Below are 56,140 nucleotides of genomic sequence, written 5' to 3' on the forward strand. Positions count from 1 at the left end.
GCCAATGAGCCGTTGATTCGCAATCAACTGGTGGCGTTGTTCACCCAGCAGACCACCGAGGCGATGAACAGCATCGAAGGAAAGGAAAAGCTGCGTCAGGAAGCGCTGAAGCAGACTCAGCAAGTGATGAGTGATGAAACCGGCAAGCCAGTGGTTGAGGATCTGTTGTTCAACAACCTGATCATTCAATAAGACTTCCTGCGGGCTTTTGTGGCGAGGGGGCTTGCCCCCGTCGGACTGCGCAGCAGTCCCCTGCTTCTTTGGGATGGGGCCGCTTCGCAGCCCAACGGGGGCAAGCCCCCTCGCCACAAAGCCCCTCATTCCAAAGGTCAGGACGCCAGACTCCTGCGAAACCGCATCAGCGCTATCGCAAAGAACACCAGCCCGATGGCGGTCAGCGCCAGCAAGTCCGGCCAGACCACGCTCAGCCCGGCGTCGCGAAACAGAATCGCGGCGCTCAAGCTGACAAAGTGCGTCGATGGCGAACCCTGCATCACCCATTGCAGCCATTGCGGCATGCTGTCGAGCGGCGTGCTGCCGCCGGACAGCAGCAACATCGGGATGATCACCGGAATCGCCAGCAGTCCGAATTGCGGCGTCGAGCGGGCCAGGGTCGCCAGAAATATCCCCAATGCCGTACTGGCGAATAGATAAACCGCGGTCACCAGCAAAAACAGGGTCATCGATCCGGCCAGCGGCACGCCCAGCGCACCTTTGACGATCACTTCCAGTGATATCCAGGTACACAGCACCACCACCAGCATGTTGCTCCAGATTTTCGCCAGCATGATCTCCAGCGCCGTCAGCGGCAGCACCAGCAAATGGTCGAGGGTGCCGTGTTCGCGCTCGCGCAGCAGCGCCGTGCCGGTCAGGATGATCGCGAGGATGGTGATGTTATTGACGATCTGAATCACCGCCAGGAACCAGCCGCCCTCCAGATTGGTATTGAACAGCGAGCGAGTGGTCAGCAGCGCCGACGCCTTGCTGGCGGGATCCGTCTGGCCGCTGTAGGTCAGCAGTTCGCGCTGGAAAATCCGCCCGATGTAACCCGCGCCCATGAACGCCTGGCTCATCGCTGTGGCATCGACGTTGACCTGCACCGTCGGTTGGCGACCGGCCAACAGATCCGTCTGGAAATTGGCCGGCACGTTGATCACGAACGTGTACTGGCCGTTGTCCATGACCTGATCGAGTTGCCCGTAAGGCAGCAACGCCGGGCGCTGGAACTCCGGCGGTTGCAGGGCCTGGGCCAGTTGCCGCGAGAGGTGGCTGTGATCTTCGTCGACAATGGCCACGCTGGCGTTGTGCACGCCGATCACCGAGCCGGCGGCCGGCATGTAGATCGCCACGGTGAAGGCGTAGAACAGAAATAGCAGCAACACGCTGTCGTGGCGCAGGCTGGTCAGTTCCTTGAGGCCAAGTCGCAAGATATGCGCAAGCTTGTGCATCAGGCCTCCTGCTTTTTCAGCATGACCAGGCTGAGCCCGGTGAACCCGAGAAAGAACCCGAACAGCGCCAGGCATTGCGGCCATAACTGTCGCAAGTCCAGCGCTTTGGTGAAGGTGCCGACGGCAATGTCGAGGAAGTACCCGGCCGGAAACAGCATGCCCATCACCGAGGCGGCGCCTTCGAGGGAGGAGCGCGGCACGATCAGCCCGGAGAACTGGATGGTCGGCAGGCTGGTGATGATCATGGTGCCGAGGATCGCGGCGATCTGTGTCCGGGTGAATGCTGAAATCAGCAGGCCCATGCTGGTAGTGGCCAGCACATAGAGCAAGCCGCCGAAGGCCAGGGTCAGGCCGCTGCCCTTGAACGGCACGCCGAACAGCCAGCGGTTCATGGCCACCAGCACCGCCAGGTTGATCAGGCTGACAGCCAGATACGGCGCCTGTTTACCCAACAGGAATTCCAGTCGGGTCAGCGGCGTGGCGTAGAAGTTGGTGATCGATCCCAGCTCCTTCTCACGCACGATTCCCAGCGCGGTGAGCATGGCCGGGATGAACGCGAGGATCAGCGCCATCACCCCGGGGCCGATGGCGTTAACGCTGACCACGTCCTGGTTGTAGCGGAATCGGGTTTCCAGTTTTGCTGCCGGCTGATGGTTCGGCGCGGGGCTGCTCTGTTCAGCCAATTGCTCAATATTCGCCTGGTGCACCGCCTCGACGTAGTTGCGACTGGTCTCAGCACGAAACGGCATCCCACCATCCAGCCACGCCGCCACGGTAGGCTGGCGCCCGGCGTACAGGTCGCGGCCAAAGCCCGGCGGGATCTCCAGCGCCAGTTTGATTTCCGAGCGTTGAAGGCGTCGGTGCAATTCTTTGCTGTCGCGGATCGGTGCTTGTTCGGCAAAGTAGCGAGAACTGCGGAACGCTTCCAGATACGTACGGCTTTGCGGCGTCTGGTCTTGGTCGAATACGGCGAAGGCGAGTTTTTCCACGTCCAGGGAAATGCCGTAGCCGAAGATCACCATCATGAAAATCGCCCCGAGCAGGGCGAACGCCATCCGCACTTTATCGCGCAGCAACTCCTTGCCTTCACGACTGGCCACGGCCACCAGGCGGCCGACGCTGAAACCACGTTCTTTCATTGGCGTTGTTGGTGCGACGGGCGTGTCGGCGGGCGCTGGCGGCGTCGGCGTTTCGCCAGCGCCTTGGGCCTGTTCCAGGCAGGTGACAAACGCCGCTTCCAGCGTCTCGCCCTTGAACTGTTGTTGCAGCGCTGACGGGGTGTCACAGGCCAGTACCTTACCGGCGTGCATCAGCGAGATGCGGTCGCAGCGCTGGGCTTCGTTCATGAAGTGGGTGGAGAGGAAGATCGTCACGCCTTGCTCGCGGGACAACTCGATCAGCAGCCGCCAGAAGTCATCCCGCGCCGCCGGGTCGACGCCGGAGGTCGGTTCGTCGAGGATCAGCACTTCCGGGCGATGCAGCACCGCCACAGCCAGGGACAGTCGTTGGCGTAAACCCAAAGGCAAGGCGCCAGACTGTTGATCGGCGACGTTGACCAGATTGAAACGCTGGATCAGTTCGTCGATACGCAGGGCGCTGTCGGCCTTGGGCAAATCGAACAGGCGCGCATGCAAGTCCAGGTTCTGCCGCACGCTCAACTCGCCATACAGCGAGAAACTCTGGGACATGAAGCCGACCCGTTTGCGGGTGGCCAGGTCCTTGGCGTTCACGGGATTGCCCAGCAGTGTGGCGCTGCCCTCGCTGGCCGGCATCAGGCCGGTCAGGACTTTCATCGTGGTGGTTTTGCCGCAGCCGTTGGAGCCGAGAAAGCCGAAGATCTCCCCGCGACCGATGGCGAAGCTGACCTTGTCGACAGCGGTGAAATCGCCGAAGCGCAAGGTCAGGTCGTGGGCTTCGATGGCGATGTCGGTGTTGGCGCCGGTGCGGGGTGGAATCACCAGCGGTTGATTGTCGTGGCCACTGTCACCCTGAAAGTGGGTGAAGGCTTCATCGAGTTTGCCGCTGGCAGTCGCGGCGGCCAATTCGCTGCTCAGGCCGGTGGCGATCAGCTTGCCGCCGTCGAGCATCAGGCAATGTTCGAATTGCTCGGCCTCTTCCATGTACGCGGTGGCGACCAGCAGCGTCAGTTGCGGGCGCTGGTTTCTGACATCGTCCACCAGTTCCCAGAAACGCCGACGGGACAAGGGATCGACGCCGGTGGTTGGCTCATCGAGGATCAGCAGGTCCGGTTCATGAATCAGCGCGCAACAGAGTCCGAGTTTCTGTTTCATCCCCCCCGAGAGCTTACCGGCCGGTCGATCGGCGAAACGCAGCAAATCGGTGGCCAGCAACAGGCTGTGCATGCGCTGGTCGCATTCGGCTTTCGACAGGCCGAACAGGGTGGCGAAAAAATGAATGTTCTCGCTGATCGACAATTCGGGATAAAGGTTGCCGCCCAGGCCCTGGGGCATGAAGGCGATGCGCGGGTAGAGGCTGTTGCGATGGCGGCGATCCTGGATCGAGCCGCCCAACACGTCCAGCTGACCTTGTTGCAGGGTTTTCACCCCGGCGATCAGGCCCAGCAAACTCGACTTGCCGGCGCCGTCCGGGCCGATCAACCCGCAACGCGTACCGGCGGGCAGGCTGAACGTGATATCGCCCAGCGCCTGCTGTTTGCCGTAACGGTGGTTGATGCCGGTCGCTTGCAGCGCCAGGCCGGTCATTGCAGGTTGGCCGGCCAGCTAATAGGGGCGGTGCGCACATAACCGGCGCCGGGCATGCCCGGTTTGGCCTGGGGCAGGGCGCTTGGGTCGTTCAGGCGCAGTTTGACGCGGAACACCAGTTTCTGCCGTTCGTCGCGGGTCTCGACTTCTTTGGGGGTGAACTGTGATTTACCGGCGACGAAAGTGATTTTTGCCGGCAGCGAGTGATCGGGCAGGGCGTCGAGCAGGATGCGCGCTTCATCGCCAACCGCCACGCGGCCGGTCACCGAGGCCGGGAGGTAGAGGTTCATGTATTGGTCGTTAGGATCAATCAGCAGCAAGACCCGCCCGCCCGCACCGAGCACTTCGCCGGGTTCGGCCATGCGCAACTGGATCACCCCGTCGATGGGAGCCCGTAGGCTGCTGTCGTCGATTTCGCTGGTCAGCATCGCGACTTGGGCCTGCGCCGCACCAATCGCCGCGCCGACCGCCGAGACCTGAGCTCGGGACGCCGCAACCGCTGCGCTGCCGGTGTCCAGGCGTGCTTGCTGTTGATCGATGATCTGGCCGCTGACGAAACCGTGCTTGAACAGTTCCTGAGAACGCTTGAGTTCCTGTTGAGCGAGCCGTTGTTCGCTCTGGCGCAATTGCACGTTGGCCTGGGCGGCTGAAAGGTTTTCCCGGGCGCGCAGCACCTCGGCTTCAGCCTGGTTGCGCTGGGCTTCCAGGGTGCGGGTGTCCATGCGGGCCAGCAGTTGGCCCTTGCTGACCTTGTCCCCTTCATCGACCAGCACCTCGGCCAGCCGCCCCGGTGTTTTGCTGGCGATCTGCACTTCGGTGGCTTCCAGGCGACCGTTGCCGACATACAGCCCTTCGGGCAGACGGTCATGCATTGATTTCCAGTAACCGAAACCACCGGCGCCCAGCAGTAGAACCATCAAAGAACTGGCGAACAAAATCGAAGAGCGACTGTGCGTAGACATGCGGGCATCCTGCGGCTGTTGCGTCCTAGTCTGGCTGATCGAGCGCCGGGGCGGCTTGATGCCAGTCAATCGAGACGCAGCCTAACCCGATTAGGTCGGCAAAAGAGGATGACCGGGCGGTTCTGCTTTATTTAGCGCAATTGGAGCACTGCAGCCCACTGCTCGGCGGTCACCGGCATCACCGACAGGCGCGTACCTTTCTGTACCAGCGGCATTTCGGCCAGTGCGGTTTGCTGTTTCAGGTAATCGAGTTTCAGGACTTTAGGGAAGGTTTCAACGTGCGCCACATCGATGGCGCTCCAGGCATTTTTCTCTGCCGTGGCCTTCGGATCGAAGTAATGGCTCTCAGGCTCCAGCGCCGTCGGGTCCGGATACGCGGCTTCGACAATCTTGCCGATCCCGGCAATCCCGGGCTCCGGGCAGCTGGAGTGATAGAAGAAAAACTCATCGCCGACGGCCATCGCCCGTAGGAAATTACGCGCCTGATAGTTGCGAACCCCATCCCAGCGCGCTTTGCCAAGCTTCTCCAGATCTTTGATCGAGAGCTCGTCGGGCTCGGATTTCATCAGCCAATAGGCCATGGTTTTTGCTCCTTGCGAGGTGAGTGGGCAAGTTGTCGGGCAATTTTATGACAAACCGACAGTCGGTTGACGCCAGTGTTTGCGTGTCGGTTCACGTTGTCGCAAAATGCCGGCCTTCTAAGCTTGACGCTGCTGCACGGCCTACAACGGAAACCGCTGCTGTCATCGTGTTGATGTGCCTTTGGGGGGCAATCGATGAAACGCAAACCGGATTTACTATGGATTTTGGTTATTTTGTTCGGCCTCGGCGTCGTGACCACTGGCTATGCCCAAAGCCTGTGGAACAACAAGACCGACGCACCGATCGAAATCGCGCAGCAACAACAGCCGTCGGCCTTCAAGCGCTGATTCTGTCTTCCTGACGCCGCATAGTGGGAGCAAAGCTTGCTCGCGATGACGGCGTCGCATTGAATATCTATCTGCCTGAAAGACCGCTATCGCGAGCAAGCTTTGCTCCTACAGTGCAGAACCTGCGAAATACCACGCCTTGTCAGTCACCGTTCCTTGCAACGGCACATCCCAGCTCGCTTGAGCCAATCGTTCGACCTTCTGACATTCATGGGCCAGCCCCAACAGCGTCGGCTTGCGCCACGTTTTGCGACGCGCCAGATAAGCCAGGCTGCGATCATAGAAGCCGCCGCCCATTCCCAAGCGCCCACCGACATCGTCGAACCCGACCAATGGCAACAACACCAGGTCCAGCGCCCAGACCTTGCGTTGCCGGCCGAGGTTGGCCCGGGGTTCAAGAATGCGGAAACGGTTGGGCTTGAGCTTTTCGCCGGGGCGAATGCGCTGGAACACCATTTTGGTTCGCGGCCAGGCGCTGAGCACCGGCAGATAAGTCGCTTTGCCCCGACGTTGCGCGGCACGCAGCAGCAGGCGCGGATCGATTTCACCGTCGGTGGGCAGATAAAGGGAGATGTGTCTTGCGCGGCGAAACAGCGGGTGCTGGGCCAACTGCTTATATAGCCCGCGAGCGGCCTGGCGCTGCTGACTGGGCGTCAGTGCGCGGCGGGCCTTGCGCAGCATGCGTCGAAGTTGCGGGCGGGGAAGCAGCGCAGGTTCGTTCATGAAGTAGGCTTCGGCAGGACGGGTACACAAAGCGTACCCGTAAAAAAGCCGATGCCGGTATTTAAACCGGCATCGGACTGGAATCAGGCTCCCCGGATGAACCGCTGCTGACTTAGCCCTTGAACCCGAAAGTTCAAGGTGGAAGAAGCAGTAGGCTTTAAGGCTTTCCGTCTAGCGGACATGCACACCAGCCCAACGTGCAACTTCCAGGGTAGTGCGAATCGGCTCAGGGACATCGTCAACTGGCAAGCACCCCAGGGAGTGACGCGAGTATACCCCAAGCGGTTTCGCGTTTCAGCCCTTGGTGACGTCCGGATCAGTTGCGAGCACCAGATCGACGCGATCGAGCAGGTCGCGAACCTGCTCACGGGTCGAACCGCTGGCCTGTACGTCCGGGCGTTCTTCCTTGTGCAGCAGGTCGTGGGTGATGTTCAGCGCGGCCATCACGGCGATGCGGTCGGCGCCGATGACTTTGCCGCTGCTGCGGATTTCGCGCATCTTGCCGTCCAGGTAGCGGGCGGCACTCACCAGGTTGCTGCGCTCTTCCTGGGGGCAGATGATCGAATATTCTTTGTCGAGGATCTGCACGGTAACGCTATTGCTTGAACTCATGAGTCTTGCTCCAGGGCCTTGAGGCGCGAAATCATCGATTCGACCTTACGCCGGGCGATTTCGTTTTTTTCAATGAGGTGAGCGCGTTCCTCGCGCCAGGTCTTTTCCTGAGCTAATAGGAGTCCATTTTGGCTCTTTAGTTGCTCGACTCGGCTAATTAGCAGCTCGAGTCTTGCCATCAGCGCTTGCAGATCGGTGTCTTCCATTGTGTCCACTGAGATTGTCTGATGGGGTAATAGCTGGCGGACAGCCTTTAATAGTCTTGGCGGGTCTGTCGATGTAGGATACAAGGCCTTCATTCTAGACATAGCGCCGTCTGGCGCCTAGCTGCCCATGCCCATTCAGAATTCCCCGTACCAAGCCTTCGCCACGCTGCTGACTTCCAGCGGTTATAACGTCTCGCCCGCCGAACTGCACGGGCTGTTGCTCGGCCGCAGTTGCGCCGGTGCCGGCTTCGTTGCCGACAGCTGGCTGGCAGACGCCAAAGAGCTGCTCGAAGGCGAGGAGCTGCAAGACAGCGTCCGCAACGCCCTGATCGGCCTGCAAGAGATGGTCAAGGGTGAGCTGACCGGCGACGACATGACCGTCGTTCTGCTGCTGCCCACCGACGACGCCCCGCTGGCTGACCGCGCCGCTGCGCTGGGCCAATGGTGCCAGGGCTTCCTCGCCGGTTTCGGCCTGACGTACCGCGACAATGCCCTGAGCACGGAAGCGACCGAGGTGCTGCAAGACCTCGCCGCCATCGCCCAGGTGCAAGACGCGCTGGAAGAGTCTGACGACGGCGAAAGCGACTATATGGAAGTCATGGAGTACCTGCGCGTCGCGCCGCTGCTGCTGTTCACCGAAACCAAGAAGCCTGCCGAGCCGGCCGCTGCCAAACCGTCGTTGCATTAATCGCCTGCCAGGGAAAGCCATCTGCCCATGATTCATATCCCGAAATCGGAATACAGCCGTCGCCGCAAGGCCCTGATGGCGCAGATGGAACCCAACAGCATCGCGATCCTGCCCGCCGCCGCGGTGGCCATTCGCAACCGCGACGTCGAGCATGTCTATCGCCAGGACAGTGACTTCCAGTACCTCAGCGGTTTCCCCGAGCCCCAAGCCGTCATCGTCTTGATGCCCGGCCGCGAGCATGGCGAATACCTGCTGTTTTGCCGCGAGCGCAACGCCGAGCGAGAACTGTGGGATGGCCTGCGCGCTGGCCAGGAAGGCGCGATCCGCGACTTCGGTGCCGACGACGCGTTCCCCATCACCGACATCGACGACATCCTGCCGGGCCTGATCGAAGGGCGCGACCGGGTGTATTCGGCCATGGGCAGCAACCCGGAATTCGACCGGCACCTGATGGACTGGATCAACGTGATCCGCTCTAAAGCGCACCTCGGCGCCCAGCCGCCGAACGAATTCGTTGCCCTGGATCATCTGCTGCACGACATGCGCCTGTATAAATCGGCGGCAGAAGTGAAGGTGATGCGCGAAGCCGCCCGGATTTCCGCCCAGGCGCATATCCGTGCGATGCAGGCCAGCCGCGCCGGTTTGCATGAGTTCAGCCTCGAAGCCGAACTCGATTACGAATTCCGCAAGGGCGGGGCGAAGATGCCGGCCTATGGCTCGATCGTCGCGGCGGGGCGCAACAGTTGCATCCTGCATTACCAGCAGAACGACGCCGTGCTCAAGGACGGCGACCTGGTGCTGATCGACGCCGGTTGTGAGATCGACTGCTACGCCAGCGACATCACCCGCACCTGGCCGGTCAACGGCAAGTATTCCGCCGAGCAGAAGGCGATCTATGAGTTGGTGTTGGCTTCGCAAGAAGCGGCGTTTGCCGAAATCGCGCCGAACAAGCATTGGAATCAGGCCCACGAAGCCACGGTCCAGGTGATTACCGCCGGGTTGGTGAAGTTGGGCCTGTTGCAGGGCGACGTCGACGAGTTGATCGCCAGCGAAGCCTATAAAGCTTTTTATATGCACCGCGCCGGCCACTGGCTGGGCATGGATGTGCATGACGTCGGCGAGTACAAGGTCGGCGGCGAATGGCGCGTGCTGGAGGTCGGCATGGCGCTGACCGTGGAACCGGGGATCTACATCGCCCCGGACAACCAGAACGTGGCGAAGAAATGGCGCGGCATTGGCGTGCGCATCGAGGACGACGTGGTAGTGACCAAGACCGGTTGTGAAATCCTGACCAAAGGCGTGCCGAAAACGGTCGCGGAAATCGAGGCCCTGATGGCGCAAGCACGGGCACACGCGGCATGAGTCGAGTCAATCTGGCAATCATCGGTGGCGGCCTGGTCGGCGCCAGTCTGGCGTTGGCCTTGCAGGCCGGGGCCAAGGCCCGGGGCTGGAAGATCGTGCTCATCGAACCGTTCGCCCCCGGTGACACCTATCAACCGAGCTACGACGCCCGTTCTTCGGCGCTGTCCTACGGCGCTCGGCAGATTTATCAACGGCTGGGCGTGTGGCAGGAAATCTCCCGCCGCGCCGAGCCGATCAAGCAGATTCACGTGTCCGACCGTGGGCGTTTCTCCACGGCGCGACTGTCGGCGATGGAAGAAGGTGTTCCGGCCCTCGGTTACGTGGTGGAAAACGCCTGGCTCGGCCAATGCCTCTGGCAAGGCCTGGACAAGGAAGTGATCAGTTGGCGCTGCCCGGCGGAGGTCATCCGCATGGAACCGCTGACCGACGGCTATCGCCTGACCCTCAACGACGAAACCACTGTGGAATGCGACCTCGCGGTGCTGGCCGATGGCGGCCGTTCCGGTTTGCGTGAGCAACTGGGGATCGGCATCAAGAAGCGCCCGTACAACCAGAGCGCGCTGATCGCCAACATCACCCCGGGCGAAGCCCATAACGGCATGGCGTTCGAGCGTTTCACCGATGAAGGCCCGATGGCGCTGTTGCCGTTGCCGGACAACCGCTGCGCTTTGGTCTGGACCCGTTTGGGCATGGACGCGCAGCGGCTGGCGGCCCTCGATGAAAAGAGCTTCCTCAGCGAATTGCAGGGCGTGTTCGGTTATCGCCTCGGCACCTTGAAACAGGTCGGCGCGCGGCATTTGTACCCGCTGACCCTGATCGAGGCCGAAGAGCAGGTGCGTCCGCATCTGGCGATTCTCGGCAACGCCGCCCACAGCCTGCACCCGATTGCCGGCCAGGGTTTCAACCTGTCCTTGCGTGATGCCCAGGCCCTGGCCGAAGCATTGCTGGCCAGCGAAACCGCCCCCGGCGATTTCGCCACCTTGCAGGCCTATCGCGAACGCCAGCGCATGGACCAGAACCTGACCGTGGGCTTCTCGGATCAGGTCACCCGTTTGTTCGGCAGCACTCAGCCGCTGGTGTCCCTGGGCCGCAATATCGGCCTGCTGGGGCTGGACCTGATGCCGCCGGCCAAACGCTGGTTCGCCCGGCAGGCCATGGGTTTGGGTACTCGCCCGGATGTTTAACTGGTTGAGCGCAAGATTCGGCAAGGCGCGGTTGATGCGTTGGTTCATGACCTTCTACCCGCCGTACCTCGGTGCCGGGGTGCGGGTGCGGCACATCAGCGATGACTTCCGGGACATCAAGGTGTCCATGGGGCTGGGCTGGTACAACCGCAACTACGTCGGCACCCAGTTCGGCGGCAGCCTGTATTCGATGGTCGATCCGTTCTACATGCTGATGCTGATGGAGAACCTCGGGCGCCAATACATCGTCTGGGACAAGGCGGCCGACATCGATTTCATCGCGCCGGGCAAAGGCCCGGTGTTCGCCCGATTCAACATCGACCAGACCTTGCTCGACGAGATCCGCCAGCAAACGGCGAGCGGCGAAAAATACCTGCCAAAGTTGCAGGTCGATATCCACGACGGCGCCGGCAACTTGGTGGCGCGGGTCGAAAAAACCCTTTACGTGCGGCTCAAGCCGCAAGCGAGACAGGCTTAAAGCATGGAAATGCGCGCAGATCTGCTGATTGTCGGGGCCGGAATGGTCGGCAGCGCCCTGGCGCTGGCGTTACAGGACAGCGGGCTGGAAGTTCTGCTGCTGGACGGCAGCCCGATGAGCGTCAAACCTTTCGACGGTGCCGCGCCTTTCGAGCCGCGAGTGAGCGCCTTGTCGGCCGCCAGCCAGCGAATTCTTGAACGCCTCGGCGTCTGGGACGGCATCGCCAATCGGCGCAGCAGCCCCTACACCGACATGCACGTCTGGGACGGCAGCGGCACCGGGCAAATCCACTTTTCGGCGGCCAGTGTGCACGCTGACGTGCTGGGGCATATCGTTGAGAACCGCGTGGTTCAGGATGCTTTGCTCGACCGCCTGCACGACTGCGACCTCGGGATGTTGGCGAATGCGCGCCTGGAGCAGATGCGCCGCTCCGGCGATGACTGGCTGCTGACCCTGGCCGATGGCCGCACCTTGCGTGCGCCGTTGGTGATCGCGGCGGACGGCGCCAACTCGGCGGTGCGCCGCTTGACCGGTATCGCAACCCGCGAGTGGGACTATATGCACCACGCGATCGTCACCAGCGTGCGCAGCTCCAAACCACATCAAATGACCGCTTGGCAGCGTTTCACCGACAACGGTCCGCTGGCCTTTCTGCCGCTGGAGCGGGATGGTCAGCAGGATTGGTGTTCGATCGTCTGGTCGACTACGCCGAGCGAAGCCGAACGCCTGATGGCGCTGGATGACGAAGCGTTCTGCCGCGAACTGGAACGGGCCTTCGAAGGGCGTTTGGGCACGGTGCTCAGCGCCGATCCGCGTCTGTGCGTGCCGCTGCGTCAGCGCCATGCCAAGCGTTATGTGGCGGAAGGCCTGGCGTTGATCGGCGATGCGGCGCACACCATTCACCCGCTGGCCGGGCAGGGCGTCAATCTGGGCTTCCTCGATGCGGCGGTGCTGGCTGAAGTGCTGTTGCAAGCGGCGGAACGCGGCGAGCGCCTGGCGGATGTGAAAGTCCTCAGCCGCTACGAGCGCCGGCGCATGCCGCACAACCTGGCGTTGATGGCGGCGATGGAAGGCTTTGAACGGTTGTTCCAGGCCGATCCGCTGCCGGTGCGCTGGTTGCGTAATGCCGGGTTGAAGCTCGTCGAGAAGATGCCCGAGGCCAAAGCGTTGTTTGTGCGCGAGGCGCTGGGGTTGACCGGGGATTTGCCGGCGCTGGCCAAGGCCTGACATCTTCGTTGAGGCTGATGGCCTCTTCGCGGGCAAGCCTCGCTCCTACAAGGGCAACGCATTCCCCTGTAGGAGCGAGGCTTGCCCGCGAAGGCGTCGGCACATCCACCGCCCATTTCAAACCATGCAACATCTGGTAACTCCTCCGCGAACTGTTCGATTGAGAAGGCAAATGTGAGTCCTTATCATTTGGCCTCATTTTCCAATCGAGAGACCACTCCCATGTTGGCATCCAAGCGTCTACTGACCGCGCTGGCCCTGACCCTGATCGGCAGCACCGCCGCCCAGGCCGCCGACGAGGTGGTGGTCTACTCCTCGCGTATCGACGAACTGATCAAACCCGTCTTCGATGCCTACACCGCGAAAACCGGTGTGCAGGTGAAGTTCATCACCGACAAGGAAGCGCCGCTGATGCAGCGCATCAAGGCCGAGGGCGAAAACGCCACCGCCGACCTGCTGCTGACCGTCGATGCCGGCAACCTCTGGCAGGCCGAGCAGATGGGCATCCTCCAGCCGTTCACCTCGAAGACCATCGACGCCAACATCCCGCTGCAATATCGCTCCTCGGCCCACGCCTGGACCGGCCTGAGTCTGCGGGCGCGGACCATCGCTTACTCCACCGACCGAGTTAAGCCGGGTGAACTGACCACGTACGAAGGCCTGGCGGACAAGAACTGGGAAGGTCGCCTGTGCCTGCGCACGGCGAAGAAGGTCTACAACCAGTCGCTGACCGCCACCATGATCGAAGTCCACGGCGCCGATAAAACCGAGCAGATCCTCAAGGGCTGGGTGAGCAACCTGTCCACCGACGTGTTCTCCGACGACATCGCAGTGCTGGAAGCGATCAATGCAGGCCAGTGCGACGTCGGCATCGTCAACACCTACTACTACGGTCGCCTGCACAAGCAGAAGCCGGACCTGGCGGTGAAGCTGTTCTGGCCGAACCAGGGTGACCGTGGCGTGCACGTCAACCTGTCGGGCATCGGCCTGACCAAGCATGCGCCGCACCCGGAAGCGGCCAAGGCCCTGGTGGAGTGGATGACCACGCCGGAAGCACAGAAGATCTTCGCCGACGTGAACCAGGAGTTTCCGGCCAACCCGGCGGTGGCACCTTCTGCGGAAGTGGCGAGTTGGGGCAAGTTTGTGGCTGATACCTTGCCGGTGGAAATCGCCGGCAAACGCCAAGCGGAAGCGATTCGCATGATGGATCGGGCGGGTTGGAACTGAGTCACGGCTGTTGTGGCGAGGGAGCTTGCTCCCGCCGGGCTGCGAAGCGGCCCCAAAGCCACGCGGCGCGGTGCATCAGATAAATCGCATCCACTGCTTTACGACTGCTGCGCAGTCGAAGCGGGAGCAAGCTCCCTCGCCACAGGCAAGCCCCCTCGCCACAGAGAGACCGGCGTTAAGCTAGCGTCGCTCAACACCTTCTAGAGAACGCCCTTGGCCCACCCCGCCCAACGCCGCTGGTATCCCCTGGTCTTCGCCATCGCCGCGCTGGTCCTGCTGCCCCTGAGCGTGTTGTTTTTCTCCTGGCAAACCATCGATCAGCAAATCTGGTCCCACCTCTGGGACACCCAGATGCCCCGCCTGCTGGGCAACACCCTGACCCTGGTCGTCGGTGTCGGCATTGGCGTCACGCTGCTGGGCGTCAGCCTGGCCTGGCTCACCAGCCTCTGCGAATTCCCCGGTCGACGTTGGCTGGACTGGGCGCTGATGCTGCCCTTCGCGATTCCTGCCTATGTGCTGGCGTTCGTCTTCGTCGGCCTGCTGGACTTCGCCGGCCCCGTACAAACCCTTATGCGCGAATGGTTCGGCAGCGGGCTGCGATTGCCGAGGGTGCGCTCCACCGGCGGGGTGATCCTGGTGCTGGTGCTGGTGTTCTATCCCTACGTTTACCTGTTGGCGCGCACGGCGTTCCTGGCCCAGGGCAAAGGCCTGATGGAAGCTGCTCGAGTCCTCGGACAATCCCCGTGGCAAGCGTTCTGGCGCGTGGCGCTGCCCATGGCGCGCCCGGCCATTGGTGCCGGTGTGGCCTTGGCATTAATGGAAACCCTGGCGGATTTCGGTGCGGTGTCGGTGTTCAACTTCGACACCTTCACCACCGCCATCTACAAGACCTGGTACGGCTTTTTCAGTCTCTCAACCGCCGCGCAACTGGCCAGTCTGTTGCTGCTGGTGGTGATGGTCGTGCTGTACGGCGAGCGCCGTGCCCGGGGCGCGAATCGGGCGAGCAACGAGCGGCCACGGGTCAAGGCGCTGTATCACCTGCACGGTTTCAAAGCGTTGGCGGCGACGGGGTGGTGTGGATTGGTGTTCGCCTGCGCATTCGTCATTCCGATGCTGCAACTGGTGGTGTGGTTCTGGCAGCGCGGGCGCTTCGATCTGGATGAGCGTTACGCCGGGCTGATCATCCACACCCTTTACCTGGGCGGCATGGCGGCGTTGATCACGGTCAGCGTGGCGTTGCTGCTGGCGTTTGCCCGACGCCTGGCGCCGACTCGGGTGATCCGCTCCGGCGTCAGTCTGGCCAACCTCGGCTACGCCTTGCCCGGTTCGGTGCTGGCGGTGTCGATCATGCTGGCGTTCAGTTACCTGGATCGCGAACTGGTCGTACCGCTGTGGGGCAAACCGTTACTGCTGGGCAGCCTGTCGGCGTTGATCGTGGCCTATCTGGTGCGTTTTATCGCGGTGGCTTACGGTCCGCTGGAAAGCAGCCTGGCGCGAATACGGCCTTCTTTGCCCGAAGCGGCACGTAGCCTTGGCGTCAGTGGGCCACGACTGTTTTTCAAAGTGTATCTGCCGCTTTTGCTGCCGGGCACCCTGAGCGCGGCGTTGCTGGTGTTCGTCGATGTGCTCAAGGAAATGCCCGCAACCCTGCTGATGCGCCCGTTTGGCTGGGACACGCTGGCAGTGCGCATCTTCGAAATGACCAGCGAAGGCGAGTGGGCGAGGGCCTCGTTGCCGGCGCTGACTCTGGTTTTGGTCGGGCTGTTACCGGTCATCGGATTGATTCGACGCTCGGCGCATCGAAACGCCTAGGTGCCAGTCCTACACCATGCGGCTACAATGCGCGGCATTCGGTGCGGTCCGTCTGTCAGACCAGGTAGCTGAGATAGGCTGTAGGCCTTCTATTTCAAGGCTTTCAGCTCTCTGAACCTGTCCGCACCTTCGCCACGCCCGGAAGGAGAAACCCATGGGACAGCGTACGCCTCTGTATGACCTTCATCTCGCCCTCGGCGCGAAGATGGTCGATTTTGGCGGTTGGGATATGCCACTGCATTACGGCTCGCAAGTCGAGGAACACCATCAGGTGCGCCGCGATTGCGGGGTTTTCGATGTGTCCCATATGACCGTGATCGATGTCGACGGACCCCAGGCCAAAGCCTGGCTCCAGCACTTGCTGGCCAATGACGTCGAACGCCTGCACAGCTCCGGCCGTGCGCTCTACAGCACCATGCTCAACGAGCACGGCGGCATCGTCGACGACATGCTCGTCTACCGTCTCGAGGACGGCTATCGGCTGGTGGTCAACGCCTCCACCCGGGATCAGGACCTGGCCTGGATGCAGGCGCACCTCGGCGACTTCAATGTTCGGCTCCACGAACGTTCCGAATTGGCGATGCTGGCCATTCAAGGCCCTCAGGCCCGGCACAAGATCGCTGAGCTGGTCACCCAGTCCCGCGGCAATCTCATTCAAATGCTCAAACCTTTCGAAGGCCAGTTCGACGGCGACTGGTTTATCGCCCGCACCGGCTACACCGGCGAAGACGGGTTGGAAATCGTGCTGCCGGCCAGTCAGGCTCCCGGTTTCTTCAACGATTTGGTGGGCGCGGGCATCTCGCCCATCGGCCTTGGCGCCCGGGACACCTTGCGGGTCGAGGCCGGAATGAACCTTTACGGCCAGGACATTCATCAAGATGTCTCACCGCTGGCCTCCAATATGGCCTGGAGCATTGCCTGGGAACCGGCCACTCGCCAGTTCATCGGTCGCACTGCCCTGGAAGCCGAGCGGGCCGGCGGCATACAGCACAAACTGGTCGGTCTGGTCCTTGAAGAGCGCGGGGTTTTGCGTGCTCATCAAGTGGTCCGTATCGCCAATGTTGGCGAAGGGGAGATCACCAGTGGTAGTTTCTCTCCTACGCTTAGCAAGTCGATTGCACTGGCGCGCGTGCCGATGGCGACAGCCGACCGCGCAGAAGTGGAAATCCGTGGCAAGTGGTATCCGGTCCGAGTGGTCAAACCGACCTTCGTACGCCATGGCAAAACCTTGATCTAACCCTTTTCTGGCGGGCAACGACCGCTGACATTTTTCTTGAGGACACAGAACATGAGCGATATCCCTGCCGACCTGCGTTTTGCCGAAAGTCACGAATGGGCGCGTCTGGAAGCCGATGGCACCGTCACCGTGGGCATCAGCGATCACGCTCAGGAAGCCTTGGGCGACGTGGTGTTTGTTGAGCTGACCGAAGTCGGCAAAGTGTTTGCTGCCGGCGATCAATCCGGCGTGGTCGAGTCGGTAAAAGCCGCCTCCGACATCTACTCCCCGATTTCCGGTGAAGTGATCGCGATCAACGAAGACCTGAGCGGTTCGCCTGAAGCGCTTAACACTGACCCGTACGGTGCGTGGATCTTCAAACTCAAGCCAAGCAACAAGGCTGAGCTGGACAAGCTGCTCGACGCGGCCGGCTACAAAGCCGTAATCGGCGAATAACCCAAGCCTTGCGAAACCCATGTGGGAGCGGGCTTGCTCGCGAAAGCAGTGTGTCAGTCAACGTTCATATCGACTGATACTCCCTCTTCGCGAGCAAGCCCGCTCCCACAGGTTTTTATGGCTTTAGAACCGACTTGACCGCCGCCACCGACCGCTCCACATCCGCCTTGGTCATAGTGGTAAACATCGGCAACGAAACAATCAATCGACCCACCCGTTCCGCCACCGGGAACATCCCGTCCTTGAAACCGCGCTCGCGGTAAAGACTCAGCAGATGGATCGGCGGGTAGTGATAGCCGATGCCGACGCCCAGTGCCTGCATCTGCTCCATAAACGCGGCCCGTGGCTTGCGCTCCGGTAACACCAGTTGGAACAAGTGCCAGTTGCTGTTCTCGAAATCTGCCGGCGGCAGTTGCGCCCCGTAATGCGCTTGGAAATCCTCACCAAAACATGCGAAATAATGCCGCGCCAGTTCACGACGATGCGCCGTGATCGCCTCGATATGGGCAAATTGCCCCAAGCCAATGGCCGCCGCGACATCGGTCATGTTGAACTTGCCGCCCAGCACATCCACATCCAGGCCATCGAAGCCAGTACGGGTGACGCCCTGTAAACGGTACTTTTCCGCCAGTCGCACCTCTTCAGGTGTGTTCAGCACCAGGCAACCGCCCTCCGAGCAAGTGACGTTCTTGTTCGCCTGGAAACTGAACGACACGAAATCCCCGGTAGCGCCGATGCGTTGGCCGTTCCAGCTCGAACCCAAGGCTTGGGCGGCGTCTTCAACAATGCGCAAGCCGTGTTTCCTGGCGATCGCATAAAGCCGCGTCATGTCCACCGGTAACCCGGCGAGGTACACCGGTATGATTGCCTTGGTGCGCGGGGTGATGGCTGCTTCCAGTTGATCGAGGTCGATGTTGCGGGTGACCGGGTCGATGTCGGCAAATACCGGGGTGGCGCCAACTTCCAGAATCACGTTGGCGGTGGCGACCCAGGAAATCGGCGTGGTGATCACTTCATCCCCCGGCCCGACGCCGGCAATGCGCAGCGCAATCTCCATCGTGCAGGTGCCGGAGTTGAAGGTGCGCACCGGGCGACCAGCAAAAAATTCCGACAGTTGCGCTTCAAAGGCCTGGACCTTGGGGCCGCTGGTGATCCAGCCCGAGCGCAGCACATCGCCGACCGCGGCAATGGTGGCTTCATCAATGACGGGTTTGGAAAACGGTAGAAAGGGCAGTTGGCTCATAAGCGATAGACACCCGATAGCGGACGTTAAGTAGGCGCCGGACATGATGATCGGGATTGGCCGAAGGCGCCACGCCATCCGCTCGGGTATCGACTGCTATGCTGGTTTGACCGTGTTGCACCGACGCCGAGCGCCAGTCAAGAGAGAGCCCGTCATGTCCCAGTTGCCGTCCTTGAGCCAGTTACGCGACCCCAATGCCTTCCTGCGCCGCCACTTGGGGCCAGACGCTGCCGAGCAGCAGGCGATGCTCGATAGCCTAGGTGTTGGCAGCCGGGTCGAGCTGATCGAGCAGACCGTGCCGCCGGGCATTCGCCTCAACCGTGAACTGGACTTGCCGCCGGCCCTCGACGAAGAGGCCGCGCTGGCCAAACTGCGCGGCTATGCCGAACAGAACCAGGTCTGGACCAGCCTGATCGGCATGGGCTACCACGGCACCCTCACGCCGACCGTCATCCTGCGCAACGTGCTGGAAAATCCCGGCTGGTACACCGCCTACACGCCGTATCAACCGGAGATTGCCCAGGGCCGGCTCGAAGCGCTGCTCAATTTCCAGCAACTGACCATCGACCTCACGGGTCTGGAACTGGCCAACGCTTCGCTGCTGGATGAGGCTACGGCTGCGGCGGAAGCCATGGCGCTGGCCAAGCGCGTCGCCAAATCCAAGAGCAATCTGTTTTTCGTCGACGAGAACTGCCACCCGCAGACCATTTCCGTGGTCCAGACCCGGGCCGAGGGTTTCGGTTTCGAGTTGATCATCGACACTGTGGATAACTTGAAGCAGCACCAGGTGTTCGGCGCATTGCTGCAGTACCCCGACACCCACGGTGAGATTCGCGATCTGCGGCCATTGATCGATCATTTGCATGCCCAGCAGGCGCTGGCCTGTGTCGCGACCGATCTGCTGAGCCTGCTGTTGCTGACGCCGCCGGGGGAGTTGGGCGCCGATGTGGTATTCGGTTCATCCCAACGTTTCGGCGTACCGATGGGCTACGGCGGACCCCACGCAGCATTTTTCGCCAGTCGCGATGAGTACAAACGGGCGATTCCCGGACGGATCATCGGCGTGTCGAAAGATGCCCGTGGCAACGTCGCCCTGCGCATGGCCCTGCAAACCCGCGAGCAACATATCCGCCGGGAGAAGGCCAACTCGAACATCTGCACCGCCCAGGTGCTGCTGGCGAATATCGCCAGTTTCTACGCGGTTTATCACGGCCCGGAAGGGTTGAAACGGATTGCCCAGCGCGTGCATCGGCTGACCTGCATCCTGGCTACCGGCCTGGAACGCCACGGCATTACCCGGCTCAACAAGCAGTTCTTCGACACCCTGACCCTGGAAGTCGGCGGCGCGCAAACGGCGATCATCGAAAGCGCCCACGCCGCGCAGATCAATTTGCGCATTCTCGGGCGCGGGCACTTGGCCTTGAGCCTGGATGAAACCTGCGATGAAAGCACTGTGGCGAAACTGTTTGATGTGTTCCTCGGTGCCGATCATGGGCTCAACGTCGAGGAACTGGACGCTGAAACCCTGGTTTCCGGCATTCCTGACGGGTTACTGCGCAGCACACCTTATCTGCGTCACCCGGTGTTCAGCGCCCATCACAGCGAAACCGAAATGCTGCGCTACCTCAAGCAACTGGAGAACAAAGACCTGGCGCTGAACCAGTCGATGATCCCGCTGGGCTCCTGCACCATGAAACTCAACGCCACCAGCGAGATGATCCCGATCACCTGGCCGCAATTTGCCAACCTGCATCCGTTCGTACCTAAGGAACAAGCCGTTGGTTATGGGCTGATGATCGAGGAACTGGAGCGTTGGCTCTGCGCGATCACTGGTTTCGATGCGATCTGCATGCAGCCCAACTCCGGCGCCCAGGGTGAGTACGCCGGGTTGCTGGCGATTCGCAAATACCACGAGAGTCGCCACGAAGGTGCGCGGGATATCTGTCTGATTCCGTCCTCGGCCCACGGCACCAACCCGGCCTCGGCGCAAATGGCCGGGATGCGCGTGGTGATCGTCGAGTGTGACGAGGCGGGTAACGTCGATCTGGACGACCTGAAAGACAAGGCCTCGGCGGCGGGGGATAAACTCGCCGCCCTGATGGCGACGTATCCTTCAACCCACGGCGTGTATGAGGAAGGCATCAGCGAAATCTGCGAAGTTATCCACAGTCACGGCGGACAGGTTTACATGGATGGCGCCAACCTTAACGCCCAGGTGGGTCTGGCGCGGCCGGCGGACATTGGCGCCGACGTTTCCCACATGAACCTGCACAAAACTTTCTGCATTCCCCACGGTGGCGGCGGTCCGGGCATGGGGCCGATTGGCGTGCGGGCGCATCTGGCGCCATTCGTGGCCAATCATCCGGTGGTGCCGATCGACGGCCCGCAGCCGCAGAACGGTGCCGTCAGCGCTGCGCCTTGGGGCAGTGCGAGCATTTTGCCGATCAGTTGGATGTACATCGCCATGATGGGGCCGCAACTGGCGGATGCCAGTGAAGTGGCGATCCTCGCGGCGAATTACCTGGCGCAGCATTTGTCCGGCGCCTTCCCGGTGCTCTACACCGGGCGTAACGAGCGGGTGGCCCACGAATGCATCCTCGACCTGCGGCCGCTCAAGGCGCTGACCGGTATCAGCGAAGAGGACGTGGCCAAGCGCCTGATGGATTACGGCTTCCATGCGCCAACCATGTCCTTTCCAGTGCCGGGGACGCTGATGGTCGAGCCGACCGAGAGCGAATCCAAGGCTGAGCTAGACCGTTTTATCGGCGCGATGCTGAGTATTCGTGCGGAAATCACCGAAGTGCAAAACGGTAACTGGGACCCGGAAGACAATCCGCTGAAACGCTCGCCGCACACACTGGCCGACATCACCGGTGTTTGGGATCGGCCCTACAGCATCGAGCAAGCCGTGACGCCGGATGCGCACACCAAGGCCCACAAGTACTGGCCGGCGGTGAACCGGGTGGATAACGTTTACGGCGACCGCAACCTGTTTTGCGCGTGTGTGCCGGTAGACGATTACCGCTGATATACCGATTTACACCTATCCAATGTGGGAGCGGGCTTGCTCGCGAAGGCGGCGTGCCAGTCAACATCTATCCCGACTGACACACCGCCTTCGCGAGCAAGCCCGCTCCCACAGGGGATGGCGTCGCGGCTAAACGTTAGAACGCCATCCGCGCCTCAACGTACAGATTCTGTTCGCGCAACTTGCCCTTGAGCTGTTCATCCCGGGCATTGATGCGGTTGGCGAAGGTGTTGTAGCCAGTTTCAATATCGCCCATGTCCACATAGCGATAACCGGTGCCAACAGTGATTTGCTGGTTGAGCTTGAGGTCGGCCCCGACGCCCAGGGCGTAGGCGAAGTTGTTCTGGCCGTTGTTGGCGAAGCGGCGCGAAGGGTTGGTTTGATAGCCTTCGGAATTGACGTGCGCCACCCCCACGCCGGCCATCGCATACAGCGACAGGTAGTCGTTCAGCGGGAAGTCCTTGTAGCCGTTGAGCATCAGGCGCTTGGACGAGACTTGCATGTTGTTGACGTTGGCGTTGAACGGCGCCCAGCGGCTCTTGAATTCCGAATCCTGTTTGATGCTGTATTCCGCTTCCAGGCGCCAATCGCCCTTGAATCCGTAGCCCAGTGCCACGGAGCCGCCAACATCTTTATGGGTGCCCGGGCTGGCCACACGATTGTTGACCCTGGGGCTGGTCAGCAGCGCGCTTCCCAGGTCTTGCTGGACGCTCTGGATTTTGACCGAGCCGTACAGGCCCTCGGCATGGGATACGTTGCTGAACGCTGCGGCGAGCAACAATAAAGGCAGACCTGATTTTTTCATGGGTATCGATTCGCTTGTGAAGGGTGTTCGAATCGACAAAGTTTGCGGGCCCGCAGCGGCCGCAAAAATCAGAGCATTCCTCAGTCATGCGCTGAATTCTCGTCAGGGGAGCGGGGATTTGGCACTCGCTGCTGTAGGAAAATGGCCCATAAAAAATGCCGCTCATATGAGCGGCATTTCTGCATCTGCGAAAGCTTAGTCCGAAGCGACGGCGTTCTTCGCCAGGATCGCATTCGCCAGTTCCATGTCCGTGGCTTGCAGGCCCGGGTTGTCAGCGCGGACTTTCTGCATGGCAGCTTCCAGGTAAGGGCCGCGGATGCCGCCATCACTGGCGACGAAACTGCCGGCATCATCCTGTGCCGCGACGATCAGTTTGTGATCCTTGAAGGTCAGGTAAGTCGAGCCGGTGGTGGCGCCGGACGAAATGACGTTACGCCAAAAGCTGTCAGCCATTGCTGAACCAACGGGAAGAGACAGCAAGGCAAGGGTAGCGACAGCAAGTTTGAGACGCATGACGGGAGACTCCACTGGGGGTTAACTACGGGGTTTGATCGTCATTTACCCAATCGAGTTCCATGAGCGCTCAGTCAGTCGGTTCCACCAGCAGAATCGCCCCTTGCTGGCTGACTACCCGCACGCGGCTACCCAGCGCGGCGTCTGGCCCGCGAGCCATCCACACGCCATCGGCCACTTTGATCTTGCCGCGACCATCGACAATCGCCTCATGGACCACAAAGGTTTTGCCGATCAGTTCCTGGCCGCGCAGGTTGAGGTTGGGTTGATCACTCTCCCGCACGGCACTGCGCTGGCGCCGCCACCAGTACAGCGCGGTGGCGATCGAGAGCAGGCCGAATAGCAAAAACTGCATCTCCCAGGACAGGCCCGGCAGGACAAAGGTCAGCACGCCCACCGCTGCCGCCGCCATGCCGATCCACAGCAAATAACCGCCGGCACCGAACACTTCCAGAATCAGCAGCACCGTGCCGAAGGCCAACCAGTCCCAGAACGACAAATGTTGCAGGAATGCCCACATGGCGCGGCCTCAGGCTTTCTTGTTGTCGAACGTGGCCTTGACGATTTCGCCGATGCCGCCCACCGCGCCGATCATCGAACTGGCCTCCAGCGGCATCAGGATCACTTTGCTGTTGTTGGCCGAAGCCAGTTTGCCCAGGGCATCGATGTACTTCTGCGCGACGAAGTAGTTCACCGCCTGCACGTTGCCGCCGGCAATGGCTTCGGACACCACCTGGGTCGCCTTGGCTTCGGCTTCGGCCTGACGTTCCCGGGCTTCGGACTCAAGGAAAGCGGCCTGACGACCACCTTCGGCCTCGAGGATCTGTGCCTGCTTTTTGCCTTCGGCGGTGAGGATGGCAGCGGCGCGCAGGCCTTCGGCTTCGAGAATCTGTGCGCGCTTGATCCGCTCGGCTTTCATCTGCCCGGACATGGCGGCCATCAGGTCCGCTGGCGGGCTGATGTCCTTGATCTCGATCCGGGTAATCTTGATGCCCCACGGCGCCGTCGCTTCATCGACCGTGCGCAGCAGTTTTTCGTTGATGTTGTCGCGCTGGCTGAGCATCGCGTCCAGCTCCATGGAGCCGAGCACCGTACGGATATTGGTTTGCAGCAGGTTGCGCACGGCGTGTTCGAGGTTGTTCACTTCGTAGGCAGCTTGCGCGGTATTGACTACCTGGAAGAAACACACCGCATCGATCTGCACCGTGGCGTTATCGGCGGTGATGACTTCCTGGGGCGGAATATCCAGCACGCTTTCCATCACGTTGATCTTGCGACCAATGCGGTCCATCACTGGAATGATGATGTTCAGGCCCGGCTTGAGGGTGTTGGTATAACGCCCGAAACGCTCGACCGTCCACTGGTAGCCTTGGGGCACAACCTTGAAACCCATGAACAGAATGGCGACGACCAGGCCGACGAAGAGTAAAAGCACACTACCGATCTGCATAACGATTCCCTGTTGATGTGTGGATCAATGAGTTGGCGATGGTCCGAAGTGTAAGGCAAAAGACTTGTAGGATTGTGTTTGGTTAAATTCAACTACCGCAAAATGTAACGATGTCTGGCGAACCGTTGAGCGTATCGGCTATTTTGAATGCCTGATTGAGGAAGCATGATCATGCAAGAGAAAACGCTGAGCTATCTGGAGTCGCATATACCTGAAATGGCGGCATCTGCCGTTACCCAGGCATATTGGCAAGCACTGGCTTCTGGCAATACGGTGCTGGAAAGTCAAAATGGTGCGCTTTATGAGATTTCTCCAGACGGCACACGGAAAAAACTGAAGAACATTGCGGCTCCAACCACGGTCGTGCGTGGCGAAAAGCGACGTCTGAAATGACAGCTGTACCCAGGATGCGCATGTTCGCCGGTCCAAATGGTTCTGGTAAAGCACAATCAAGTCGGTTATCGGTCCAGAACTTTTGGGTATCTATATCAATCCGGATGAGGTTGAGAAAGACATTCGGGATACCGGTTTTCTTGATCTAAAGAATATGGTGTAAACGGGACTGGCCAAGCGCTGCTGGAATTTTTCGGGCGATCGACATTGCTGAAGAAGGCAGACTTGGTGACGGAATCTCAACAGGTTCGGCTCAATGACGATGTCTTGGACTTTTCCGGGATTTTGGTCAACTCCTACTATGCCTCGGTGATATCGGACTTTTTACGCCACAAGCTTTTGGACATTGGGGTGTCGTTTACTTTCGAAACTGTCATGTCGTCCCCCGATAAAGTGGCGCTGTTGCGTACAGCTCAAGAAAAGGGGTTCCGAACCTATCTCTATTTTGTGGCAACAGATGACCCCCTCATCAATATTTCTCGAGTGCAGAACAGGGTTCGTCTTGGTGGTCATCCAGTGCCAGAAGATAAGATTGTGAGCCGTTACGCCCGCTCTCTCGATCTTCTTCTTGATGCCATTCGCTACAGCGATCGCGCCTACATCTTCGATAACTCCAGCCACGAAAGTATCTGGTTGGCGGAAGTCACAAATGGCGAGGATCTGGAGCTGAGAACGGAGCAGATCCCAGCCTGGTTCAAGTCAGCAATCTGGGACAAGCTCTGAGTCAACCCGACTACTTCTGCTCACTCTGCGGCGTCACCCGCAACACCTCCTCAATTGTCGTCAGCCCCGCCGCGACCTTCTGCGCCCCTGACAGTCGCAAGCTGCGCATGCCTTCCTTGAACGCCTGGCGTCGAATCGCCAGCAAATCGGTATCGGGGGTGATCAGTGCCTTGACGCTATCGGTCAGTTGCATGATTTCGTAGACCCCGGCGCGGCCGCGGTAGCCGGTGTCGCGGCATTCCAGGCAGCCGATGGCGCGGTGGGCATTGTTCGGTAGCGGTGCTTGCCAGGGCCGGGTCAGGGTTTGCCAGTCTTCTTCGTCGAGGGTCAGCGGCGCCTTGCAGTGTGGGCACAGGGTGCGGACCAGGCGCTGGGCCATGACCCCGAGCACCGTGGCTTTGATCAGGTAATGCGGCACGCCGAGTTCCAGCAGGCGGCTGATGGCGCTCGGTGCGTCGTTGGTGTGCAGGGTCGAAAGTACCAAGTGACCGGTGAGCGCGGCCTGGATCGCCATTTCGGCGGTTTCGAGGTCGCGGATCTCGCCGATCATGATGATGTCCGGGTCTTGCCGCATCAGTGCGCGCACGCCGGCGGCGAAGGTCAGGTCGATGTTGTGCTGGACCTGCATCTGGTTGAAGGCCGGCTCGACCATTTCGATCGGATCCTCGATGGTGCAGAGGTTGACCTCCGGCGTCGCCAGTTTCTTCAATGTTGTATAGAGCGTAGTGGTCTTGCCCGAACCGGTCGGTCCGGTCACGAGGATGATGCCGTTGGGCTGGCGGGTCATGTCTTGCCAGCGGCGCAGGTCATCGGTGGAGAAACCCAACTGATCGAAGTCCTTGAGCAGCACTTCCGGGTCGAAGATCCGCATGACCATTTTTTCGCCGAATGCCGTGGGCAGGGTCGAGAGCCGCAGTTCCACTTCGCCGCCGTCCGGGGTCTTGGTCTTGACCCGGCCGTCCTGGGGTTTGCGCTTCTCGGCGACGTTCATTCGGCCCAGGCTTTTCAGACGACTGACGATGGCCATGGTCACCTGGGGCGGGAATTGATAAACGTTGTGCAGCACGCCGTCGATGCGAAACCGCACCGTGCCTTGCTCGCGCCGGGGTTCGATGTGGATATCACTGGCCCGCTGTTGGAACGCGTACTGGAACAGCCAGTCGACGATATTAACGATGTGCGCGTCGTTGGCGTCCGGCTCCTGATCGCTGGCGCCGAGGTTGAGCAGTTGTTCGAAATTACCGAGAGTGCTGGTCTGCTGATCGGCATTGGTGGCGCCGGTGACCGATTTGGCCAGGCGAAAAAACTCCACGCTGAAGCGCTGGATATCCGCCGGGTTGGCCACCACGCGTTTGATCGGCAGCTTCAAGACGTGGGTCAGATCGGCTTCCCAGCCCGTGACGTAGGGCTGGGCGCTGGCCACGGTCACGGCGTCGCGGTCGATGGAAACGGCGAGGATCTTGTGACGCTGGGCAAAGGCGTAGGACATCAGCGGCGTGATGGCCGCGACGTTGATTTTCAACGGGTCGATGCGCAGATAAGGCTGGCCGGCTTGTTGCGACAACCACAGGGTCAGGCTTTCCAGGTCCAGGTGTTTGCCGGGACGGCTGAGGTCGTCCAGGTGTTGGCTGGCAATAAACTCCAACGGGTGCAACTGGCCATTGGCGGCATGCCGGCGGCGGGCATTGAGCGCGAGTTCGGCCGAATCCTGGGTGATAAAGCCCTGGGCGACCAGCTCTCGCAGCAAATCATTGAGATCCAGCCAGCGGTCCTGCGTGGCAAGTTGAACGGACATGCGGGTTCCTTTTGAACAATCCTGCAAACAGCGATCTAGACCGCAGTGTGCAAAGGATAGTCGCGGACCCGCTAACCGTTGGGCCACTACCCGACGAAGCCGTTTCCAGTTCTTTCAGCCGGCCGCTTGGGCCTGCTCATCCCACGCCGCATCGGCACTCTGCAGGTTCACCGAGCAGACGCTGATCAGGTTACGAAGTTTTTCCGCGATCACTTCGGCGCGGTGCCAACTCAGCCCGTCGATCACGATGTCGATCGACAGCAAATCGTCCATGCGCTGCACGTTGACCTGCTCCGGCGTCAGAAACTGTAAGGCGAACAGGTTGAGTGCGCGGCACAGCAGGTCCGGTTCGGCCTCGGCCAGCAGTTGGTACTGCACGCGGCAATGGGCATTGCTGACATTCCACACGTCGGCGCGGGTCGGTGGGGTGTTCACGGCTTCTAGATGCGGCATGGGTCGGGCTCCAAAATCACTGGAGGAATTTTTACATTCGGTGCCGGGCATTTCTTGGCTATGATCGGGCGTATTGCCGGTTTATCGAATCGTTTGATTCAACAAGTGATCACTAGAAGGTTTTTTTATGCACGCCGAGCTGGATGGCTACGACCGCAAGATTCTCGCGTTGCTGCAAGAGGACGCTTCGCTGTCCAGTGCGCAGATTGCCGAACAGGTGGGGCTGTCGCAGTCGCCGTGCTGGCGGCGGATTCAGCGGATGAAGGAGGAGGGGATCATTCGCGGACAGGTGACGTTGCTGGATCGCAAGAAAATCGGCCTGAACACGCAGATCTTCGCCGAAATCAAACTCAACGCCCACGGTCGTTCCAACTTCACGGAATTCACCGAGGCGATTCGCGGTTTTCCCGAAGTGCTGGAGTGTTATGTGCTGATGGGGTCGGTGGATTTTTTGCTGCGGATTGTCACGGCGGATATCGAGGCGTATGAGCGCTTCTTTTTTGAGAAGCTGTCGATGGTGCCGGGGATTCAGGAAGTGAACTCGATAGTGGCGTTGTCGGAGATCAAGTCGACGACGAGTTTGCCGGTGTTGCGCTGATCATTGTGACAGAGGGCTTTTGTGGCGAGGGGGCTTGCCCCCGTTGGAGTCCGAAGGACTCCCAAAACCAGCCAACGCGTTGAGTCAGATAAAACGCGTTGGCTGATTACGACTGCTTCGCAGCCGAACGGGGGCAAGCCCCCTCGCCACAGGGCATCACATACGCAGCAACATTTTCCAGGCACGGTTCTGATACACGGCAATCGCCTGTTGCTTACGCGCATCCAGGCTTTCGTCGGTGATCGGCTCGTTGGCCAGTTGCGCCAGTTTGTTCAGCTCGCCGTACAGGCGATCCATTTCCGGGATGTCCAGCACGCCACGGGCATGGTGCATCCAGGCCTGGATGCGTTCGATGCGCGGCAGTTGCTCGGCCAGGTCTTCCGGCTGTTGCTGGTAGCGTTGCAATTGCAGCGACGTGGCTTCTTCACCCAGCAGGCGCGGCAGCCAGTTGGCCAGTTGCGCAGCGCCTTGGCGATTGCCGCGCACGTTGCGGTTGGCGGTCCAGGTGCGAGCCAGCAACCAGCGCGACGTGTTCAGCGAGAACAGGCCCCAGCGCGGGTCTTGGAGTTCTTCGAGGAATTGCTCCGGCGCCGCTTTGCGCACGTCTTCGTCGTCCAGGCCAGCCTGAACCAGCGGACGCCAGTCTTCCAGCAAGGCGTCCAGTGCAAGGCGCAGGTCGTGAGTCGACTGACGCGGTGCGGCTTGACCAAGGCTGCTCAGCAGCGCACGCAATTCACCGAGGTTTTCGACCCAGTCCTGCAACAAGCGCCAGTGGCCATTGAAGCGATATTGCTCGGCCAGACGCTGGCTGCTGCCCAGCAGGTGCCAGCTCAGCGCGGCGAACGCGTCGTCCAGCGGCATTTCGGCAGTGATCTGCGGCGCCGGCAGGCTCAGGGAGTAGCTGTTGGCGTCGTACAAACGATAGCCGCGCTCGGCCTTGCTGATGTCACACGGCATCAGGGCCAGGGTCGCGGCCAGTTCGGCGGCCAGTTCCAGCAGCGCGGCAGGTTCGCCTTCGCGCAGTTCCAGTTCCAGTTCGCAGATTTCTTCTTTCTGCTTGCCGACCACGACGTGGCCGAAGTCCAGCGCCGCTTCGATGACCACTTTGGTCTTGCCACGGCCCCAGGCAATTTCTGCGCGTTCGCGCACGAAATCGGTGGTGAAGATGGCTTTCAGGGTTTTCTTGTCCAACTCGGCCAGTTCTTCAGGCCAGCATTCGCCGTCGAGTTTCTTCACGTCGAGCTTGGCTTTGGGCAGGTTCCAGTCGTATTCGTTACGCTCGGACAGACCGGCGACGCTCTGGCCACGGGTCTTGAGGGTCTGGATCACTTCTTCGCCATCGCGGCGCAGGCGCAGGGCAACCTTGGCGCGGGCCAGGTCGCGCTCAGGCGTGTCGAAGTACTGGTTCATCAACTCACGGCGTTCCCAGCCACTTTTGTTGCGTTTTTTCAGGAGCGGGTGCTCGCGCAGGGCAGCGAGGGTTTCGCGGCTGACGCGGAGTTTGATTTCGGTTTCTTTCTGCATGGCCGGAAAATCCAGGATCGGGAGCGCAGCCGGGGGAATGTGTGGCTGCCAAGGTCGTGCAGTGTACAGGAGTGAACGTTCCTACGTGCCGCGGCGGTTTATTCCTGTCGCCGGATGGTTCTATGATGGACTTCAATTCGGGAGTTGGAGTCAGCGATGCCTTTGCCGTCCATGAAAGATCAGTTCGCTGCGCTGATCGCCGCGCCGTCCGTCAGTTGTACCCAGCCGAGCCTGGATCAAACCAATCGGCCGGTGATCGATTTGCTAGCGAGCTGGCTCGGCGATCTGGGTTTTGCCTGCGATATCCAGCAGGTCAGCCCCGGCAAATTCAACCTGCTCGCCAGTTTCGGCTCCGGCCCCGGCGGCCTGGTGCTGGCCGGACACAGCGACACCGTGCCGTTCGATGGCGCGTTGTGGCAGACCGATCCGTTGAAACTGACCGAAGTGGACGGTCGCTGGGTCGGCCTGGGCAGTTGCGACATGAAGGGCTTTTTCGCCCTGGCCATCGAAGCGGTGATCCCGCTGCTCGACCAACCGTTCAAACAGCCGTTGCTGATCCTCGCCACCTGCGATGAAGAAAGCTCGATGTCCGGCGCGCGTGCCCTGGCCAAAGCCGGGCGTCCGCTGGGCCGGGCGGCGGTGATCGGTGAGCCGACCGGGCTCAAGCCGATCCGCATGCACAAAGGCATCATGATGGAGCGCATCGACATCCTCGGTCAGAGCGGCCATTCCTCCGACCCGCGCCTGGGCCACAGCGCCCTCGAAGCCATGCACGACGCCATCGGCGAACTGCGCGGCTTGCGCCTGTTGTGGCAGCGCGAATTCCGCAATCCACAGTTTGGCGTGCCGACCCCGACGATGAATTTCGGCTGCATTCATGGTGGCGACAACCCCAACCGCATCTGCGGCCAGTGTTCGCTGGAATTCGATCTGCGACCGTTGCCGGGCATGGACCCCAAAGCCCTGCGTGCGGAAATTCTGGCGCGGCTCAAACCGGTTGCCGAACGCCATCAAGTGAAGATCGATTACGCGCCGCTGTTCCCTGAAGTGCCCCCGTTCGAGCAGGCCGAGGACGCGGAATTGGTCCGGGTCGCGGAAAAGCTCACCGGCCATCGCGCCGAAGCAGTAGCGTTCGGCACCGAAGCGCCTTATCTTCAGCGCCTTGGCTGCGAAACACTGGTGCTCGGCCCGGGTGATATCGCCTGCGCTCACCAACCGGGGGAATACCTCGAAATGTCACGTTTGCAGCCTACCGTGCATCTATTACGTCAATTGATTGAACATTACTGCCTGACGCCGGCCCAAACCCCGATGCCCGTCGGTTGAACGCGAGCCCTTGTAGGAGCTGCCGAAGGCTGCGATCTTTTGATCTTGATTCTAAAAAGCAAAATCAAAAGATCGCAGCCTTCGGCAGCTCCTACGGGGCGCGGTTAAATTGTTGATGTCCCAACCCGTATTCATGAGGAGAGCTCGCGTGTCGCCAAGCCTGTTCCGACGATAACCACCAGCCCGTTGTGCGTTTTTTGCTTCGCCCATTTTTTGGCTGCTATTTATTACAGGCCCAGGTTCATGCCCGAATACGTTAATTGGCTTCGTCACGCGTCTCCTTACATCAATGCCCACCGCGATTGCACGTTCGTCGTCATGCTGCCCGGCGACGGGGTGGAGCATCCGAACTTCGGCAATATCGTCCACGACCTGGTGCTGTTGCACAGCCTCGGGGTGCGACTGGTGCTGGTCCACGGTTCCCGTCCGCAAATTGAAACCCGCCTCGCCGCACGCGGCCTGATCCCGCATTACCACCACGGCATGCGCATCACCGATGCCGCGACCCTGGAGTGCGTGATCGATGCCGTTGGCCAATTGCGTATCGCCATTGAGGCGCGGCTGTCCATGGACATGGCGTCGTCGCCAATGCAGGGCTCGCGCCTGCGGGTGGCCAGCGGCAACCTGGTGACGGCGCGGCCGATCGGTGTGCTCGAAGGCGTCGATTATCACCACACCGGTGAAGTGCGTCGGGTCGATCGCAAGGGCATCAATCGCTTGCTGGACGAGCGCTCCATCGTGTTGCTGTCGCCGCTGGGCTACTCGCCGACCGGTGAAATCTTCAACCTCGCTTGCGAAGACGTCGCTACCCGTGCGGCCATCGACCTCGGTGCGGATAAATTGCTGTTGTTCGGCGCCGACCTGGGCCTGATCGACGAAAACGGTCGTCTGGTTCGCGAATTGCGTCCGCAGCAGGTGCCGGCGCATCTGCAACGCCTGGGCAACAACTATCAGGGTGAGTTGCTGGATGCGGCGGCTGAAGCCTGTCGCGGCGGCGTGGCGCGCAGCCATATCGTCAGCTACGCCGAAGACGGCGCGCTGCTGACCGAACTGTTCACCCGTGACGGTGGCGGTACGCTGGTGGCCCAGGAGCAATTCGAACTGGTGCGCGAAGCGGCGATTGAAGACGTCGGCGGTTTGTTGGATTTGATCAGCCCGCTGGAAGAGCAGGGGATTCTGGTGCGTCGTTCCCGGGAAGTGCTGGAGCGCGAAATCGAGCAATTCAGCGTGGTCGAGCGCGAAGGCATGATCATCGCCTGCGCGGCGCTGTATCAGATCGCCGATTCGGACGCCGGGGAGCTGGCCTGCCTGGCGGTGAACCCGGAATATCGCCATGGCGGTCGCGGCGATGAATTGCTGGAAAGGATCGAAACCCGTGCCCGGGCCCAGGGGCTGAAAACGTTGTTCGTGCTCACCACCCGCACCGCGCACTGGTTCCGCGAACGTGGTTTCGAGCCAAGCAGCGTCGAGCGCCTGCCGTCGGCGCGGGCCTCGCTGTACAACTATCAGCGTAATTCGAAGATCTTCGAAAAAACCCTGTAACCGCATCGCCACCCTCCTGTAGGAGCGAGGCTTGCCCGCGAAGGTGTCGTCACAGCCACTATTGATTTTGGACGTGATGGCCTCTTCGCGGTCAAGCCTCGCTCCTTCGGTAATTGGTGTTATTCGGTGACGAACTTCGCGTTCATATACGGCGAATAATCCGGCAGCACCGCCTCCAACCTTCCTTGTTCCTTTTGGCCAACCTGCACCGCGACGGTGAGGGGCCTGTCAGTACTGCGAATTACCCCCACAGCGCTGGCGACCAGCCATATGCACCATCAATGTCACCGGACGCGAATGGCGGTGACCACTTGCGGACCGCTTTTAAAACGGCGTCAGTCGATTTTATGACCTATGGTCTTCTCACAAATACCGTCGGCCTAGCCACTTTGCTCGGTTCCATAGCGGTTTATAGCCAAGAGTAAGGTTGGCCGCCTGAGCCTCCAAAATCTTAATATCGATACACAAACTGTAACAATTGAGCCGGATAGTTCGCGTTTGGTCGTCATGGCGTGGCTATTGATGAGATGGATTGTGAGCGCCTTAAAAGCCAATCGATCTTAAAAAATACGAATAAATACCTTTTAGGAATTGGCTCGCAAGCCGGCATTTCAGCGCCAGCCGTGCAATTAAATTCCTAAAGGGTATGAGAAAGGATCTGCTGATTCTTTTTAGGCTTATGAAAATTCATGACCTTGCAGGGACCAAATCATGGGGGGATTAGACCATGGTCGTAGACACATAAAGTTACGATTGACTTGTGGGTCACGGTCTGGCGCTAATCGCCAATCCTAGAAACCCCGGGCTACTGACTCAGGGCCAGGAACACAAAAATTAGAAACGAGAGGAGCTTAACAATGAACAAGTCCACCTTGGCCTTGGCCGTGGCGGTAGGGGTTTTGGCGCAGCAGGCAGGCGCCGCGGGTTTCCTGGAAGACAGCAAGGCTTCCGTCAGTTCCCGCACCATGTATTACAACAACGATTTCCGCGAAGGCGCTAATACTCCTGCCAACAGTCAGCGAGAAACCGCGGAAGGTCTGAAGTTCGATTACCTGTCCGGTTTCACCCAAGGTGTTGTCGGCTTCGGTATTGATGCCCAGGCGCTTGTCGGTATCCATCTGGACGGTGGCAAGGGCCATCACCCGGACAGCAACTCGTTCTTCCCAAGCGATAGTGACGGTTCGGCCGTGGACGAGTGGAGCCGAGCATCGGCTAACGTCAAGGCACGCTTCTCGAAGACCGAGGCCCACGTAGGTGGCGCTCTGGCACCTCAGTTGCCGATCCTGCTGTCGAACGACAGCCGTCTGCTGCCGCAGACCTTTGACGGTGGCACCATCACCTCGAAAGAAATCGACAACGTGACCTTCAACGCAGGTCAGCTGGAACACTCGGCCGGTCGTGCATCGTCCAACTCCACCGGCCTGGCAGTGGCGGGCGGTACTCAGGACAGCAACCAGTTCCGTTACGCCGGTGCTGACTGGAAGGTCACCAAAGACCTGATGCTGCAGTACTACTACGCAAACCTGGAAGACTACTACAAGCAGAGCTTCCTCGGCCTGGTGCACCTGTACCAGATCGCCCCGAACCAGTCGTTCAAAACCGACATCCGTTATTTCGACAGCAGCTCCGACGGCAAGAACGGCGACGTAGGCTACCGCTTCAACAACAACAACGGTTACGCCAAGAACCCGGGCGAGGTCGATAACAAGACCTGGAGCGCCATGTTCACCTACACCCTGGGTGGCAACGCCTTCCTGGTCGGGCACCAGCGCGTCAGCGATGACGGCGGCTTCGTCATGCTGAACCAGGGCAACGTGGTTGATGGCAATAACCGTCCTGAAGGCAACGGGGGCACCAGCTTCTATCTGTTCACTGACTCCATGGTTAACAGCTTTATCCGTGCCGGTGAAAACACCACCTTCGGTCAGTACAGCTACGACTTCGCCAGCCTGGGTGTACCTGGTCTGAGAGCGTCGATCGCTTACCTGCATGGCGACGATATCAAGGCCACGACCGGCAATGGCCCTGATGCGTCCGAGTGGGAACGCGACATGCGGGTCGACTACACCATCCAGCAGGGCGCCCTTAAAGGTTTCGGCGTGACCGTGCGTAATGGTGTCTACCGTGGCAGCGAAGTTTCTAACAACCCCGATGTTGACCAGACCCGTCTGATCTTCAACTACACCTACAGCTTCTTGTAATAGCCTCGGGAAAAGGCCTCGCTGGCTGGCGAGGCTTTTTTTCGGGGTTTTTTTGATATTCCAAATTTAGCTTTTGTGTGAATTTTTTATTCTTTTTAGCTTTTAATCGAATCGCCTAAAGTGCATGCCGTATGGGCCGATACCTTATGTCCGACGTTAAGAAGTAGTGCCCATTGATATTCCAGATCGGCATGAAAAATAATGAAATAATTTTTTTTATGTTTAACATGCGTGCCCCATCTGCATCGGTTGACTGGCAAGTCACGGTTTGGTTGCGAGCGCATATTTCAGGATCCAGGGCATTCGACCCAGGGCCGGAACACAAGAATTAGAAACGAGAGGAGCGAAACATGAATAAGTCCACCTTGGCCCTGGCTGTGGCCGTAGGGGTTTTGGCGCAGCAGGCAGGCGCCGCCGGTTTCATCGAAGACAGCAAGGCTACCTTGGGTCTGCGTAACTACTACATCAATACCGATAACCGCGACGGCGCCGGCGCGAACAAGAACGAAGAATGGGGCCAAGGCTTCGATCTGCGTTTCATCTCCGGTTATACCCAAGGCACCGTCGGCTTCGGTATCGATGCCATCGGCCTGTTGGGCGTCAAGCTGGATTCGGGCGGCGGCACTAACGGCGCTACCGCTACTTCCTACGGCGGCACCGTGTTCCCAAGCAAGTCCAACGGCGAAGCGGTTGATGACTTCTCCAGCCTGGGCCTGACTGCCAAAGCCAAGATCTCCCAGACCGAACTGAAACTGGGTACTTTGCAGCCTAAAAACCCGGTTATCGTGACCAACGACGGTCGTCTGTTGCCACAAACCTGGCAGGGCGGCCAGATCACTTCCGGCGACATCAAGGACCTGACCCTCGTCGGCGGCCAGATCGAAGCTGTGAAAGGTCGTAACTCCAGCAACAATGAACAGCTGAGCATCGGCGGCGCCAACACCCGTGGCGCTGGTTTCCGCGACAGCAACAAGTTCATCTACGCCGGTGGTGACTACAAAATCACCAAAGACCTGACTGCCCAGTACTACTACGGCAACCTGGAAGATTTCTACAAGCAACACTTCCTGGGCCTTGTTCACAACTGGTCCATCGGTCCGGGCGTGCTGAAGTCCGATCTGCGTTACTTCAACAGCTCCGATGATGGCAAGAACGGTACTGATCCGGCTTATTTCAGCACGGGTAACTACACCGGCGTGCGTAACGGCCGTGGTGAAGTCGACAACAACCTGTACAGCGGCCTGTTCCTGTACTCCGTTGCCGGTCACACCTTCGGTGGCGGTTACCAGGTCAGCAACGGCAGCAGCGACTTCCCTTGGTTGAACCAGGGCGACGGTTCGTCGAACTACACCATCACCGACATGCAAATCCAGAAGTTCGGTCGTGCCGGCGAGAAAACCTGGCAAGCACGCTACTCGTATGACTTCGCTAAAGTCGGTCTGCCAGGCCTGACCGCCGGCCTGGTCTACCTCAAGGGTGACTCGATCGATACCGTTGGCACCAACGGCCGCGAGGCCGCTTCGGATCGTTCCGAGTGGGAACGCGACCTGACCATCGGTTACGTTGTACCGGAAGGCCCACTGAAAAACGTTGGCTTCATGTGGAAAAATGCTATGTGGCGCACCGACCTGCCGAACACCCGTTCGCAGGACGAAAACCGCCTGATCCTCAGCTACTCGATCCCGCTGCTGTAATAGCGCGCTCAAGTACACCTGAGTAAAAAAAGCCCCGCCCGGCACCTCGCCGGGCGGGGCTTTTGCATTTTCAGAGCGGAGTCACCCCCGTAATCCCGCCCTGAAAATTCCCTCTTTGCAGCTACTCAAGGCCTTCTCGAACCTTGTGGGCGATGTTGGTCGCGATGGCCGCGCAGGTCCAGTGAACAGATGTTTAATATTCACTTATGATCTAAATAAATCGATATTTATTCTTTTTAATTCAATCGGAATGCAGGCACAGTTGAGCTCAACAAGCACTCACCAGGAGCAGCACCATGAGCCTCAGACTTGGCGATATCGCCCCCGATTTCGAACAGGATTCCAGCGCCGGCACTATCCGTTTTCACGAATGGCTGGGCGATAGCTGGGGCGTGCTGTTTTCCCATCCGGCGGACTTCACCCCGGTGTGCACCACTGAACTGGGCTTCACCGCCAAGCTCAAGGATGAATTTGCCCAGCGCGGCGTCAAGGCCATTGCCCTGTCGGTTGACCCGGTGGACTCGCACCACAAATGGATCGAGGACATCAACGAAACCCAGAGCACGATCGTCAACTTCCCGATCCTGGCCGACGCCGATCGCAAGGTCTCGGACCTGTACGACCTGATTCACCCAAATGCCAACGACACCCTGACCGTGCGCTCGCTGTTCGTGATCGACCCGAACAAAAAGGTTCGGCTGACCATCACCTACCCGGCGAGCACCGGTCGCAACTTCCATGAAATCCTGCGGGTGATCGACTCCCTGCAACTCACCGACAACTACAAAGTGGCCACCCCGGCCAACTGGCAGGACGGTGATGAAGTGGTGATCGTGCCGTCGCTCAAGGACGAAGACGAAATCAAGAAACGCTTTCCCAAGGGTTATCGCGCAGTGAAGCCGTACCTGCGCCTGACGCCACAACCGAACCGGTAAACCGATGATCGTTCCCACGCTCTGCGTGGGAACGCCGCCCGTGACGCTCCGCGTCACATTGGACGCGGAGCGTCCATGGATGCATTCCCACGCGGAGCGTGGGAACGATCAACAACCCCTGTAGGAGCGAGGCTTGCCCGCGAAGGCGTCGTCGAGGCAACCATTGATGCAAGCCGTGATGGCCTCTTCGCGGGCAAGCCTCGCTCCTACAGGGGGTATGTGTATTCACAAAGCAGGGGATTTTTCAGGCCGTTTTTACGGCCTGTTTTTTTGTCTGGAGAAAGGTGTATCGCATAGTTCTTTAAAGAATAACCAAATGAATAAATATGATTTATGGATATATAAATCACCTGTTAAGGTCACCTCATCGACGCGAGATCGCGCACTGCGAATCGCCAACAACGCTCAAGGAATCACCTGAATGCTGGTCGTCTCACTCGGTGGCAGCCCCAGCCAACGCTCTCGTTCCGGGGTGCTGCTGGAGCGTTCGCAACGCTGGTTGCAGGAACAAGGGGTGGAAGTGGTGAGTTATCAGGTACGGGACTTCCCGGCCGAAGACTTGCTGCACGCACGGTTCGACAGCCCGAAGGTGATCGACCTGTTGCAACAGATTGAAAACGCCGATGGCCTGCTGATCGCCACGCCGGTCTACAAGGCGTCGTTCTCCGGCGCACTGAAAACCGTGCTGGACCTGCTGCCCGAGCGCGCCCTGGCGCACAAGGTTGTGTTGCCAATGGCTACCGGCGGCAGCATCGCCCACATGCTGGCGGTGGACTACGCGCTGAAACCGGTGCTGTCGGCGTTAAAAGCCCAGGAAATGCTCCACGGGATTTTCGCCGTGGACAGCCAGATCGCCTACGGCGAAGGCAGCGCCCAGGCGCAATTGGCGCCGGAGCTGGAACAACGACTGAATGAATCCCTGGAGCTGTTTTTCAGCGCCATGGCGCGACGGCCCAAGCCGCTCGACCCGAACCTGCTGAACGAACGTTTGTTGAGTGCTCGCTGGAGCATTTGAGCCTTACCCCGAATTTGATCCACTCACCTTACTCAGCCGCCAACGGCCAAGCAGGTGCAGCCAAAACCCAACAGCAAATAGGAGAGCGCTATGCGCACTGTCATTTTGCGTCGTGGTCTGGTCGCCCTGTTTGTGGCGGCTGTGTCCTTCGGCGTTATTTCCCAAGCACAAGCCGAGACCCTGCGGATCGGTTATCAGAAGTACGGCACCCTGGTGCTGCTCAAGGCCAAGGGCACGCTGGAAAAACGCCTCGCCGCCCAAGGCGTGGACGTGCAATGGACTGAATTCCCCGGCGGCCCGCAACTGTTGGAAGGCCTGAACGTCGGCTCCATCGACTTCGGCGTCACCGGCGAAACCCCGCCCGTCTTCGCCCAAGCCGCCGGCGCCGATCTGCTCTACGTCGCCTACGAGCCGCCAGCGCCCCACAGCGAAGCGATCCTGGTGCCGAAGGATTCGCCGATCAAATCCGTTGCCGACCTCAAGGGCAAGAAAGTCGTCCTGAACAAAGGCTCCAACGTGCATTACCTGCTGGTCCGCGCCCTCGAAGACGCCGGCCTCAAATACACCGATATCCAGACCGTATTCCTGCCACCCGCCGATGCCCGCGCCGCGTTCGAACGTGGCAGCGTCGATGCCTGGGTAATCTGGGACCCGTACCAGGCCGCCGCCGAACAGCAACTCCAAGCACGCACCCTGCGTGATGGCCAAGGCATCGTCGACAACCATCAGTTCTACCTGGCGACCAAGCCTTACGCACAGAAAAACCCCGAGGTGATCAAGACCCTCGTCGAAGAAGTGCGCGCCGTCGGCGAGTGGTCCAAGGCCAACCCGGAAGACGTGACCAAACAGGTTTCGCCACTGCTCGGCCTGTCGCCGGAGATCACCCTGACCTCGGTAAAACGCCAGGGCTACGGGGCGCTGTTCCTGACCCCGGAAGTGGTCGCCGCGCAACAGAAAATCGCCGACAGCTTCTACCAGCTCAAGCTGATCCCGAAGCCGCTCAGCATCAAAGACGTGATCTGGACGCCACCGGCGGCCGTTGCCAAAGCGCAGTAATTCGAATTCCTAAGGAGACCACTCCATGAGCCTCAATATTTTCTGGTTCCTGCCTACCCACGGCGACGGCCATTACCTTGGCACCGCCGAAGGCGCTCGCGCCGTTGACCACGGTTATTTGCAACAGATTGCCCAGGCGGCGGATCGCCTGGGTTTCGGCGGGGTGTTGATCCCTACCGGCCGCTCCTGCGAAGACTCGTGGCTGGTGGCCGCGTCGCTGATCCCGGTGACCCAGCGTTTGAAATTCCTCGTTGCCCTGCGCCCCGGGATCATTTCCCCGACGGTGGCGGCGCGCCAGGCCGCGACCCTGGATCGTTTGTCCGGCGGCCGTGCGCTGTTCAACCTGGTGACGGGCGGTGATCCGGATGAATTGGCCGGCGACGGTTTGTTCCTCAGCCACGAAGAGCGCTATCAAGCCTCGGTGGAATTCACCCGCATCTGGCGCCGGGTGCTGGAAGGCGAAACCGTCGATTACGACGGTCAGCACATCAGCGTGAAGGGTGCCAAGTTGCTCTATCCGCCGATCCAGCAACCGCGTCCGCCGCTGTACTTCGGCGGCTCGTCGGAAGCGGCCCAGGACTTGGCGGCGGAACAAGTGGAGATGGTCCTGACCTGGGGCGAACCTCCAGCGGCAGTGGCCAAGAAGATTGCACAAGTGCGGGCCAAAGCCGCGAAGCTCGGTCGCACCGTGCGCTTCGGCATTCGCTTGCATGTGATCGTGCGGGAAACCAACGAGGAAGCATGGGCCGCGGCAGATCGCCTGATTTCCCATGTGGACGACGAAACCATCGCCCGAGCCCAGGCTTCCCTGTCGCGTTTCGATTCGGTCGGCCAGCAACGTATGGCGGCGCTGCATGGCGGCAGCCGCGATAACCTGGAAGTCAGCCCTAATCTGTGGGCCGGCGTCGGCCTGGTACGCGGTGGTGCCGGGACGGCACTGGTGGGCGACGGTCCGACCGTGGCCGCACGCATGCAGGAATACGCCGACCTGGGCATCGACACGTTCATCTTCTCCGGTTATCCACACTTGGAAGAGGCTTACCGCGTCGCCGAGTTGCTGTTCCCGCACATCGACGTCCAGCGCCCGGAACAGCCACAGGGTGCCAACTTCGTCAGCCCGTTCGGTGAGATGGTGGCCAACGACATTCTTCCCAAAGCCGCGTCCCAGAGCTGAGGCGCCGCCATGAAAAGAATTATCCACAACCTCGCGCCCTGGGCGTTGCCGGTGCTGTTGCTGGCGGTGTGGCAGTTGTCGGTGTCGGCGGGCTGGTTGTCGACGCGGATCCTGCCGGCTCCCATCGCCGTGATCGAAGCCGGGGTAAGCCTGGTGCGCAGCGGTGAAATCTGGACCCACCTGGCCATTAGCGGTTGGCGTGCGGCACTCGGTTTCACCATTGGCGGCGGCATTGGCCTGACCCTGGGCTTCATCACCGGGCTGTCGAAGTGGGGCGAACGCCTGCTCGACAGTTCGGTGCAGATGATCCGCAACGTGCCGCACCTGGCGCTGATTCCGCTGGTGATCCTGTGGTTCGGCATCGATGAGTCGGCGAAGATTTTCCTGGTGGCGTTGGGCACGTTGTTTCCGATCTACCTCAATACCTATCACGGCATCCGCAACGTCGATCCGGCGCTGGTGGAGATGGCGCGCAGTTATGGCTTGAGCGGTTTCAGCCTGTTTCGCCAGGTGATCCTGCCGGGTGCATTGCCTTCGATTCTGGTCGGTGTGCGTTTCGCTTTGGGCTTTATGTGGCTGACGCTGATCGTGGCCGAAACCATTTCCGCCAGCTCCGGCATCGGCTACCTGGCGATGAATGCCCGGGAGTTCTTGCAGACCGACGTGGTGGTGCTGGCGATTCTGTTGTACGCGGTGCTCGGCAAACTGGCCGACCTCGCGGCCCGTGGACTTGAACGCGTTTGGTTGCGCTGGCATCCGGCGTATCAGGTTGCCAAAGGAGGTGCCGCATGACCGCTCAACAACCTCCACGCCTGCTGCGCGGGATTCCGCTGGCGGTGCGCAAGCTGCAAAAGACCTTTGGTTCGCGGCAAGTGCTGCGCGAGGTCGACCTGCATATTCCGGCCGGGCAATTCGTCGCCGTGGTTGGTCGCAGTGGCTGTGGCAAAAGTACCTTGCTGCGTTTACTCGCCGGACTCGACAAGCCTACGGGCGGCGAGCTGCTGGCCGGTTCGGCGCCACTGAGCGATGCCCGGGAAGACACGCGGTTGATGTTCCAGGAAGCGCGCCTGCTGCCATGGAAAAAGGTCATCGACAACGTCGGCCTCGGGCTCAAGGGCAACTGGCGGCCGCAAGCTCTGGAAGCTTTGGAGTCGGTAGGCCTGGCGGATCGCGCCAATGAGTGGCCAGCGGCGCTGTCCGGTGGGCAGAAGCAACGCGTAGCCCTGGCCCGCGCGCTGATCCACCAACCGCGCTTGCTGCTGCTGGACGAGCCGTTGGGCGCCCTGGATGCCCTGACCCGGATTGAAATGCAGCAACTGATCGAACGGCTCTGGCAAAAGCACGGCTTCACCGTGTTGCTGGTCACCCACGACGTCAGTGAAGCGGTGGCGATTGCCGATCGGGTGATCCTGATCGAAGACGGCGAAGTTGGCCTCGACCTGCAGGTGGAACTGCCACGCCCTCGGGTGCGCGGCTCCCATCGGCTGGCGGCGCTGGAAACCGAAGTCCTCAACCGCGTGCTGTCCCTGCCCGGCGAACCGCCGGAACCGGAACCTGTTTCACCATTGCCTACGCAACTGCGTTGGGCGCAATAACCCACGCCTTATCTCTACTGACAGGAATCAACATCATGACTATCAAAGCCATCAACGTTCGTAACCAGTTCAAAGGCTCGATCAAGGAAATCGTATTGGGTGACGTGCTGTCGGAAATCGACGTTCAGACCGCTTCCGGCATCGTCACTTCGGTGATCACCACGCGTTCGGTGAAAGAGCTGGAACTGGTGGTCGGCAGCGAAGTGATCGCCTTCGTGAAATCCACTGAAGTGTCGATCGCCAAGTTGTAAGTGGTGCGTAAACGACAACCCTGAAGGGTTTCAGCCCTTCGGGGTTTTTTTGTGCGTGAATCAGTGAATTCGGCGGTGCGGCATTCGCGAGCAAGCCCGCTCCCACAGGGGATTTGTGTCGAACACAAATTCTATGCTCACTGAAGATCTACTGTGGGAGCGGGCATGCTCGCGAAGAGGCCAGTAGAGCCAGCCAAGAAATCAGGCTGAGAGGGCGCGCTTGGGCAGATACGGCGGCAGGTAAAGCCCCAGATACGCATCGAACACCCGCATTCCTTCCTCAGCCATGCGCGGCGTGATCTGCCCATGCTGCTGCACCGAGCGCGCATACACTCGATCCCCCAGCTCCATCGCCAACGCAAACACATCAACGTCCATCGGCAGCCTCGGCAGTTCGAAGTGATGGTCGAACAACGTGTGCATCAGATCGCCCAGCTCGAGGTCGTGTTGACGGTCGGCCTGGGTGACTTCGGTCAAACCGTGTTGCGCGAGAATCAACTGGCGGGCGGCGGCGTCTTCGTCGTAGATATCGAGCATGCGTTGCTCGACCAGCCGCGACAGGTCGCGCCAGTCATGCAGCGCGTCGTGATCAATCGGCGCTTGCAGGCAGGCGCGGAACGCGGCGTGGACGTCGGCCGTCAGCCCTTCGAGCAGGGCCGGGACGCTGGCGAAGAAGTGGTAGACCGACGACGGCGGAATCTCCGCCCGCTCGGCGACGCTGTAGATCGACAGGCTGGCCACGCCCTCGGCGGCCAGCAGCGTGCGGGCGGCATCGAGGATCGAATCGATCCGCGCCTGGCTGCGTGCGCGGGGTTTGCGGATAGGGGCGGGGCGGGTCATTGGCGTCTCCTGCGGGGCAGCGGGCATTGTACGAGTCGGGTTGTGTTGTTGTCTTGTAGGCCGCCTTCGCGAGCAAGCCCGCTCCCACATTTGATTGGTGTGAAACACAGAATTTGCGTGCGAAGGAAATCTCCTGTGGGAGCGGGCTTGCTCGCGAACCGCCGCAGGCGGCCATAAAAAAACGCCGTCAGCTTCATCAGCCAACGGCGTTTCTTTGTGACTGCAACCACTTAAACGGTATGCAGGTACCAGTTGTACTCAAGGTCGGAGATGGAGTGTTCAAACTCCTCCAGCTCACTTTCCTTGCAGGCCACGAAGATATCGATGTATTTCGGATCGATGTACTTGGCCATGACTTCGCTGTCGTCCAGCTCGCGCAATGCATCACGCAGGTTGTTCGGCAGGCTTTGCTCGTTCTGCTCGTAGGAGTTGCCTTCCACGGGCGCGCCTGGCTCGATCTTGTTGGTCAGGCCGTGATGCACGCCTGCCAGGACCGAAGCCATCAGCAGGTACGGGTTGGCATCGGCGCCGGCAACGCGGTGTTCGATCCGCACCGCATCGGACGAGCCGGTCGGTACGCGAATCGCCACGGTCCGGTTGTCCAGGCCCCAGCACGGCGAGTTCGGCACGTAGAACTGTGCGCCGAAACGACGGTACGAGTTGACGTTCGGGCACAGGAAAGCCATCTGTGCCGGCAGGGTCTCGAGCACACCGCCGATCGCGTGACGCAGTGCGGCGTTCTGCTCGGGATCCTCGCTGGCAAAAATATTCTTGCCGTCACGGTCGAGAATCGAGATGTGGACGTGTAGCCCGTTACCCGCCTGGCCTGGGTAAGGCTTGGCCATGAAGGTGGTGTCCATCTCATGGTCGTAGGCGATGTTCTTGATCAGGCGCTTGAGCAGGACCGCGTAGTCGCAAGCCTTGATCGGGTCGGCGACGTGGTGCAGGTTCACTTCGAACTGCGCCGGGGCACTTTCCTTGACGATGGCGTCGGCCGGGATGCCTTGCTCTTTCGCACCTTCCAGAATGTCCTGGAGGCAGTCGACGTATTCGTCGAGGTCGTCGATCAGGTAGACCTGAGTCGAATGCGGGCGTTTGCCGGAGATCGGCGAGCGCGGCGGTTGCGGTCGGCCGTTCACGTTCTCCTGGTCGATCAGGTAGAACTCCAGTTCGAACGCGGCACAGATCGTCAGACCCATGTCATCGAACTTGGTCACAACCTGGCGCAAAACTTCACGGGGATCCGCGAAGAAAGGTTCACCTTCGATTTCGTGCATGGTCATCAGCAGTTGCGCGGTAGGGCGCTTTTGCCAAGGCTCATTGCACAGGGTGTCGGGGATTGGATAGCAGATTCGGTCAGCATCGCCGATGTCCAGGCCCAGGCCGGTGCTTTCCACCGTCGAGCCATTGATATCCAGAGCAAATAGAGAGGCCGGCAGGTTGATGCCTTTCTCGTAAACCTTGTGGAGGCTGGTGCGTTCAATGCGCTTGCCGCGCACCACACCATTCATATCCGCAATCAGAAGGTCAACGTACAGAACCTCAGGATGTTCCTTAAGGAACGCGTTCGCTTCGTTAAGCTGAACGGCACGCGGGGGTACCGACATGATGCAACACCTTTGTTGTTAAAAATATCAATCATTGATCTCTTCGGGTTTCAGTCAACCCGAACGGCATGCCGAAGTCAAGCGAGGCCTTTTTTGCCCTAAAAAAGCGCTCGTGAGGCTTTTTTGAGGCACTTTGGGGCGTTTTTTTGCCTTTGGCCATCTTGGCAACTGCACGTTTGAGCGGGCCGTGTTGTATTTTTTACGGGGGTGTTGTGTAAAAAAATGAACAAGGCTAAGCTCGATTCAAACCCATAACAGCAATAATACCGGGGTGCTTCATGTCTCGCCTGCCGTTAATCGGCGTCGCCGTCTGCTCTGGGCAGATCGGTCTGCATGCTTATCACATCAGTGGCGATCGTTACGTTCACACCAAGGCCTTCGTTGCCAATGGCGTGCCGTCGACTCTTCCTTCCCCGGTGGCCGCGCTGGCCCCGTCCGATATTCTGGACGGTCCGCACGACATTCTCTTTACTGCCCGTACTCCCAATATAGAACCGTTTCACTTCAGCGGCCCGGCCAATGCGCCTGGCCCTGCTCATGATTCTGCACGCCCGACTACGCTCTCCATGGCCCATGCCCGGGTCGCGGCGAGTGTTTGTGCGCGGCCCTTGCAGTGGCAATCTGTAACACGCGACGCCCATGCGTCAAACAACGCCTGACTTATAAGAGTCAGGAAACTCAGCCTAGAGGCATTTATGAGTAACAACCTCGACCAGCTCACCGATTGGTTGAAAGACCACAAGATCACAGAAGTCGAATGCATGATCGCCGACTTGACCGGGATCACCCGGGGCAAGATTTCGCCGACCAACAAGTTCATTGCCGAAAAAGGCATGCGCCTGCCCGAGAGCGTTCTGTTGCAGACCGTGACCGGCGACTATGTCGAAGACGACATCTATTACGAACTGCTCGACCCGGCCGACATCGACATGATCTGCCGCCCCGACCAGAACGCGGTGTACCTGGTGCCCTGGTCCATCGAGCCGACCGCTCAGGTGATCCACGACACCTACGACAAGCAGGGCAACCCGATCGAGCTGTCGCCGCGCAACGTATTGAAGAAGGTTTTGAAACTCTACGCCGACAAGGGCTGGCAGCCGATCGTGGCGCCGGAAATGGAGTTCTACCTGACCAAGCGCTGCGAAGACCCCGACTTCCCGCTGCAACCGCCAATTGGCCGTTCCGGTCGCCCGGAAACCGGTCGCCAGTCGTTCTCCATTGAAGCAGCGAACGAATTCGACCCGCTGTTCGAAGACGTCTACGACTGGTGCGAACTGCAGGAACTGGACCTCGACACGTTGATCCACGAGGACGGCACGGCGCAGATGGAAATCAACTTCCGTCACGGCGATGCCCTGTCCCTGGCCGACCAGATTCTGGTGTTCAAGCGCACCATGCGCGAAGCCGCGCTCAAGCACGACGTGGCGGCCACCTTCATGGCCAAGCCCATGACCGGCGAGCCGGGCAGTGCGATGCATATCCACCAGAGCATCATCGACCTCGAGACCGGCAAGAACGTCTTTTCCAATGAAGACGGGACCATGAGCCAGTTGTTCCTGCACCACATCGGTGGTTTGCAAAAACTCATCCCGGAATTGCTGCCGCTGTTCGCGCCGAACGTCAACTCGTTCCGCCGCTTCCTGCCGGACACCTCGGCACCGGTGAACGTGGAGTGGGGCGAAGAGAACCGCACCGTGGGCCTGCGCGTACCGGATGCCGGGCCGCAAAACCGTCGGGTGGAAAACCGCCTGCCGGGCGCCGACGCCAACCCGTACCTGGCGATTGCCGCGAGCCTGCTCTGCGGCTACATCGGCATGGTCGAAGGCTTGAACCCGAGTGCGCCGGTGGTGGGGCGTGGCTATGAACGCCGCAACCTGCGCCTGCCACTGACCATCGAAGACGCGCTGGAACGCATGGAACACAGCGCGACCATCGAGAAATACCTGGGCAAGAAATTCATTACTGGCTACGTCGCGGTCAAGCGGGCCGAGCATGAAAACTTCAAGCGCGTAATCAGTTCGTGGGAGCGGGAATTCCTGCTCTTCGCCGTCTGATGCGCCGGGCGCCGCTGCACTGGGCGGCGCTCTAACCGATTCCAAGGAGAATTCGCATGACCAGCAACAACCCGCAAACCCGTGAATGGCAAGCCTTGAGCAGCGATCACCACTTGGCGCCGTTCAGCGATTTCAAACAGCTCAAAGAGAAAGGCCCGCGCATCATCACCAGCGCCAAGGGCGTTTATCTGTGGGACAGCGAAGGCAACAAGATCCTCGACGGCATGGCCGGCCTGTGGTGCGTAGCGATCGGTTACGGTCGCGATGAACTGGCCGACGCCGCCGCCAAACAGATGCGCGAACTGCCTTATTACAACTTGTTCTTCCAGACCGCTCACCCGCCGGTATTGGAATTGGCCAAGGCTATTTCCGACATCGCGCCGGAAGGCATGAACCACGTGTTCTTCACCGGTTCGGGCTCGGAAGGCAACGACACCATGCTGCGTATGGTCCGCCACTATTGGGCGATCAAGGGCCAGCCGAACAAGAAAGTCATCATCAGCCGCAAGAACGGTTATCACGGTTCCACCGTGGCCGGCGCGAGCCTGGGTGGCATGACTTATATGCACGAACAGGGCGACTTGCCGATCCCGGGCATCGTCCACATCGCCCAGCCGTACTGGTTCGGTGAAGGCGGCGACATGAGCCCGGATGAATTCGGCATCTGGGCCGCCAATCAACTGGAAGAGAAGATTCTGGAACTGGGCGTGGACAACGTCGGTGCCTTTATTGCCGAGCCGATCCAGGGTGCCGGTGGCGTGATCGTGCCGCCCGACAGCTACTGGCCGCGCATCAAGGAAATCCTCGCCAAGTACGACATCCTGTTCGTGGCGGACGAAGTGATCTGTGGTTTCGGCCGCACCGGTGAGTGGTTCGGTAGCGATCACTACGATCTGAAACCCGACATGATGACCATCGCCAAGGGCCTGACCTCCGGCTACATCCCAATGGGTGGCCTGATCGTGCGTGACGAAGTGGTCAAGGTGCTCAACGAGGGCGGCGATTTCAACCACGGTTTCACCTACTCCGGGCATCCGGTGGCCGCAGCGGTAGCGTTGGAAAACATCCGCATCCTGCGCGAAGAAAAAATTATCGAGCGCGTCCACGCCGAAACGGCACCCTATTTGCAAAAGCGTCTACGGGAACTGAACGATCACCCATTGGTGGGGGAAGTGCGCGGTGTAGGCATGTTGGGGGCCATCGAACTGGTCCAGGACAAGGCCACTCGCAAACGTTACGAAGGCAAGGGCGTGGGCATGATTTGCCGCACGTTCTGCTTCGACAACGGCCTGATCATGCGTGCCGTGGGCGACACCATGATCATCTCCCCGCCATTGGTGATTACCGAGGCGGAAATCGATGAGTTGGTGACCAAGGCGCGCAAGTGCCTGGACCTGACCCTGAGTGCGTTGCAGGGCTAAGTGCTAGGCTCTGGGCGAGGTGTGCGGTCGGCACTTCGCCCAGTGCAAATAAAGGAGGGGTCTTTCCTTGAAAGCCTGCCTCGGAACTTGCCAGACTACCGGTTGTTCGGATGCCCAGTAACAGGCCGCTGAGCGCGTGGTTAAAAAGAAAAATTGGAGCATTACCCACATGAAGGCTTTAGGTATGAAGATAGCTGGCAAGACCCTCCTCGCCATGTCCCTGATGGGCGTGATGGCGGGTGCAGTACAGGCCGACGACAAGGTGCTGCACGTCTACAACTGGTCTGACTACATTGCACCGGACACCATCGCGAACTTCGAGAAAGAGTCCGGGATCAAGGTGGTGTACGACGTTTTCGACAGTAACGAAACCCTGGAAGCCAAGTTGCTGGCAGGCAAGTCCGGCTATGACGTCGTCGTGCCGTCGAACAACTTCCTCGCCAAGCAGATCAAGGCCGGGGTTTACCAGGAGCTGGACAAGTCCAAGCTGTCCAACTACGGCAACCTGAACAAATCGCTGCTCAAAGCGGTTTCCGTCAGCGACCCGGACAACAAACACGCCTTCCCTTACATGTGGGGCTCGATCGGCATCGGTTACAACCCGGAGAAAGTCAAAGCCGCGTTGGGCGTCGACACCATCGATTCCTGGGACACCCTGTTCAAGCCTGAAAACATCGCCAAGCTCAAGGGCTGCGGTGTGAGCTTCCTCGATTCGCCGACCGAAATGCTGCCAGTCGCGTTGCATTACCTGGGCCTGCCAACCGACAGCCAGAAGAAAGAAGACATCAAGAAAGCTGAAGAGCTGTTCCTCAAGATTCGTCCTTCTGTGACTTACTTCCACTCGTCCAAGTACATCTCCGACCTGGCCAACGGCAACATCTGCGTAGCCGTCGGTTACTCGGGTGACGTGCAGCAAGCCAAGTCCCGTGCTGCCGAAGCCGGTGACAAGGTCAAAGTCAGCTACGCCATTCCGAAAGAAGGCGCTGGCAGCTTCTACGACATGGTCGCCATTCCGAAAGACGCGGAAAACGTCGACGGTGCCTACAAGTTCATGAACTACCTGTTGCAGCCGAAAGTGATGGCCGACATCACCAACGCCGTGCGTTTCCCTAACGGTAACGCTGAAGCGACCCAGTTCGTGAGCAAGGACATCACCTCGGACCCGGGCATCTACCCGACTGCTGATGTGCAGGCCAAGTTGTATGCGATTGCCGATTTGCCGGCCGCTACCCAGCGTGACCTGACCCGCAGCTGGACCAAGATCAAGTCCGGTAAGTAAGTAGTAAACCCTGTAGCAGCTGCCGCAGGCTGCGTTCAACTGCGAAGCAGTTGTGCTCTTGAAAACGCGGGAAGGTCCTCCGGACCTTAACGCAGCCTTCGGCAGCTGCTACAGGTATCTGCATAAAAGTTTTGCTGGAAAGGTTTATCGAGGGTAAGTTGCGCGCCGGTTTTGTTGCCAGGCAGCCATGGCTGTCATGTAACGCTGGGCAACTTGGGCCCAACTAATTTTAGAGGACCTCCACGTGCCTATTTTTTCTTTGTTACGCAATGCCCTGCTGGTCGGTGCCGGGCTGACGCTTGCCGTCAGTGTCCAGGCCGCTGGTACGGTGCATGTTTATAACTGGTCGGATTACATCGGCTCGACCACCCTGGCGGATTTCCAGAAAGAAACCGGGATAAAACCGGTGTATGACGTGTTCGACTCCAACGAAACCCTGGAAGGCAAGTTGCTGGCCGGGCGCACCGGCTACGACGTGGTCGTGCCGTCCAACCACTTCCTCGGCAAGCAGATCAAGGCCGGCGCGTTCCAGAAGCTCGATCGCAAGTTGCTGACCAATTACGCCAACCTCGACCCGGTGCTGCTCAAGCGTCTGGAACAGAACGACCCGGGCAACCAGTACGCCGTGCCGTACCTGTGGGGTACCAACGGCATCGGTTACAACGTCGACAAGATCAAGCAAGTGCTGGGCGTCGACAAGATCGATTCCTGGAGCGTGCTGTTCGAGCCGGAGAACATCAAGAAACTGCACAGCTGCGGAGTGGCGTTCCTCGATTCGGCGGATGAAATGATGCCGACGGTCCTCAACTACATGGGCCTGAACGCCAACAGCACCAACGAGGAGGATTACAAGAAGGCCACCGCCAAGTTGCTCGCAGTGCGGCCGTACGTGACCTACTTCCACTCGTCCAAATACATCACCGACCTGGCCAACGGCGACATCTGCATTGCCATCGGTTTCTCCGGCGACATGTTCCAGGCCAAGGCCCGGGCCGCCGAAGCCGGCAAAGGCGTGAACGTCGCCTACACCATTCCGAAAGAGGGTGGAGCGCTGTGGTTCGACATGCTGGCGATTCCGAAGGACTCGACCAACGTCAAAGAGGCCCATGCCTTCATCAACTATTTGCTCAAACCTGAAGTGATTGCCCAGGTCAGTGATTCGGTCGGCTATGCCAACCCCAACCCTGGCTCGGACAAATTGATGGAGCAATCCATCCGCACGGACGAATCGGTGTATCCACCGCAGGCCGTGCTCGACAAGACCTACGTGTCGGTCGAGCTGCCGCCCAAGATTCAACGTTTGATGACCCGCAGCTGGACCACGGTCAAGACGGGTAAATAGCTTCAAGGCTCAAACTATCCAAGGTTGGCCCACCTCGGGCGAACTGCACTCTTTTTTTCTGGGAGTTTCGTAAATGGCAGTTGCCTCCGGCGCCTATAAGAAAGCCCTCGAGGGCGACCAATCACCGAAACAGGTGTTGGTCAAAATCGACCGGGTCACGAAGAAGTTCGACGAGACGATTGCCGTGGACGACGTGTCCCTGGAAATCAAGAAAGGCGAGATCTTCGCCCTGCTCGGCGGCTCGGGATCGGGCAAATCCACCTTGCTGCGCATGCTCGCAGGGTTTGAACGGCCCACGGAGGGGCGCATTTACCTCGACGGCGTCGACATCACCGAGATGCCGCCGTACGAGCGACCGATCAACATGATGTTCCAGTCCTACGCCTTGTTCCCGCACATGACCGTGGCGCAGAACATCGCCTTCGGCCTCAAGCAGGACAAGATCCCCGCCGCTGAAGTCGATGCCCGTGTCGCGGACATGCTCAAGCTGGTTCAGATGACCCAGTACGCCAAGCGCAAGCCGCATCAGTTGTCCGGCGGCCAGCGTCAGCGTGTGGCCCTGGCCCGTTCGCTGGCCAAGCGGCCGAAGCTGTTGCTGCTCGACGAACCGATGGGCGCACTGGATAAAAAGCTGCGTTCGCAGATGCAACTGGAGCTGGTCGAGATCATCGAGCGCGTCGGCGTAACCTGCGTCATGGTGACCCATGACCAGGAAGAGGCCATGACCATGGCCGAGCGCATCGCAATCATGCACCTGGGCTGGATCGCCCAGATCGGCAGCCCGATCGACATCTACGAAACCCCGACCAGTCGTTTGGTCTGCGAGTTCATCGGCAACGTCAACATCTTCGAAGGCGAAGTGATCGACGACGCCGAAGGCCACGCGACCATCACCTGCAAAGACCTGGATCGGCAGATCTACGTCGGCCACGGCATCAGCACTTCGGTGCAGGACAAGTCGGTCACCTACGCGATCCGTCCGGAGAAACTGCTGGTCACCGCCGAAATGCCGACCTGCGAGTACAACTGGTCCAGCGGCAAGGTGCATGACATCGCCTACCTCGGCGGTCATTCGGTGTTCTACGTCGAACTGCCGAGCGGCAAACTGGTGCAGTCCTTCGTCGCCAACGCCGAGCGCCGTGGCCAGCGTCCGACCTGGGGCGATCAGGTCTACGTGTACTGGGAAGACGACAGCGGCGTGGTACTTCGCTCATGAACATGCGCAAATTCAAACGCCGCCTCAACCGAATAATTCCCGGTGGCCGCCAACTGGTCATCGGGGTTCCGTTCATTTGGCTGTTCATGTTCTTCATGCTGCCGTTCTTCATCGTCCTGAAGATCAGCTTCGCCGAAGCCGACGTGGCCATCCCGCCGTACACCGAGATCTACAGCTTCATCGACCAGAAACTCCAGGTGCTGTTGAACCTGGGCAACTACGCGATGCTGGGCGACGACGAGTTGTACATCGCCGCCTACCTCGGCTCGCTGAAGATGGCGCTGATCAGCACCGTGCTGTGCCTGCTGATCGGTTACCCGATGGCCTACGCCATTGCCAGCGCCCGTAAAGAGCTGCAAACGGTGCTGGTGCTGTTGATCATGATGCCGACCTGGACCGCGATCCTGATCCGCGTTTACGCGTGGATGGGCATCCTCAGCAACAACGGCTTGCTCAACGGTTTCCTGATGACCATGGGCTGGATCAACGAACCGCTGCAAATCCTCAACACCAACCTCGCGGTGTACATCGGCGTCGTTTATTCTTACCTGCCGTTCATGATCCTGCCGCTCTACGCCAACCTGGTGAAGCACGACTACAGCCTGCTGGAAGCCGCGTCGGACTTGGGTTCGAGCACCTTCAACAGCTTCTGGAAGATCACCATTCCATTGTCGAAGAACGGCATTGTCGCCGGCTGCATGCTGGTGTTCATTCCGGTAGTGGGCGAGTTCGTGATCCCGGAACTGCTCGGCGGTCCGGAAACCCTGATGATCGGTAAAGTGCTGTGGCAAGAGTTCTTCAACAACCGCGACTGGCCGGTGGCGTCTGCCCTGGCGGTGGTGATGCTGGCGATCCTGATTGTGCCGATCATCCTGTTCAACCGCAGTCAGGCCAAGGAAATGGAGGGCAAAGAATGAAGAACTTCCGTTTCTCCAGCCTGATGCTGGTACTGGGTCTGCTGTTCATCTATGCGCCGATGCTGATCCTGGTGATCTACTCGTTCAACGCCTCGAAACTGGTGACGGTGTGGGGCGGCTGGTCGATCAAGTGGTACGTCGGCCTGCTCGACAACACCCAACTGATGGGCTCGGTGGTGCGCTCGCTGGAAATCGCCTGCTACACCGCGATTGCCGCTGTGGCGCTCGGTACTCTGGCGGCGTTCGTGCTGACGCGGATTACCCGTTTCAAGGGTCGCACGCTGTTCGGTGGTTTGGTGACGGCGCCGTTGGTGATGCCGGAAGTGATCACCGGTCTGTCGCTGTTGCTGCTGTTCGTGGCCATGGCGCAGATGATCGGTTGGCCACAGGAGCGCGGCATCGTCACCATCTGGATCGCCCACACCACGTTCTGTGCGGCGTATGTGGCGGTGGTGGTGTCGGCGCGTTTGCGTGAGCTGGACCTGTCCATCGAAGAAGCGGCCATGGACTTGGGTGCGCGGCCGTGGAAGGTGTTCTTCCTGATCACCATACCGATGATCGCGCCATCGCTGGCGGCGGGCGGGATGATGTCCTTCGCGCTGTCCCTGGATGACCTGGTGTTGGCGAGCTTCGTGTCGGGGCCGGGGTCGACGACCCTGCCGATGGAAGTGTTCTCGGCGGTGCGTCTTGGCGTGAAGCCGGAGATCAACGCCGTGGCCAGTCTGATTCTGCTGGCGGTGTCGATCGTGACCTTCCTGGTCTGGTTCTTCAGCCGTCGTGCCGAAGAATCGCGTAAAAAGGCGATTCAGCAAGCGATCGAAGAAAGCGCTGCCGACTCCTGGAAGCAACCGGACGTGCGCCGGGCGCAACAGGCGCCGGAAGCGGCTTAAAAGCAGTGCCGGGTTGACCGCAATCCTGCAGCCAACCCAAATCCCATGTGGGAGCGGGCTTGCTCGCGAAGAGGCCGTGTCAGTCGACTCAGATATCGACTGACACACCGCTTTCGCGAGCAAGCCCGCTCCCACATTTGCTTTATGCAGCCCAAGGGGATTTGCGGATGATCTCGACAAAGTTCATCGGCTTGAACCCTGGCTCGCTGTCCACCAGCACATCGGCATTCACCGTGCCGAACGTGGTGTCCGGCTTGTGTTTGAAGCCATTGGCGAACGCACACAGGATGCATTCCTTGAAGCCTTCGCCACGGGGGTGGGCATGCACCACCGCCTCACGCTGCGCCGTCGGGAACGCGGCGTAATCGATGCCCAACACATCCATCTCGACACCCGCCGTGACCAGCGCCACATTCGGCCGCAGGTGTTGCGGCACGCCCGGCGTGGTGTGTAACGCAATCGACAGCCACACTTGCTCGATATCGTCGTCGCTCAACCCGTAAGGCTTGAGGAACGCTTTGGCGGCGTTGGCGCTGTCCACTTCAAAACGCTCATTGTCGCTGCGCTGACCTTCCACCAGACCCAGGTCATGGAACATCGCGCCGACGTAAAGCAACTCCGGGTTGTAGGCCAGTTGCTTGCGTTCACCGCTCAAGGCGCCAAACAGGAATACCCGGCGCGAGTGGTGGAACAGCAGGTCGGATTCGACGTCGCGAATGTATTCGGTGGTGGCCTTGGCCAATGCGCTGTCGGGGATTTTGATACCGGCAATGATGCTGCTCATGGTGCTTTCCTCTTGGGGAACGCCGTGGCGGCGCTGATGGGTAAAGTCTGTGCCCGCACCCGCCAGCGGACAATCGATCCATGGCTGCGATCCCGGCCAATGAGCATGCAAATCACGCCAACCTCGCTTGTTGGGCCTGGATTGGCTAGGGTTGGAAGTTAAACGCGGTCCCTGTGGGAGCGGGCTTGCTCGCGAATGCGGTGTATCAGTCAACATATTTGGCGACTGACACGGCCCCTTCGCGAGCAAGCCCGCTCCCACAGGTTTTGTGTTTGCCACAGGCAAGCGTTGATTGATTGAGGGCATTGCAAACCATGCAAAAAACCGTCGCCATCGTGGTGTTTTCCGGCGTGCAGTCCCTGGACGTCACCGGGCCCATGGATGTGTTCGCCGAGGCCAACCGTTTCCTCGCGCCGGACGATCACTATCGGCTGGAGGTGATCGGCGTCGAGCGCGGGATGATGCCGTGCTCCAACGGCTTGTCCCTGAACGCTCACCGGCATTTCAGTGAAGCGCTGGACGCCTATGACTTGTTGTTGGTAGCGGGCGGGCCGCAGTTGCCGTTCCTGAACTTCGGCGCAACGTTCGACGCCTGGTTGCGGGAGGCTTGCGGGCGGGCGCAACGCTTTGGTTCGATCTGCAATGGCGCGTTCATGCTGGCCCGGGCGGGTTTGCTCGAAGGCCGGACCGTCACCACCCATTGGGGCGATGCGGTTGCATTGGCGGCGTTGTGTCCGTCCGCTCAAGTGGACGCGGATCGTTTGTACGTACAGGACGGCGAGCTCTACACCTCGGCCGGGGTCACGGCGGGGATCGATTTGTCGCTGTACCTGTTGGCGCGCGATCACGGTCCGGAAGTCGCCCTCAGCGTCGCCAAGCGTCTGGTGGTGTTCACCCAACGTTCGGGCGGGCAGTCGCAGTTCAGCCCGTTCCTCACGCCCCACGCCGAACCGACCTCGGCGGTGGCACTGGTGCAGCTCTACGTGCTCGCTAACCTCACCGGCGACTTGACCCTCGCCGACCTGGCCAATGCCGCCAACATGAGCGCACGCAACTTTTCCCGGGTGTTTGCCAAGGAAGCGAAAGTGACCCCGGCGGAATTCGTCGAGCGGGCACGGGTGGATGCGGCGCGGGTGTTGTTGGAGAGCACCCAGTCGCCACTGAAGACGGTGGCGTATCAATGCGGGTTTCGCGATGCCCAGCACATGCGTAGCGTGTTCAAC

At 60.1% G+C, this 56,140-nt stretch carries 53 protein-coding genes, 1 other RNA gene and 2 pseudogenes (2 of these 56 running past the window's edge); 36 read left to right on the top strand and 20 right to left on the bottom strand.

The features are described 5' to 3' along the window. A protein-coding gene (locus tag BK665_RS06535; protein WP_123403944.1) for a flagellar basal body-associated protein FliL crosses the window boundary here: on the top strand, positions 1 to 192 show its end. The gene continues 219 nt to the left of window position 1, outside the view; the window shows 192 of its 411 coding nt (coding positions 220–411); its start codon lies off the left edge, out of view; it ends in the stop codon at positions 190 to 192. Positions 193 to 329: 137 nt separating this feature from the next. Here BK665_RS06535 and BK665_RS06540 read toward each other — a convergent pair whose 3' ends face one another. The 4 genes from BK665_RS06540 to BK665_RS06555 all read right to left on the bottom strand — a co-directional run bounded on the left by BK665_RS06540 (position 330) and on the right by BK665_RS06555 (position 5,714). Then, a complete protein-coding gene (locus BK665_RS06540; protein WP_123403946.1) occupies positions 330 to 1,448 on the bottom strand; it encodes an ABC transporter permease in 1,119 nt (372 codons plus the stop codon). Further along, positions 1,448 to 4,171, bottom strand: a complete 2,724-nt coding sequence (gene rbbA / locus BK665_RS06545) for a ribosome-associated ATPase/putative transporter RbbA (protein WP_123403949.1) — start codon at positions 4,169 to 4,171, stop codon at positions 1,448 to 1,450. The genes BK665_RS06540 and rbbA overlap by 1 nt, the downstream gene beginning before the upstream one ends. Further along, a complete protein-coding gene (locus BK665_RS06550; protein ID WP_123403951.1) occupies positions 4,168 to 5,133 on the bottom strand; it encodes an HlyD family secretion protein in 966 nt (321 codons plus the stop codon). Before BK665_RS06550 ends, rbbA begins: the two co-directional genes overlap by 4 nt. Positions 5,134 to 5,264: 131 nt before the next feature. Beyond that, positions 5,265 to 5,714, bottom strand: coding sequence for an EVE domain-containing protein (locus BK665_RS06555; RefSeq protein ID WP_123403953.1), 450 nt, complete (start codon positions 5,712 to 5,714; stop codon positions 5,265 to 5,267). A gap of 195 nt (positions 5,715 to 5,909) precedes the next feature. Between BK665_RS06555 and BK665_RS06560 the strand changes: the two genes are divergently transcribed. Further along, entirely contained in the window at positions 5,910 to 6,062 is a 153-nt protein-coding gene (locus BK665_RS06560; RefSeq protein WP_007942433.1) for a hypothetical protein, read from the top strand. A gap of 108 nt (positions 6,063 to 6,170) precedes the next feature. On the opposite strand, the gene BK665_RS06565 is transcribed toward BK665_RS06560, so the two are convergent. From BK665_RS06565 to BK665_RS06580, 4 genes are all read right to left on the bottom strand, one after another. Next, positions 6,171 to 6,785, bottom strand: a complete 615-nt coding sequence (locus tag BK665_RS06565) for a 5-formyltetrahydrofolate cyclo-ligase (protein WP_123403954.1) — start codon at positions 6,783 to 6,785, stop codon at positions 6,171 to 6,173. 85 nt (positions 6,786 to 6,870) lie between these two features. After that, positions 6,871 to 7,049, bottom strand: a non-coding RNA gene (gene ssrS, locus BK665_RS06570) — 6S RNA. 30 nt (positions 7,050 to 7,079) lie between these two features. After that, positions 7,080 to 7,397, bottom strand: coding sequence for a cell division protein ZapA (locus tag BK665_RS06575; protein ID WP_007942435.1), 318 nt, complete (start codon positions 7,395 to 7,397; stop codon positions 7,080 to 7,082). Then, positions 7,394 to 7,603 carry a TIGR02449 family protein gene (locus BK665_RS06580; protein WP_007942437.1) on the bottom strand — a complete coding sequence of 70 codons (210 nt, stop codon included), beginning with the start codon at positions 7,601 to 7,603 and terminating at the stop codon, positions 7,394 to 7,396. Before BK665_RS06580 ends, BK665_RS06575 begins: the two co-directional genes overlap by 4 nt. A 127-nt stretch (positions 7,604 to 7,730) precedes the next feature. On the opposite strand from BK665_RS06580, the gene BK665_RS06585 reads away from it, so the two are divergent. The 9 genes from BK665_RS06585 (at position 7,731) to gcvH (ending at position 17,253) form a co-directional block, all read left to right on the top strand. After that, a complete protein-coding gene (locus BK665_RS06585) occupies positions 7,731 to 8,291 on the top strand; it encodes a YecA/YgfB family protein (protein ID WP_123403956.1) in 561 nt (186 codons plus the stop codon). Positions 8,292 to 8,318: 27 nt separating this feature from the next. Continuing rightward, positions 8,319 to 9,653 carry a Xaa-Pro aminopeptidase gene (pepP, locus tag BK665_RS06590; protein ID WP_123403958.1) on the top strand — a complete coding sequence of 445 codons (1,335 nt, stop codon included), beginning with the start codon at positions 8,319 to 8,321 and terminating at the stop codon, positions 9,651 to 9,653. After that, complete coding sequence (gene ubiH / locus BK665_RS06595; RefSeq protein WP_123403959.1) at positions 9,650 to 10,837, top strand: 2-octaprenyl-6-methoxyphenyl hydroxylase; 1,188 nt, start codon at positions 9,650 to 9,652, stop codon at positions 10,835 to 10,837. Before pepP ends, ubiH begins: the two co-directional genes overlap by 4 nt. Continuing rightward, positions 10,830 to 11,315, top strand: a complete 486-nt coding sequence (locus BK665_RS06600; protein WP_123403961.1) for a DUF4442 domain-containing protein — start codon at positions 10,830 to 10,832, stop codon at positions 11,313 to 11,315. The genes ubiH and BK665_RS06600 overlap by 8 nt, the downstream gene beginning before the upstream one ends. Positions 11,316 to 11,324: 9 nt before the next feature. Beyond that, a complete protein-coding gene (locus BK665_RS06605) occupies positions 11,325 to 12,542 on the top strand; it encodes a 2-octaprenyl-3-methyl-6-methoxy-1,4-benzoquinol hydroxylase (RefSeq protein ID WP_185076460.1) in 1,218 nt (405 codons plus the stop codon). 222 nt (positions 12,543 to 12,764) lie between these two features. Further along, a complete protein-coding gene (locus tag BK665_RS06610; protein ID WP_123403965.1) occupies positions 12,765 to 13,769 on the top strand; it encodes an extracellular solute-binding protein in 1,005 nt (334 codons plus the stop codon). A gap of 213 nt (positions 13,770 to 13,982) precedes the next feature. Continuing rightward, on the top strand, positions 13,983 to 15,581 hold the full coding sequence (locus BK665_RS06615) for an ABC transporter permease (protein WP_123403967.1): 1,599 nt from the start codon (positions 13,983 to 13,985) through the stop codon (positions 15,579 to 15,581). Between the two features lie 154 nt (positions 15,582 to 15,735). Next, positions 15,736 to 16,818: a glycine cleavage system aminomethyltransferase GcvT gene (gene gcvT / locus BK665_RS06620; protein WP_123403969.1), complete on the top strand. Its 1,083-nt coding sequence runs from the start codon at positions 15,736 to 15,738 to the stop codon at positions 16,816 to 16,818. A gap of 51 nt (positions 16,819 to 16,869) precedes the next feature. Then, complete coding sequence (gene gcvH, locus BK665_RS06625) at positions 16,870 to 17,253, top strand: glycine cleavage system protein GcvH (RefSeq protein ID WP_123403971.1); 384 nt, start codon at positions 16,870 to 16,872, stop codon at positions 17,251 to 17,253. A 115-nt stretch (positions 17,254 to 17,368) separates the two neighbouring features. On the opposite strand, the gene BK665_RS06630 is transcribed toward gcvH, so the two are convergent. Further along, positions 17,369 to 18,496 carry a DegT/DnrJ/EryC1/StrS family aminotransferase gene (locus BK665_RS06630; RefSeq protein WP_123403973.1) on the bottom strand — a complete coding sequence of 376 codons (1,128 nt, stop codon included), beginning with the start codon at positions 18,494 to 18,496 and terminating at the stop codon, positions 17,369 to 17,371. A 154-nt stretch (positions 18,497 to 18,650) separates the two neighbouring features. On the opposite strand from BK665_RS06630, the gene gcvP reads away from it, so the two are divergent. Then, the gene (gene gcvP / locus BK665_RS06635; RefSeq protein WP_123403974.1) at positions 18,651 to 21,524 is read left to right on the top strand and encodes an aminomethyl-transferring glycine dehydrogenase; all 2,874 of its coding nucleotides are present in this window, start codon (positions 18,651 to 18,653) and stop codon (positions 21,522 to 21,524) included. Between the two features lie 136 nt (positions 21,525 to 21,660). Here gcvP and BK665_RS06645 read toward each other — a convergent pair whose 3' ends face one another. From BK665_RS06645 to BK665_RS06660, 4 genes are all read right to left on the bottom strand, one after another. After that, a complete protein-coding gene (locus BK665_RS06645) occupies positions 21,661 to 22,329 on the bottom strand; it encodes an outer membrane protein (RefSeq protein ID WP_123403976.1) in 669 nt (222 codons plus the stop codon). Between the two features lie 195 nt (positions 22,330 to 22,524). Then, positions 22,525 to 22,842, bottom strand: a complete 318-nt coding sequence (locus BK665_RS06650) for a DUF2388 domain-containing protein (RefSeq protein WP_123403978.1) — start codon at positions 22,840 to 22,842, stop codon at positions 22,525 to 22,527. Positions 22,843 to 22,912: 70 nt separating this feature from the next. Beyond that, complete coding sequence (locus tag BK665_RS06655; RefSeq protein WP_123403980.1) at positions 22,913 to 23,362, bottom strand: NfeD family protein; 450 nt, start codon at positions 23,360 to 23,362, stop codon at positions 22,913 to 22,915. A 9-nt stretch (positions 23,363 to 23,371) separates the two neighbouring features. Further along, positions 23,372 to 24,292, bottom strand: a complete 921-nt coding sequence (locus BK665_RS06660) for an SPFH domain-containing protein (RefSeq protein WP_123403982.1) — start codon at positions 24,290 to 24,292, stop codon at positions 23,372 to 23,374. 171 nt (positions 24,293 to 24,463) lie between these two features. Between BK665_RS06660 and BK665_RS06665 the strand changes: the two genes are divergently transcribed. Further along, a complete protein-coding gene (locus BK665_RS06665) occupies positions 24,464 to 24,685 on the top strand; it encodes a hypothetical protein (protein ID WP_221178474.1) in 222 nt (73 codons plus the stop codon). Between the two features lie 207 nt (positions 24,686 to 24,892). Further along, positions 24,893 to 25,408 carry an ATPase gene (locus BK665_RS06670; RefSeq protein WP_259699580.1) on the top strand — a complete coding sequence of 172 codons (516 nt, stop codon included), beginning with the start codon at positions 24,893 to 24,895 and terminating at the stop codon, positions 25,406 to 25,408. A 10-nt stretch (positions 25,409 to 25,418) separates the two neighbouring features. On the opposite strand, the gene tfpB is transcribed toward BK665_RS06670, so the two are convergent. Both tfpB and BK665_RS06680 read right to left on the bottom strand, forming a co-directional pair. Next, entirely contained in the window at positions 25,419 to 27,203 is a 1,785-nt protein-coding gene (gene tfpB, locus BK665_RS06675; protein ID WP_123403986.1) for a type IV pilus assembly ATPase TfpB, read from the bottom strand. 114 nt (positions 27,204 to 27,317) lie between these two features. Continuing rightward, positions 27,318 to 27,656, bottom strand: a complete 339-nt coding sequence (locus BK665_RS06680) for an ACT-like domain-containing protein (RefSeq protein WP_123403988.1) — start codon at positions 27,654 to 27,656, stop codon at positions 27,318 to 27,320. A 127-nt stretch (positions 27,657 to 27,783) separates the two neighbouring features. On the opposite strand from BK665_RS06680, the gene BK665_RS06685 reads away from it, so the two are divergent. Beyond that, on the top strand, positions 27,784 to 28,254 hold the full coding sequence (locus BK665_RS06685; protein WP_109502952.1) for an Lrp/AsnC family transcriptional regulator: 471 nt from the start codon (positions 27,784 to 27,786) through the stop codon (positions 28,252 to 28,254). A 156-nt stretch (positions 28,255 to 28,410) separates the two neighbouring features. On the opposite strand, the gene BK665_RS06690 is transcribed toward BK665_RS06685, so the two are convergent. Further along, positions 28,411 to 29,778, bottom strand: a complete 1,368-nt coding sequence (locus BK665_RS06690; RefSeq protein WP_123403990.1) for a CYTH domain-containing protein — start codon at positions 29,776 to 29,778, stop codon at positions 28,411 to 28,413. A 156-nt stretch (positions 29,779 to 29,934) separates the two neighbouring features. Here BK665_RS06690 and argE point away from each other — a divergent pair, with 156 nt between their 5' ends. Continuing rightward, positions 29,935 to 31,104 carry an acetylornithine deacetylase gene (argE, locus tag BK665_RS06695; RefSeq protein ID WP_123403992.1) on the top strand — a complete coding sequence of 390 codons (1,170 nt, stop codon included), beginning with the start codon at positions 29,935 to 29,937 and terminating at the stop codon, positions 31,102 to 31,104. A gap of 243 nt (positions 31,105 to 31,347) precedes the next feature. Then, positions 31,348 to 32,646, top strand: a complete 1,299-nt coding sequence (argA, locus tag BK665_RS06705; RefSeq protein ID WP_092276518.1) for an amino-acid N-acetyltransferase — start codon at positions 31,348 to 31,350, stop codon at positions 32,644 to 32,646. 256 nt (positions 32,647 to 32,902) lie between these two features. On the opposite strand, the pseudogene tauA reads toward argA, so the two are convergent. After that, positions 32,903 to 33,155 (bottom strand): annotated as a pseudogene (gene tauA / locus BK665_RS35310) (taurine ABC transporter substrate-binding protein); the annotation flags it as partial. 348 nt (positions 33,156 to 33,503) lie between these two features. Between tauA and BK665_RS06710 the strand changes: the two are divergent. From BK665_RS06710 to BK665_RS06755, 10 genes are all read left to right on the top strand, one after another. After that, positions 33,504 to 34,847: an OprD family porin gene (locus BK665_RS06710; protein ID WP_123403994.1), complete on the top strand. Its 1,344-nt coding sequence runs from the start codon at positions 33,504 to 33,506 to the stop codon at positions 34,845 to 34,847. A 350-nt stretch (positions 34,848 to 35,197) separates the two neighbouring features. Further along, positions 35,198 to 36,541, top strand: coding sequence for an OprD family porin (locus BK665_RS06715; RefSeq protein ID WP_123403996.1), 1,344 nt, complete (start codon positions 35,198 to 35,200; stop codon positions 36,539 to 36,541). A 296-nt stretch (positions 36,542 to 36,837) separates the two neighbouring features. Next, positions 36,838 to 37,476, top strand: a complete 639-nt coding sequence (locus BK665_RS06720; protein ID WP_123403998.1) for a peroxiredoxin — start codon at positions 36,838 to 36,840, stop codon at positions 37,474 to 37,476. A gap of 166 nt (positions 37,477 to 37,642) precedes the next feature. Beyond that, the gene (locus BK665_RS34420) at positions 37,643 to 37,897 is read left to right on the top strand and encodes a hypothetical protein (protein ID WP_185076452.1); all 255 of its coding nucleotides are present in this window, start codon (positions 37,643 to 37,645) and stop codon (positions 37,895 to 37,897) included. Next, on the top strand, positions 37,898 to 38,491 hold the full coding sequence (ssuE, locus tag BK665_RS06730) for an NADPH-dependent FMN reductase (protein ID WP_090178348.1): 594 nt from the start codon (positions 37,898 to 37,900) through the stop codon (positions 38,489 to 38,491). Positions 38,492 to 38,581: 90 nt separating this feature from the next. Then, complete coding sequence (locus BK665_RS06735; protein ID WP_123404002.1) at positions 38,582 to 39,547, top strand: sulfonate ABC transporter substrate-binding protein; 966 nt, start codon at positions 38,582 to 38,584, stop codon at positions 39,545 to 39,547. A gap of 25 nt (positions 39,548 to 39,572) precedes the next feature. Next, on the top strand, positions 39,573 to 40,721 hold the full coding sequence (gene ssuD, locus BK665_RS06740) for an FMNH2-dependent alkanesulfonate monooxygenase (RefSeq protein ID WP_123404004.1): 1,149 nt from the start codon (positions 39,573 to 39,575) through the stop codon (positions 40,719 to 40,721). Between the two features lie 9 nt (positions 40,722 to 40,730). Beyond that, a complete protein-coding gene (gene ssuC, locus BK665_RS06745; RefSeq protein ID WP_123404006.1) occupies positions 40,731 to 41,513 on the top strand; it encodes an aliphatic sulfonate ABC transporter permease SsuC in 783 nt (260 codons plus the stop codon). Then, entirely contained in the window at positions 41,510 to 42,316 is an 807-nt protein-coding gene (ssuB, locus tag BK665_RS06750) for an aliphatic sulfonates ABC transporter ATP-binding protein (protein ID WP_123404008.1), read from the top strand. Before ssuC ends, ssuB begins: the two co-directional genes overlap by 4 nt. A gap of 35 nt (positions 42,317 to 42,351) precedes the next feature. After that, positions 42,352 to 42,567 carry a TOBE domain-containing protein gene (locus tag BK665_RS06755; RefSeq protein ID WP_003229256.1) on the top strand — a complete coding sequence of 72 codons (216 nt, stop codon included), beginning with the start codon at positions 42,352 to 42,354 and terminating at the stop codon, positions 42,565 to 42,567. Positions 42,568 to 42,768: 201 nt separating this feature from the next. Here the strand turns inward: BK665_RS06755 and BK665_RS06760 are convergent, their stop codons facing one another. Both BK665_RS06760 and BK665_RS06770 read right to left on the bottom strand, forming a co-directional pair. Next, positions 42,769 to 43,407: a TetR/AcrR family transcriptional regulator gene (locus BK665_RS06760; RefSeq protein WP_123404010.1), complete on the bottom strand. Its 639-nt coding sequence runs from the start codon at positions 43,405 to 43,407 to the stop codon at positions 42,769 to 42,771. 230 nt (positions 43,408 to 43,637) lie between these two features. Continuing rightward, positions 43,638 to 45,014, bottom strand: a complete 1,377-nt coding sequence (locus BK665_RS06770) for a glutamine synthetase family protein (RefSeq protein ID WP_123404014.1) — start codon at positions 45,012 to 45,014, stop codon at positions 43,638 to 43,640. Between the two features lie 278 nt (positions 45,015 to 45,292). Here BK665_RS06770 and BK665_RS06775 point away from each other — a divergent pair. The 8 genes and pseudogenes from BK665_RS06775 to BK665_RS06810 all read left to right on the top strand — a co-directional run. Continuing rightward, positions 45,293 to 45,610, top strand: a pseudogene (locus BK665_RS06775) (gamma-glutamyl-gamma-aminobutyrate hydrolase family protein); the annotation flags it as partial. Between the two features lie 99 nt (positions 45,611 to 45,709). Further along, positions 45,710 to 47,068 carry a glutamine synthetase family protein gene (locus tag BK665_RS06780; RefSeq protein ID WP_123404018.1) on the top strand — a complete coding sequence of 453 codons (1,359 nt, stop codon included), beginning with the start codon at positions 45,710 to 45,712 and terminating at the stop codon, positions 47,066 to 47,068. Positions 47,069 to 47,124: 56 nt separating this feature from the next. Beyond that, positions 47,125 to 48,489: an aspartate aminotransferase family protein gene (locus tag BK665_RS06785; RefSeq protein WP_123404020.1), complete on the top strand. Its 1,365-nt coding sequence runs from the start codon at positions 47,125 to 47,127 to the stop codon at positions 48,487 to 48,489. A 184-nt stretch (positions 48,490 to 48,673) separates the two neighbouring features. After that, a complete protein-coding gene (locus BK665_RS06790) occupies positions 48,674 to 49,768 on the top strand; it encodes a polyamine ABC transporter substrate-binding protein (protein WP_123404022.1) in 1,095 nt (364 codons plus the stop codon). 244 nt (positions 49,769 to 50,012) lie between these two features. Next, positions 50,013 to 51,110: a polyamine ABC transporter substrate-binding protein gene (locus tag BK665_RS06795; RefSeq protein ID WP_123404024.1), complete on the top strand. Its 1,098-nt coding sequence runs from the start codon at positions 50,013 to 50,015 to the stop codon at positions 51,108 to 51,110. Positions 51,111 to 51,183: 73 nt separating this feature from the next. Next, positions 51,184 to 52,326: an ABC transporter ATP-binding protein gene (locus tag BK665_RS06800; protein WP_123404026.1), complete on the top strand. Its 1,143-nt coding sequence runs from the start codon at positions 51,184 to 51,186 to the stop codon at positions 52,324 to 52,326. Between the two features lie 35 nt (positions 52,327 to 52,361). Then, a complete protein-coding gene (locus tag BK665_RS06805) occupies positions 52,362 to 53,243 on the top strand; it encodes an ABC transporter permease subunit (protein ID WP_185058201.1) in 882 nt (293 codons plus the stop codon). Then, entirely contained in the window at positions 53,240 to 54,133 is an 894-nt protein-coding gene (locus tag BK665_RS06810; RefSeq protein WP_123404029.1) for an ABC transporter permease subunit, read from the top strand. The genes BK665_RS06805 and BK665_RS06810 overlap by 4 nt, the downstream gene beginning before the upstream one ends. A gap of 142 nt (positions 54,134 to 54,275) precedes the next feature. Here the strand turns inward: BK665_RS06810 and BK665_RS06815 are convergent, their stop codons facing one another. Beyond that, on the bottom strand, positions 54,276 to 54,917 hold the full coding sequence (locus tag BK665_RS06815) for an HD domain-containing protein (protein ID WP_123404031.1): 642 nt from the start codon (positions 54,915 to 54,917) through the stop codon (positions 54,276 to 54,278). 314 nt (positions 54,918 to 55,231) lie between these two features. Here BK665_RS06815 and BK665_RS06820 point away from each other — a divergent pair, with 314 nt between their 5' ends. Then, positions 55,232 to 56,140, top strand: partial view of a GlxA family transcriptional regulator gene (locus BK665_RS06820; RefSeq protein ID WP_123404033.1) — the 5' portion only. 57 nt of this gene lie beyond the right edge of the window; the window shows 909 of its 966 coding nt (coding positions 1–909); it begins with the start codon at positions 55,232 to 55,234; its stop codon lies off the right edge, out of view.

The sequence above is a fragment of the Pseudomonas frederiksbergensis genome (genome assembly GCF_003732665.1).
GTDB lineage: Bacteria > Pseudomonadota > Gammaproteobacteria > Pseudomonadales > Pseudomonadaceae > Aquipseudomonas > Aquipseudomonas frederiksbergensis_G.

Bases quoted from the DNA above. Each gene is read 5' to 3' on its own strand.
- BK665_RS06540 (WP_123403946.1), bottom strand. From the start codon at position 1,448: ATGCACAAGCTTGCGCATATCTTGCGACTTGGCCTCAAGGAACTGACC.
- rbbA (WP_123403949.1), bottom strand. From the start codon at position 4,171: ATGACCGGCCTGGCGCTGCAAGCGACCGGCATCAACCACCGTTACGGC.
- BK665_RS06550 (WP_123403951.1), bottom strand. From the start codon at position 5,133: ATGTCTACGCACAGTCGCTCTTCGATTTTGTTCGCCAGTTCTTTGATG.
- BK665_RS06555 (WP_123403953.1), bottom strand. From the start codon at position 5,714: ATGGCCTATTGGCTGATGAAATCCGAGCCCGACGAGCTCTCGATCAAA.
- BK665_RS06560 (WP_007942433.1), top strand. From the start codon at position 5,910: ATGAAACGCAAACCGGATTTACTATGGATTTTGGTTATTTTGTTCGGC.
- BK665_RS06565 (WP_123403954.1), bottom strand. From the start codon at position 6,785: ATGAACGAACCTGCGCTGCTTCCCCGCCCGCAACTTCGACGCATGCTG.
- BK665_RS06575 (WP_007942435.1), bottom strand. From the start codon at position 7,397: ATGAGTTCAAGCAATAGCGTTACCGTGCAGATCCTCGACAAAGAATAT.
- BK665_RS06580 (WP_007942437.1), bottom strand. From the start codon at position 7,603: ATGGAAGACACCGATCTGCAAGCGCTGATGGCAAGACTCGAGCTGCTA.
- BK665_RS06585 (WP_123403956.1), top strand. From the start codon at position 7,731: ATGCCCATTCAGAATTCCCCGTACCAAGCCTTCGCCACGCTGCTGACT.
- pepP (WP_123403958.1), top strand. From the start codon at position 8,319: ATGATTCATATCCCGAAATCGGAATACAGCCGTCGCCGCAAGGCCCTG.
- ubiH (WP_123403959.1), top strand. From the start codon at position 9,650: ATGAGTCGAGTCAATCTGGCAATCATCGGTGGCGGCCTGGTCGGCGCC.
- BK665_RS06600 (WP_123403961.1), top strand. From the start codon at position 10,830: ATGTTTAACTGGTTGAGCGCAAGATTCGGCAAGGCGCGGTTGATGCGT.
- BK665_RS06605 (WP_185076460.1), top strand. From the start codon at position 11,325: ATGCGCGCAGATCTGCTGATTGTCGGGGCCGGAATGGTCGGCAGCGCC.
- BK665_RS06610 (WP_123403965.1), top strand. From the start codon at position 12,765: ATGTTGGCATCCAAGCGTCTACTGACCGCGCTGGCCCTGACCCTGATC.
- gcvT (WP_123403969.1), top strand. From the start codon at position 15,736: ATGGGACAGCGTACGCCTCTGTATGACCTTCATCTCGCCCTCGGCGCG.
- gcvH (WP_123403971.1), top strand. From the start codon at position 16,870: ATGAGCGATATCCCTGCCGACCTGCGTTTTGCCGAAAGTCACGAATGG.
- BK665_RS06630 (WP_123403973.1), bottom strand. From the start codon at position 18,496: ATGAGCCAACTGCCCTTTCTACCGTTTTCCAAACCCGTCATTGATGAA.
- gcvP (WP_123403974.1), top strand. From the start codon at position 18,651: ATGTCCCAGTTGCCGTCCTTGAGCCAGTTACGCGACCCCAATGCCTTC.
- BK665_RS06645 (WP_123403976.1), bottom strand. From the start codon at position 22,329: ATGAAAAAATCAGGTCTGCCTTTATTGTTGCTCGCCGCAGCGTTCAGC.
- BK665_RS06650 (WP_123403978.1), bottom strand. From the start codon at position 22,842: ATGCGTCTCAAACTTGCTGTCGCTACCCTTGCCTTGCTGTCTCTTCCC.
- BK665_RS06655 (WP_123403980.1), bottom strand. From the start codon at position 23,362: ATGTGGGCATTCCTGCAACATTTGTCGTTCTGGGACTGGTTGGCCTTC.
- BK665_RS06660 (WP_123403982.1), bottom strand. From the start codon at position 24,292: ATGCAGATCGGTAGTGTGCTTTTACTCTTCGTCGGCCTGGTCGTCGCC.
- BK665_RS06665 (WP_221178474.1), top strand. From the start codon at position 24,464: ATGCAAGAGAAAACGCTGAGCTATCTGGAGTCGCATATACCTGAAATG.
- tfpB (WP_123403986.1), bottom strand. From the start codon at position 27,203: ATGTCCGTTCAACTTGCCACGCAGGACCGCTGGCTGGATCTCAATGAT.
- BK665_RS06680 (WP_123403988.1), bottom strand. From the start codon at position 27,656: ATGCCGCATCTAGAAGCCGTGAACACCCCACCGACCCGCGCCGACGTG.
- BK665_RS06685 (WP_109502952.1), top strand. From the start codon at position 27,784: ATGCACGCCGAGCTGGATGGCTACGACCGCAAGATTCTCGCGTTGCTG.
- BK665_RS06690 (WP_123403990.1), bottom strand. From the start codon at position 29,778: ATGCAGAAAGAAACCGAAATCAAACTCCGCGTCAGCCGCGAAACCCTC.
- argE (WP_123403992.1), top strand. From the start codon at position 29,935: ATGCCTTTGCCGTCCATGAAAGATCAGTTCGCTGCGCTGATCGCCGCG.
- argA (WP_092276518.1), top strand. From the start codon at position 31,348: ATGCCCGAATACGTTAATTGGCTTCGTCACGCGTCTCCTTACATCAAT.
- BK665_RS06710 (WP_123403994.1), top strand. From the start codon at position 33,504: ATGAACAAGTCCACCTTGGCCTTGGCCGTGGCGGTAGGGGTTTTGGCG.
- BK665_RS06715 (WP_123403996.1), top strand. From the start codon at position 35,198: ATGAATAAGTCCACCTTGGCCCTGGCTGTGGCCGTAGGGGTTTTGGCG.
- BK665_RS06720 (WP_123403998.1), top strand. From the start codon at position 36,838: ATGAGCCTCAGACTTGGCGATATCGCCCCCGATTTCGAACAGGATTCC.
- BK665_RS34420 (WP_185076452.1), top strand. From the start codon at position 37,643: ATGCAAGCCGTGATGGCCTCTTCGCGGGCAAGCCTCGCTCCTACAGGG.
- ssuE (WP_090178348.1), top strand. From the start codon at position 37,898: ATGCTGGTCGTCTCACTCGGTGGCAGCCCCAGCCAACGCTCTCGTTCC.
- BK665_RS06735 (WP_123404002.1), top strand. From the start codon at position 38,582: ATGCGCACTGTCATTTTGCGTCGTGGTCTGGTCGCCCTGTTTGTGGCG.
- ssuD (WP_123404004.1), top strand. From the start codon at position 39,573: ATGAGCCTCAATATTTTCTGGTTCCTGCCTACCCACGGCGACGGCCAT.
- ssuC (WP_123404006.1), top strand. From the start codon at position 40,731: ATGAAAAGAATTATCCACAACCTCGCGCCCTGGGCGTTGCCGGTGCTG.
- ssuB (WP_123404008.1), top strand. From the start codon at position 41,510: ATGACCGCTCAACAACCTCCACGCCTGCTGCGCGGGATTCCGCTGGCG.
- BK665_RS06755 (WP_003229256.1), top strand. From the start codon at position 42,352: ATGACTATCAAAGCCATCAACGTTCGTAACCAGTTCAAAGGCTCGATC.
- BK665_RS06760 (WP_123404010.1), bottom strand. From the start codon at position 43,407: ATGACCCGCCCCGCCCCTATCCGCAAACCCCGCGCACGCAGCCAGGCG.
- BK665_RS06770 (WP_123404014.1), bottom strand. From the start codon at position 45,014: ATGTCGGTACCCCCGCGTGCCGTTCAGCTTAACGAAGCGAACGCGTTC.
- BK665_RS06780 (WP_123404018.1), top strand. From the start codon at position 45,710: ATGAGTAACAACCTCGACCAGCTCACCGATTGGTTGAAAGACCACAAG.
- BK665_RS06785 (WP_123404020.1), top strand. From the start codon at position 47,125: ATGACCAGCAACAACCCGCAAACCCGTGAATGGCAAGCCTTGAGCAGC.
- BK665_RS06790 (WP_123404022.1), top strand. From the start codon at position 48,674: ATGAAGATAGCTGGCAAGACCCTCCTCGCCATGTCCCTGATGGGCGTG.
- BK665_RS06800 (WP_123404026.1), top strand. From the start codon at position 51,184: ATGGCAGTTGCCTCCGGCGCCTATAAGAAAGCCCTCGAGGGCGACCAA.
- BK665_RS06810 (WP_123404029.1), top strand. From the start codon at position 53,240: ATGAAGAACTTCCGTTTCTCCAGCCTGATGCTGGTACTGGGTCTGCTG.
- BK665_RS06815 (WP_123404031.1), bottom strand. From the start codon at position 54,917: ATGAGCAGCATCATTGCCGGTATCAAAATCCCCGACAGCGCATTGGCC.